We start from the raw sequence: 45,257 nt of genomic DNA, 5'->3' as shown, positions 1-45,257 counted from the left end.
GGCGTTCAGGGCGAGCAAGTTGGTTTGCTCGGCGATGTCTTGAATGACGTTCACCACCTGGCCGATGGCCTCGGCGGCGGTGCTGAATTCGCGGATCTGTTCGTTGCTCCGCTGCACCAGTTCCGCGGCGGTGCCGACGACGCCAGCCGACTCGACCGAGCTACCAGCAATGCCGGCGATCGAGCCGTTCATGAGGCGGACCGATTCCGCCATGATGTTCATGTCGTCGGCCATGCGCTCGGTCGACGAAGCCATGTGCTTCATGTTGCTCGACAATTCCTCGACGGCCGAAGCGACGGAGCTCGCGCCGAGCTTCGATTCCTCAGCGCCGGTGGCCAGCGCCCGCGCGGTGCTGGTGAGTTCGTTTGCGGACACGCAGACCTTCGCCGAACCCGTGAGGATGCGGCCGATCGTCGGTTCGAGTCGATCCATGAACTTGTTAAACCACTTGGCGACTTCGCCCAATTCGTCGGGGGACGATTCCAGCCGCAACGTGAGATCGGCTTCGCCTTCCGCGATGCCGCGCAAACGGTCGCGCAGTATGGAAACACGCCGCAGGATCGATCGCGCCAACCGGTAGGCGAGGCCGCTGGAAACGGCCAAGGTCACCAGCATGGCGCCGGCGAGCGAATAGAGCAGGCGATCGGACGCCGCGCGCGTCTCGCGGGCTTCCGTGAGCAGCCGTGAGGCAAGTCCGTCGTCGACTTCCTTCAAAAGATTGATTTTGGCGGTGATGGTATCGAACCACTCGGTTGCTTTGACGCCGAAGCCGCCTGTGGCGTGTGTGGCGATGGCCTTCTGGCGGAATTCACCGACGTGGACCACGCAAGGCGCTTTCAGTTTCTCGCTCAATAACTCGCGATCCTGCGCGGACGAGTGATTGGCGAACTCGGCCAGGTACGCGTCTTGCAGGGCGACGAGTTGTTGGAATTTTTCGTACATGCCGGGGCCAAAGCTGTCCTGAGCAAAGGTGTTGGACAGCACGGCGCGTTCGATGCCCGCGCGTTCTTTCGATTTCAAGAAGCTCGTATAGGCGCCAATGCGAATGGCAATGGGACCATCGCCCGTTACGGTGGCCGCGCGGCCGATCACGTCTAACAAACTAGTGTTAGCGCCGGTGTAGTAGCCAATCGCTTCGGGGGCGGGGATGTCCAGTGCGGAGACGCGTTTGCGCACGTCCGTCAGTTTGTCGAGCGGTTTTAGGGCCTTGGTCAGTTCGGCACTGAACTCGGCGCCGAAATCGTCGGCGGAAATGGTCGCGAGGAACCCGTTCAACTGCTTAAGCTGTCCATCCGTGGCGGTGCGTTGCGTCTGCAAGCGCGCGCGGAATTCGTCGCTCTTGTTGCCGAGAAACCCGGCCGTCGTGCCGCGTTCCTTTTGTGTTTCATGGACCAGGGAGCTGATCCGCGTGGACAACTCGGCCAGGGTGACGATGCGATTCATCTCCTGCGAGTGCCGCCAACTGCTCCAGACGCCGGCGGTGCCAAAGGTCATGGCGGCGATCAACGGCACCAGCAGGGCGATGATCAATCGGGTGCGAATCTTCATGGTTTCAGCTCCGCGCCACGGTCGGCGCTTTCCGCGGGGAATGGAGGAACGCTTGGGGCTCAGTCAATTACCCCGGGAGTACCCTACGTCATCCCTCAAACGGCCGGTGCCAATTGGCACACTTCGCGAAACCACAATTCCGCATGGCGAGGACCGTTGCAATCTGCGCAGAACGATTGTCCAGGAATGGCGCAAGAGTGCGCGCATTCCCACCTTTTCCTAAGTGAGGATCGACCAGCGCTCCCAACTCGGCGGCGATGGTTACGGCTTCAACTCAAAGCACATCAGCTTGTCGTCTTCGCGCAGATACAGTCGTCCGTCGAAGATGACCGGGTGCGCCCAACTGGGACGCTGTCCGCTCCCGGGAACTTTGAAGCTGCCGACTTCCTTGAAGGCGGCGGGCGAAGCTTGGACCAAGGTCATGGTGCCGTCGGCATAGCGCACGTAGATGTGCCCGTCCGCGGCGACGACGCTGGCCGAATTGCGCCCTGTGCCGCGCGATTTCCAGACGATGCTTCCGGTCATCAGCTCCGCGCAAAACGGAATGCCCTTGTCGTCCGAGTCGCCGTAGAGATAGTCGCCCACCAGCACGATCCCGCCGTGCTTGTTGGCCAGTTCTTTGTTCAGCCCGTAGATTTCCTCCACCGTGACCGCACCATCCACATCGCCCACTTGCCGCAGTAGGGCGCCGCCGCGGCCGTAGCCGGCGGCGAAGAAGACGAGGTCGCCGCGGACGATCGGCGTGGGAATCACGGCCGTGGTTTGATCGATGTCATAGGTCCAGAGGAGTTTGCCGTCTTCAGCGCGGACGCCCATCGCGCCGCTGCCCGTGGTTTGCACGTAAACGCGCGTGCCGCCGATCTCGGAAATCACGATCGACGCGTGGCCGGCGCCGCGGTCTTCCGGACGGGAGCACGACCAGATCACGTCGCCGGTCAACTTGTCGAGCGCGACCATGGTGTTCGCTTCGGCGCCGGGGGTGCAAACGAGCTTATGTCCGTCGATCAGCACCGCTTCGCTGTAGCCCCAGCCGTCGGCCTTGTCGCCGCCGAACTCGGCTTTCAAATCCTTGCGCCAGACTTCGTCGCCGCGGTCGTTCGCGCAGATCAGCACGCCATGCGCGGTCAGTACGTAAATGCGATTCGCGTCGACCGTCGGTGTGCTCCGCGAGCCCTGCCACGAGGGATCGCCTTCATTCCAGGCTTCGCCGGTTTTCGTTTTCCAAAGTTGCTGGCCGTTCGCCAGATTGAAACAGAGCAAGTACTCGTCCTTGTCTTCGGCGGTCGAAGGGCCGTCGCCCATCGTGTAGATCCGCCCGCCGGCAATGGCCAGGCTGGCATAGCCGCGACCCGCTCCGGCAGATTCCCAAACCAAGGCCGGTCCGGCTTCCGGCCATGCGGTGAGCAGCCCCGTATCCGGCGCCACAGCTGTCCGCTCCGCTCCACGAAAGGTCGGCCAACCGTCGGCGGGCGTCGCCGACCGAACGGTGGAGGCCGAACCGGCCAACAACAGACCGCAAAGCGTGAATACCGGGACAGCCAAACGCATAGAGTAACTCCACGTTGAATTTGAGCGGAATGCCGCCATCGCCCCAATTCTAACAGCAGGAATCTGCCAATAACACCAACCCGGCGTGCCGCCGGGCGGGCGGATGGATTCGGCCAGCGGCCCGCTTTAGCATTCGGACGGTGCAAAACCAGGCAACCTAGCCTCCGCATTTTCCCGCCGGCAGCACCGTTGCGATCTGAAAAACCGTTATGATCCGCAGTTTCGTTTTAATTCCCCCCAGCGATACATCCGACAAACTCAATTAGGGACTTGTGCGGCACGTCTGGAATTCAGGCGTGGCGCACCCGCGTGAAGATTGGCTCGCGGCGTCCCGGGTAGGACGGGTGTTGTTCAAGTGCTGCAATACACACACGCCGCGTAGCTGCCGTGAGGTCACGGTCGCGGCACCGAGGGGGAGCAACGATGAATCGACGGGTATTTGCCTGGGCGGCGGTCTGCGCCGTCGCGGTCGGGGTTTCGTCTTCGCACGCGGTCGCTCAGACCGCCAAACCGCGCGGCGTGCGCCCACTCCCGAGCGGGCGGGGACAAGTCGCCAAGGAAGAGACGGCCGAGCCCGCGCCGGCATCTCCCGTGAAACAGCGCCGCGTGAAGGTGCCGAGCATCGCACAGCCTGACGGCGTGCGGCCGTTGCCGAGCGGCCGCGGCCAGGGCGCCGGAGTCGTGCGACAATCGCAATCGTCGCAGCCGCAACGCATCGCGCGGGCCGTCGAAGCGCGCGAACCCATCGACGACCATTACGACGAAGGGGAGTTGGCGGCGCACTATGAAGATGCGGCTGCCGAGCCCGCGGAATACTACGACGAGCAAGTCCAGCCATCGGGATACTACGACGAAACCGCGTCGGAGAACCCTTGGGTGGACGAGTCGGAGATGATGGCCGAGGAGCCGATGTACGACTCGGGACCCTCCCTGCCAATGCAGCGCGATTTCCCCTGGTGGGTGCGCGGTGAATACATCGGCTGGTGGGGCAAGGGCATCGACCTGCCGGCGCTCGTCACGACTTCACCCGCCGGAACGGGAGCTGCGCGGGCGGGGTTGCTTGGCGACCCAGGCACGCAAGTCTTATTCGGCGACGACAGCTACGACGAAGACTTGCGCGGCGGCGTGCGATTCACCGCGGGTTACTGGCTCGATCACGGGCATTGCCAAGGGATCGAGGGATATGTCTTCGCACTCGGCGAAGAAACACTTTCCTACAGCAACGCCTCGCAAGGCGGGTTCCCGATCTTGGCGCGGCCGTTCTTCAACGCCGATCCAGCGGTGCAGCAATATGTTGCCCAACTGTTGTCGCATCCGGACGTGGCGAACGGGCAGTTCGATTTCGACTTCAAGACTGAGACGACCGGCGCCGGTATTTTGCTTCGCACCAATGCGGCCCGTTCGTTCGAGCACAACGTCGATTTCCTGGGCGGGTATCGCTACACCAAGATCGAAGACAACCTACGGATCGACGACATGTTGACCTCGACCGCGGTCGGCGGCAACGTACCGCTCGGCACTGTGGTCGCCGGGTTCGATCAAATCGACACGAACAACGAGTTCCACGGCGTCGACCTGGGCATGCAGGTCGACTTCAAGAAAAACCGCTGGACGATCTCGTTCCTCGGCAAGTGCGCACTCGGCAACATGGCGCAGGACATTAACATCGACGGTTCCACGACGGTCACCGTGCCGGGCGCCGGATCGAGCACGACGGCTGGCGGCTTATTGACACAACCGACGAATATCGGTGAGTTCTCGCGCGATAAGTTCACGGTGGTGCCGGAGGCCAATATCAACGCCCGGTATGTGCTGAATTGCCGCTGGACGGCGCTCTTGGGATACAACTTCATTTACTGGAACAACGTGGTTCGAGCGGACGACCAGGTCGATTTCCGTGTCAACACCACGCAAGTCGGCGGCACGCTGTTCGGCCCGGGCCAGCCGGAGATGGAGTTCAAAGAGACGAACTATTGGCTCCAAGGCGTGAACGCTGGTTTGGAACTTCACTTCTAAAGTTCCAGCACGCGGGCCGGCTGATTGAGCGCCGCCAGTCGGGTCGCGTCCGCCTGCCGTACGCAGACGCGCTCGATGGAGGTGGCGCGTCCCGTGGCAGGGTCGACTTCAACCAGTGCGCCGCAGATCCGCGGATCGCCTTGGGCGACTTCGAAATGCGTGGGATTGAACGTGATCGTGGTTTCGATTACTCGGTCATACCGGCGGCCGAGCACGCTGTCGTACGGGCCGGTCATCCCGACATCGCACTGGAAGGCGGTGCCGCCAGGCAAGACGCATTCATCGGCCGTCGGGACGTGCGTGTGCGTTCCCAGTACCGCGCTCACGCGGCCGTCGAGATAGCGCCCGAGCAGTTGCTTGTCGCTGGTGGCTTCGGCGTGAAAATCGACGATCCGAATTTTCACCTCGGCCGGAATGGCCGCCAATACGCGATCGGCCGCTTTGAAGGGGCAATCGACCGGCCGCATGAACACGCGACCGAGCAGGCTCAGCACCGCTACTTGTTCGCCGTCTTTCGTGGTCACCACGGCGAACTCGCGGCCCGGCGCGTCGGAAGGAAAATTTGCCGGCTTGACGATGTTCGATTCTTTTTCGAGTACCGAGATGATTTCGTTCCGGCGGTAGATGTGGTCGCCGAGCGTGATGGCATCGACGCCCGCGGCGAGCAATTCCCGGTAGATCGCCGGCGTAAGTCCGGAACCGCCGGCCGCGTTTTCGGCGTTGGCGATGATCAGATCTAAATGGCGTTCTTCGCGCAATCCGCGCAGCGCCTGCTGCACGATCTGCCGGCCCGGTTTACCCACGATGTCGCCGATGAGGAGGATGCGCATGTCTCGAAATTCTCAGGCGGCGATCGGCGCGGTAGTCCGGGTTGCTGGGACGTTCACTGCGGGCAAACTACTTGGCAATTTCCACGTGACGCGATTCCCGCAGCACGGTGACCTTGATCTCGCCGGGATAGGTTAACTGTTCCTCGAACGCGCGGGCGATATCGTGACAGATCTTCGCGGCCGACGCGTCGGTCGTCTCATGGGCGTGGACCAGTACGCGCAACTCGCGCCCGGCTTGAATCGCGAACGCCTGGGCGACGCCACCGAAGCTGGTGGCGATCTTTTCCAGTTCTTCCATCCGTTTGATGTAGCGCTCCAACGTTTCGCGACGAGCGCCGGGGCGTGAAGCGCTGCACGCGTCGGCCGCGGCGACCAGCACGGTGTACGGATTCTCGATCCGCAAATCGTCGTGATGGCCGAGCGCGGCGTGGACCACTTCGGGGCGTTCGCCATAACGCTTGAGCAAGTCGGCGCCGATCCGCGGATGGCCGCCTTCCGCTTCGTGATCGGCGGCCTTGCCGATATCGTGCAACAAGCCGGCCCGCCGGGCGAGCCGGCCGTCCATGCCGATTTCCTCGGCCAGCATGCTGGTGAGGAAAGAGACCTCGATCGAATGTCGCAGCACGTTTTGCGTGTAACTGGTACGGAAATGCAGCCGTCCCAGCAAGTAAATCAACTTGGGATTGAGCCCCTGCACGTCGGCTTCTTGCGCGGCCTCTTCGCCGAGTTTCTGCACGCGTTGTTCGAGTTCCTTCTGGGTTTCAGCCACGACTTCTTCGATCCGCGAAGGATGGATGCGGCCGTCAGCGATTAGTTTGTTGAGCGAAATCCGCGCGACTTCGCGGCGCACGGTGTCGAAGCCAGAGACGATCACGACGCCCGGCGTATCGTCGATGATGACGTCGACGCCCGTAGCTTTTTCGAAGGCGCGGATATTGCGTCCTTCGCGGCCGATGATGCGTCCCTTCATATCGTCGTTCGGGATGTCGACCGTGCTGGTCGTCGACTCCGCGGTATGCGACGCCCCGTAGCGCTGCATCGCGGAGATCAACAATTCTCGGGAACGACTCTCCGTGGTCTCGTGGAGCTGGCGTTCGAATCGCTGAATGAGCGCGCCTTGCTCGTGCTGCAGTTCGCGCTCCAGCGCGTCCAACAGCCGGGAAGTGGCCTCTTCACGCGACAGGCTGCTGATTTGGTGCAGCGTCTGGCGTTCCAGCTCCAGCATCTTGCTGAGTTCTTCGTTCCGACGATTCGCCTCGTCCATTTTCTCGCTCAGACGTCGCTGGTTCGCCTCGACCATCTTTTCCTGCTTGCGCACCTGGTCGGTCTGCTGGTCGAGCGAGTCCTGACGTTTGTCGAGCGCTCGCTCGCGCTCGTGAAGTTCATGCCGGACCGCGGCGTGCTTCTGTTCCACCTCGGCCAATTGCTGGATGGTGCGTTCCTTGAGCGCCAGTTCGGCCTCTTTGCGCCTATTCTCCATCTCCCGTTCGGTCCGCTCCAACAACTGCTGGGCCTGGGACTCGGCGTCCTTGAGGCGCAGGCGATCGATCATCTTCAGAATAAAGATGCTCAATCCGGCGGCCGCCAAGGCGGTGACGAGAATAATCACAACTTGCTGGGAGGTCACGGTGCGGCTACTCCTTGCGTGGCGGGTATCGCCGGGCGCTTCATCGCGCCACGGCCGCCGCGACTCGTGGCGAGCGCGGCGCAGCCCAAACTCAACCGATCGCTTGAAACGGATCGACTGCCAAGAAGCGCGCAACTCAGGCGCCAGTGGGCGCGACGCGCGAACGATTCGACCGCCCAACTTGGGCGGGAATCACAACGAGAATAAACGCCGATTCGGTCAGCGAAACAATCAGAACCGGCGCCGCCAGCGCAGACGCCCCTCGCCGGGACGCAACGAGCGCGCACGCTCGCCGCGGAAAGCTAAGGGACGTGGAATTTGCCTGGGAACAAGTGTCGCCAGATACGAGCCGCATCGCGAGGGTTCGGTACGCCGTGAGTCAGATTCCGTCGAGCTGTCGCGCTCGTCGGCAGGGAGACGCACCGGTTCCATTTGAGGGACGCGTCTGAGGTCGTTGATCAGCTCGCACAGGGCTTTTAGCACGACCAGGAGCAGATACATCGCTGGAACAACTCCCGCGCAAAAATGCAATTTTTCCGCCAACCGAATCAGAGTCAATTCACCGTGTCGCGCGCCTCGCCTCCGCGGCGTCCACTATCGGCCACATGCTTCGCGAAACGCTGGCAAACGAACGTCAAATGATCTCTGTCCCCATCTTACCAGTGCCGACCGTTGCCGCAAGCGTCTCCGGGGCTGTTTGTTTCGTGATAAGATGCTTGGCGGTGCACAGTTAGCGCAATCCTTTACCCCGATGCCAGAAAAACCTCCGTTCCTTGATCGACTTAGCGCTTCATGGCCCCCTAGCGAGTGGTGGGAGTGCGGAGCCGTCGTCGCGGTCTCCGGCGGCGCCGACAGTGTAGCCCTGGTGCGCGGAATGCAGGCCGTGGCTGGCTCGCAATCCGAGGCGATTTGCGTCGCCCATCTGGATCACGGGCTGCGCGGCGAAGCCGGAGTCGCTGACGCCGAATTCGTACGGCGATTGGCCGACGAACTGTCGCTCCAGGCGGTGATCGGGGCGGTCGACGTGCCGAGTGAACGTCGCGGTGGCGAGGGAATCGAGGCGGCGGCGCGCAGAGCACGCTATCGATTTCTACGTCGAACGGCCGAAGCTCGCGGGGCTCGCTTCGTGGCCGTCGGTCACACCGCCGACGATCAGGCGGAGACGGTGCTGCACCGACTCTTGCGCGGCTCTGGCCTGCAGGGCCTGGCTGGCATGTCCCGTGCGCGGTCGCTGGGTCCGGCGGTCTCGCTTGTCCGGCCGCTGTTGGAGTTCAGGCGGCGGGAACTCCGCGAATACCTGGCCGGGATCGGACAACCGTGGCGCGAGGACCGTACCAACGACGACCAACAATTCACGCGGAATCGGCTCCGGCGTCGGCTCTTGCCGATTCTGGAGCAGGACTACGGCCCCAACGTCGTGCCTGCGATCTGCCGCACTGCCGCGATGGCGACCGAGGCGCAGACGATCCTGTTGGCAGTTGCCCACGGCTTGGCAGACGAGGCGACGTCCCGTCAGGAAGCGTCGCTCGTCGTCGTTCGTTGTGGTGCCTTGGCCGGCGTGTCGGCGCTGATAATTAGCGAAACGCTGCGCATTTTCTGGCGCCAACAACAATGGCCGGAACAAAGCATGGGCTTTTCGGAATGGCGGGTGCTGACGGCGATTGTCCAGACGCCGGGCGAGGTCGCCGCGCGCATGCTGCCCGGCGGGATCCGCGCAGAAAAAAAGGGCGATGAGCTTTGGCTCAGCCGCCCTTGAGACAGTCGATTTTTGATGGGCCTACGCCTTTTCGGCGGGCTTTTCCGCGATTGGCTTTGCGGGCGTCTTGGCTCCCTCCGCGGGCGGCGCTACGAACAGCCGCTTGTCCAGTTCCGGGATCAGGTCTTGAATGAACCGGAACGCCGTACTGCCTTCCAAATCTTCGCCGGGACGCACCTGGCTGATGATATAGAGCTTGTACAGGGCCGGCAAACCCCGCAGGCTCCAACGCGCGTAGGTCGGGGAGACCCAGTCGCCGTCGTAGTTCCAACTCCAAAAGATCCGCAGGCGCTCCAGCTTCTTCTCATCTTCCAGTTTGAAGACCGTGGTGTTGAAATTCGCCACCGACGTTTTGGTCTTCGTTTCGTATTGCTCGACTTCCTTCTCCTGGTTGTAGCCGGCGGCCACGTAGCATTGCGTCGGCTCGTGCTTGGCGATGTTGCGGAAATTGCCGCACACCAGCATCACGGTTACCGATTCGTCGGTACGCGGGTTACGGTATTCGCGCGAAACATAACCGACGATGCCGGCGACCTCCTGCTCCTGGGCGTTCATCGGGTGGTCGACGGCTTCCCACTCGCCGATCACCTTGGGCACGCGTTCCAGGTTTTGCGCGAACTCCTTGACGATCTGGCTGTCGGATTTCGCGCCGAAGCGATTCGTCCAGTAGCCTTGCACGATCGACGAGGCGATCACCATCACCGCCGCGACGCCCACGGGAATCCAGAGCGCGGTTTGCTTGTTCATGTTGTGACTCGGGGAGGGGCCGGGGTGGCTGGTCGCGGCTGTCGAAAGTGGCGCCCCGATGGGGCTTGGGATTCTGGTTTGCCTCTATTTCCAGGGGTTGTCACCCCTGGCTATTGTCTGTCGCCCCTATCGGGGCTAGTAGCAATCAAGCGGCGGCCGGCTGCATGTCGATCAGGCGGCGGTGGCTCTTTTGTGCTTCACCGTTCACCACGGCGCCCATCACGTTGATGCCGACGCCTCGCAGGCGTTCGACGGCGTCGAACACCTTGGCGCCTTGGCTGACGTCCTTGAGGACCGAGACGATCGTGGCGTCGACATGCTGTCCGATCGAGAGCGAGTCCGCCACGGTCAACACCGGGGCCGAATCCAGCACGATGAAGTCGAACTCCGGCCGCAGGCCATCGAGCACGCCGCCGATGGCATCCTTGGCCAGGGCTTGCACTGCTTCGCCGTCGCAACGGCCGCCCGGCAGCAGCCAGAGGCCGGGCAGACGGGTGGGGCGAATGGAATCGTCGAGTTCCAGTTCGCCGCGGAGCACTTCGCACAAGCCCGGCTCGGCCGGCATGTCGAACAGTTCGTGCAGCGACGGGCTACGGATGTCGGCGTCGACCAGCAACGTGCGGCGTCCGCAACGCGCAAGGCTGGCTGCCAATTGGCTGGCGACCGTGGTCTTGCCTTCCTGATCGACGGCGCTGGTGACCATCACGATCTTGGTGCCGTCCATGCTCGTGGCGTGCAGCAGCAGGGTCCGCACGCGATCGATCGATTCATTCAGGATCGTCGGCAACATGACGTCATTGTTGCCTGCCAGGCAAGGCAACGCGCCCACGACCTTCATGCCCAAGCCGTCGGCCACTTGCGTGGCGGTGCTGATGCGGCGGGCTTGGAATTCCCCGTACGTGATGGCGAACATCGTCAGTCCGAACGCGCCCACCGAGCAGAGTCCGGTGAGGAAGTACTTGAAGATCCACTCGTTCCCCTCGGGCTTCTGGGCGGACATGACCAATTTCACGCGGGAATTGTCGCCGGAGAGCTCCAAGGTCATCATGCGGAGCTGATTGTCCATCTCCTGCCATTGCATACGGAGCGTTTCCACCTCCTGCTTGATACCCATCAAGTCGGCGGAGTTACCGCCCAAGAGATTGAGGTCTTCGGACATCTTCTTGCCTTCCGCTTGGAGCGAGGCAAGCTGCGCTTGCAGCGATTTCAAACTGGATTCGGCATTTCGCTGGTCGATCTCCAGCGCGCCCTTGGACGTGCCGATCATGAACTCCTGGGCCTCCTCAGCGGCGTCATGACGCAACTCGTCCATTTGGGCTTCGATGTCCGCCTTTTGCTTCGTCAAACCTTGCACCCGCGGGCTATTGGGGTCGGGAATCACCGACATTGTTTGCCGGATCGACTCGTCCACGGATTGCATCGACATCTGCAGCGACTGGAAACTTGGGTTGTTCTTTAAGACCTGTTGCAGGGCGTAAGCGCTCGGCTCGGCGTTTTCCGCTTTTTCCTTCACGGCCTTGAGCTCTTCAATCTTCTGGCTGGAACCGATGATTTCGCGTTGCATGTCCTGCTCCTCGCGGCGGAGGGCCTGCAACTCGTTCATCATGATCTGCATTTGAAACTGCACGGCGTCGGAACTAGCGGCCTTCAAGTCTCGGCTGAGGTTGAGTTCTTCTTTAGACTTCTGAGCGAGCTTGGTGGTCGTCGTCGAGAGTTCTCGTTGCAGCGTATCGCGCTTGCTTTGCTTGAACTGCCGTTCCTTGTCCAAGACTTCCTTGGTGTAGGCGTCCTTCACGGCGTCGACCAACTTGACCAATTCGTCGGCGTTCTCGCCCTTCATGCGGATGCGTAAAATGTCGCCGCCGCCCGGGTAGTCCACCATGATCTCGTCGTTGAGAAACCGCACCTGATCGTTGCGATTCGCTTTGATGCTCGGCAACTGCGCGATTTCTTCGCGCCGCAGCGCCGCCTGGAGCACCAGCGGGCTCTTCACCAGGGTCAGCTGCGATTTCTTGAACAGGTCGTGCTCGTCACGGCTGCCGCGGCCGCTGGCACCATCCATGATGTCCCCTTTGTCCTGCTGCTGCACCTCGAACAGGGCCTGGACTTCGTAATCGGCCGGAATCAAGAACCAGGCCAGCGCCGCCACGGCCAAGGAAGCGACGAGGCCGCACGCGAGGGCCGGCAACCAGCGACGCCGCAGGGCGTGCAACAACGTGATTGGGTCGGGGCCAGACGTCAAAAACGACGGCCGCACCGGCGCGGCGCCCGGCCAGGCCAAATGGCTGGGCATGGGATACATCGGCCCGATGGGCACAAGCGTGCCGGCGCCATTTCCGGCGCCGTCCGCGGATTTCGAGGGCACTACGCTAGTCCCTGGAGCGTCGCTGGATTGCGGAGGTAGCACCTGTCGAGTCTCCCAAAAGTGAGCAGTTCGATGAGCGGTTCAATCGCCGAACGATCGGTTCTCGAGGTTTCGGCCCGTCGACAGGTCGTTCGCAACCGACATGCCAGGCCAACGCCTAAGTACCGAAAAATGCCGTAAGTCCTCTCGCGTCTATCGTTTCTTCGCCTTCGTGGCACCGGCCGTACTATTCCGAATGTTGATTCTACGCAACGTCCCGGTGGTGGTTCATCAACATCCGCTACGCCCCTGAGCCTTTCAACTTCATGGCCGGCTTCAGGCCCACGGCGCCCAGCTTGGGTTTCGCGGTTTCCACGGTGATAAACAGGTTGTCGAGGATTTGCAGGAACAGGAACAAAAACCCGAGGGCAATGATTGGCATGATGTAGCCGGCCAGATCGTGGAACACGGCCTGGGCGGAGTCTCCCAAGTCGAAGCTGTAGAGGATGGCGGTCACCACGATGCGGATCATGTTGGTGATGATGGCGATCGGCAGCGCGCTGGCGACAACCAACAGGCGCATCCACATCGGCCGCTCGATCAACAGCGCCACGCCGACCGCCATGGCCAGGAAGATCGTGGCCATGCGGAGGCCGCTGCAAGCGTCGACGACGTTCAGGTCCTGGCCGAGCAACTTGATGGTATTGCCGGTGCGGTACGAAGCGATGCCCAACGTCTGCACGCAGAAAGTGCTGGCGATCGTGGCGAACTTGTTCATAGGAACCAGCAACGCCCGGTTCAGAAAGCCGGGCAGCGGGTACATGAAAATCATCATGCCCAGTCCTGGCCCGGCCCAACGCAAAATCTTCACGCCCCCCACGAGCAGGAAGACGCCAATGATGCAGGGCAAAAACGCCACCATCTCGATGTAGGGAACGCCGAGATAGGAGGCGAACAGCCAGGTCCCCAGCCCGAACGCCAGGAGCGCGGCGCCCGACCAGCGTTCCCAAGTGGGCACGTCGCCAATCGGTTCCCAGCGCAGGTAGAACCAGACCAGGGAAAATAAGGGCACCAAATAGCCGTGCGAGTACTGGGGATCGGACCAATAGTCCGACAGGTCGAAAATCGTCTTGCCGAAGCCAATCAGCAGCAGCACGCTGAGGCCGATCAGCATGGAAAACGGCAAGATTTGATCCGGATCGGTGATGCTGCGCTGGGCGGTCGCAGGCGCCACGGCAGCGGTCGCGGGTTTATTCATGGAGGCGAATCACTGTTAGTGGGGAAGGAATGCCGACGCTGAATAGCGAGGAACGGCGAGCCACGCTTCACCGTGTGCCGATCCATGGATCCGAATGAGCCTCAGGCCATGAGTCTCACGATACGCGCGTACAAAAAATCTGTCAAACAGTTCCAGCCTGGAACCGCCTTAACGGCGCAGGCGCTGCGTCGAACGGAAGGGTTGATCGGATCCTGACTTTGGCGCAACCCGCTACGGTTCGATCGGTTGGAATTTGGTGACCGTGATGTGAAACTTGGTTTGGTCGCCGGTCCCTTGCCGCGAGTATTCGAGCGGATAGCCGAGGTCCGGGTCGAGTTTGCCGACGTTGATCATCTGCTGTCCAGCGTTCCGGGCCGCCACGGAAGTGTCGCGTTCGATATACGCGGCAATCTGCGCCATTTGGCCTTCAATCGTCCACTGCGCCAACTCGTCCGCCCGAGTGCTTTCGATCTCGTTCCGGACTAGGCGCTTACCTTCGCCATTTCGCACTTCGAGGAGGTAGTCGGACTTATTTGCGTTGCTGACCACGGTCATCTCGAGGTCATAGTCTTTCGGGCCCAAGGCCTTCCATTTGGCGGCGGCCGCGTCCAATTCCCGGGAAGAGATCTCCGGCAAACCCGTGGGCGCTACGTCCGTGCCGCCGCTGACCCAGCGAAAGATCTGGAATAGCACCATCGACGCCACGACCGCGCCGGCGATACCCAGCAATTCCCGCCGGGAAATCTGTCGCTTACGGGCGGGCGGCGACTCCGCCGCGTGCGATTTCGCTTGCCTCGGCACTAATGGAACACTCACGCAATCGCCCCTTATTGCGAGCCGTCGACGAGAATCAGAAGAGCCGCTGATGAGCCGGTTCCGCCCGTGAGCCAGCCAGTTTTCAGTCTAACCGAGGCCACTCCGCCGCCACAATCATTTAGCGAGCGAAACCGGCAGAACAAGCGCCGCTCGCCCGCAGAATCGATACGCGGCGACGATCGAATTGGATTGGCGGACGAGTAATAATCTTGTCAAACTATTTGCGCTCACCAGGCGTAGTAAATCTGGAATCGCCGGAGGGGCTGCGCGCCGGGCACGCGGCAGGGAATCCACAGCGCTGGGGAGATTTTACCACCTCCTCGTGCTCGATCGAACGTGAGCGCGAGCATGCCGGGCCACCGCAAATGTCCATCACATAGGGATTTGCCTGCGGCCGAAGTGCTGCCCTGTGGACGGTGGCACGAAGGTTGCAATCGAACCATCGCCGGCAGCACACGGCTCGAAAGTTCGTGGATATCCTGGCAAAATCACCGTTGGGGACGATTGGTCCCACGTAACGCGTCACTTCCTTGAAACCACCGCGGAGATGTTACGCATGAGTCAGCCCACGTCGGCCCCCGCGACGCTTCCGGCCATTTTGGGGGGCGCGCCGCTGTTTCCGGAACTGGTTCCGATCGTGCGGCCGGCGCTCCCCAGCTTTGCGGAATTGGCGCCCGACTTCGAAGACATGTTCCAAACGCGGATGCTGACCCGCGGCAAGTATCTCCGGGCCTTCGAGGAAGCCGTCGCGAAGCATCTCGGTTGCAAACACGCGCTCGCGGTCTCCAGCGGTTCCAGCGCGCTGATGCTCTCCTACCAAGGCCTGGGGCTGAAAGGCGACGTGATCGTCCCCAGCTTCACCTTCATGGCCACAGTCAACGCGCTCATCTGGAACAACTGCCGGCCCGTGTTCGTGGACGTGTTGCCGGACACTCAGTGCATTGACCCCGAGGCGGTCGAAGCCGCGATCACGCCCGCGACGACCGGCATCGTCGCCGTACATAATTTCGGCAATCCGGTCGATTGCGACCGGCTGGAAGCAGTCGCCAAGCGGCATAACCTGAAAGTCGTCTACGACGCCGCGCACGGCTTTGGCTCGCTTTATCAGGGCAAGCCGGTCGGCGGACAAGGGGACGCTCAATGTTTCAGCCTCAGCCCGACCAAACTGCTGATCGCCGGCGAAGGCGGCATTGTCACCACGAATCACGACGACCTGGCCGAGCATGTGCGCGTGGGACGTGAATATGGCATGGTGCCGGTCTACGACACGCGGTTCCCGGGGCTGAACGCCCGGATGAGCGAAATGCACGCTCTGGTTGGTCTGCGTAGTTTGACGTTGCTGGAGGAAGGGGTGCAGCGTCGGCAGGAGCTGGTGGCATTGTTCAAACGCGAATTGGCAACGGTGCCGGGCCTGGGCTACCAGACCATTCTTCCCGGTGATCGCTGCTCGTACAAAGACTTCTCGATTACAGTGAACCCGCAGGAGTTTGGCCTTACCGCCCCCCAACTGGCGAAAGCGCTCAAACACGACAACGTCGACAATCGGCAATACTGGGTGCCGCCGGTGCATCAGCAAAGCGCTTACCGGCGATTTGCTCCTTCCGCCGAAACTTTGCACAATACAAACTGGCTGGCAGACGTGAGTTTGAGCCTGCCGATCTGGTCCAGAATGGATGACGACGTGGTGATCGGCATTTGCCGGGCCATCCAACAGATCCATGAACACGCCGCGGCAGTGGGCCGGGCGTTGGTGGAATGAAAATGAAATTGAAGTTGAAGTAGGCGGCCAAAATCGTCGCGGTGGCGGAAGGGCAGCGCCGATCGCAACGAAGCGAGAAAGTCCACAACCGGGAGCGACAACGCGTGTTACCTTCGAGGTTCAAGTTTTCAGCGGGCACGATTCTCCGCATGGCGGCCGACGCCGCGCTGATTCATTTGGCGCTGCTTACGGCGCTCACGCTGCGCTTTGTGGTCGCCACGTTGTTCCAAAAGCGCGACGCATCGCCCCTGGCCGACAGCCGCTTCTCCGAGTTGATCGGCGACTTCGCCAGCAACGGCTGGGCGATCACGCTGATCTGCCTGGCCGTGTTCTACTTGAGCGGCTTCTATACCTACGGCCGCGCCTACCAGAGCCGCTACAAGGCAGCGATCATCGCCCAAGCGGTCAGTCTGAGCTATCTGATCTACGGGTTCATGGTCCCGTTCCTGTTCGGCGAAATGCGACTGACGTCGCGCGGGGCATATGTCATGGCCTGGGTGCTGACGATCGTGTTTATGATCGCCGCCCGATTGTGGAGTTCTGCGTGGAAACGCTATGTTCAGCCGGAACAAGACGCCGAGTTGCGGGCTCGTCGCGGCGAAAAGCGGATTCTGGTGATTGGCGGCGCCGGCTACATCGGTTCGGCGTTGCTCCCCAAGTTGCTCAACAAAGGCTATCAAGTTCGCCTGCTGGACCAACTTCTGTTTGGCGAAGAACCGATCGCGGCGTTGCTCGATCACCCGAAGTTGGAGATCATTCACGGCGACTTCCGCCATGTGGAAAAAGTTGTCGAAGCGATGCAGGACGTCGACGCCGTGGTGCATTTAGGCGCCATCGTCGGCGATCCTGCGTGCAGCCTGGACGAAGACTTGACGATTGACGTCAATCTGTCCGCGACGCGGATGATCGCCGAGTTGGCCAAAAGCGCCGGCGTGGGACGTTTCATCTTTGCCAGCACTTGTTCCGTCTACGGGGCCACGGACGAAACGCTCGACGAGCGTTCCGTGGTGCGCCCCATCTCGCTGTACGGCCACACCAAGCTGGCATCCGAAAAAGTGCTGCTCGGCATGGCGAATGACGATTTCCGCCCGTCGATCGTGCGTTTCGCCACGATTTACGGCCTCTCCGGCCGAACGCGGTTCGACCTGGTGGTGAACCTGCTGACGGCCAAGGCCAAGATGGACGGCCAGATTACCGTCTTTGGCGGCGATCAATGGCGCCCGTTCGTGCATGTCGACGACGCCGCGCTGGCCGTGGCAAAGGTTCTCGACGCCCCACTCGACGTAGTGGGCAGCCAAATCTACAACGTCGGCTCGGACGAGCAGAACTACACGATCACCGACATCGACAAGATGGTTCACGAACAGGTCCTGGCCGCGGAGTTACTGATCAACTCCGACGACACCGATAAGCGGAATTATCGCGTCAGCTTTGCGAAGATTCGCAAGCAGCTCGGCTTCGAGCCGCAATGGACCGTGGCGATGGGCATCCAGCAGGTGCTGGAAGCGATCTCGAACGGCGATGTCGAGAACTACACCGAAGCCCGGTACAGCAACGTCAAGTTCCTCAAAGAAGGGGGCGCCAGCAACTTCAGCAAGAGCAACTGGGCGAAGGAGCTGATCAACGAAATTTCCGGGGAGCGGGAGCGGACGTCGGCTTGATCTTCAGTTTGAAGTGTTCGGCGGAGGAGTTTTCAGTTTTCAGTTTTCAGTTTTCAGTGCTTGGACTCGGCGCCCACGTAGAAAGCTGCACGCGTTCGGAATGTCGCTTTCAGAAGAATCGATGTACTCAAATACTGAAAACTGAACACTTCAAACTCCTCGCATCGGAACACTTCAAACTCCCAAATGTATTCCACGATCGGAAAACGCGCCCTCGACCTTGCGATCTCCTTGCCGATCTTGCTGCTGAGCGCGCCGTTGTTGGCAATCGTGGCGTTGCTGGTGCGCTTGGATTCGCGGGGATCGATCCTGTTCTTGCAGGATCGGCTGGGACGGAACGGAAGCACCTTTCGGGCGTACAAGTTTCGCACGATGACCGATTGGCCGCGTGTGCCGGACAAAGAGATTTACGGTCGTGACGCCGAGGTGACCCGCGTGGGTTACTGGCTGCGACGTTTCAAGATCGATGAGTTGCCCCAGCTGATTAATGTCTTATCAGGCGAGATGTCGATCGTGGGGCCGCGGCCGGCGTTGCCGCGACAGATCGAGGAATATGACGAACATAGCCGCCGCAGGTTGCTGGTGCGGCCAGGACTGACCGGGCTGGCGCAAGTGAATGGCAATACCTATCTCTCCTGGCCGGAGCGCTGGGACTGGGATGTCGACTACGTCGAACGCGTATCGCTGGCACTCGATGTGGCGATTCTCCTCAGAACCATCGGCGTCATCCTTCGCGGCGAAGAACGCTTCCTACAACGGCTGTCGAAACCAAACGGGGTTGGAACTTGAATCAGGCCGCTTCGCCAAGAATCGTGCTGGCAGGCAGCGTCGGCAGTTCGCGCCGCACGCTCGAAGCCCTGTTGCGCCATGGCGCTGCGGTCGTGGGCGTATTGGAATTGACGGACGAAATCGCTCCTCAAGTGAGCGGATTCGCGCGATTAGCGGACGAGGCGGCGAAGGCCAATGTACCTTGCTCGACCTTCCGCAACATCAACGCCCCGGAAATTATCGAGCAGGTCCGCGCTTGGCAGCCGGATTTGTTGTTCGTCGTAGGGTTGTCACAACTTGTGAAGCCAGAGCTCTTGGCTGTCCCAACGCGCGGTTGCGTGGGCTTTCATCCAACACATTTACCCAAGGGACGCGGCCGGGCGCCCATCGCCTGGTTGACGCTCGACGGCACGCCCGGCGCCGCGACGTTCTTCCTGATGGACGACGGCGCGGATTCCGGACCGATCCTCGTCCAAGAGCCCTTCGATGTCACGTCGGCGGACTACGCCGAAGATGTCGTCACGAAAACCGAAGACGCCTTGGATCGCGCCCTGGATCGCTGGCTGCCAAGTTTATTAAATGGCGAATGGAACCCGGGGCCTCAAGACGATGCACTTGCGAGCTATCACGGCAAACGCGGTCCGGAAGACGGCCTGATCGATTGGCGCGACTCAGCGGAACGCATTCACGCCTTGATTCGCGCCGCGTCTCGGCCGCATCCCGGCGCTTACACTTTTGTCCGCCGGCGAAAACTCATCCTTTGGCGCGCGGAAGTCGATCGCACGACGCCGTTCCGCGGCGTGCCGGGGAGAATTCTGGACGTTGATGCCGAACGTGGCGCGCTCGTTCAATGCGGCGATGGATTGCTCTGGCTCACTGTAGTGGAATGGCCGGCCGATGCGCCAGCGGCGCGGTTGAGCGTCGGCGTGAAGCTCGGCGTCGATCTGGAGGATGAAGTCGTCCGTCTGCACCATGAAGTCGAATCGCTGCGGGAGCGAGTCGCGCTGTTGGAAGCCCAGTTGCACCCGGCCGGAGCGCCATCGTGATGCGAGTCGTCGTCGTGGCGCCCCATATGGATGACGAAGTGCTCGGCTGCGGCGGGGTCATGGCCCGGCACGCCGATGAAGGGGCGGAAGTACACGTCGTCATCGCCACGCGTGGGATTCCGGAGTTGTTTCCCGCGGAGTTGGTGGCGCGCGGTCGAGCGGAACTCGCCGAAGCGCATCGCGTGCTGGGAGTCGCGGGGGTGCGGTTTCTCGACTTCCCTGCGCCGCGGCTCGACACCGTGCCCCGGCATGAGTTGGCAGACGCGCTGTCGCGAGTGTTTCATGAGCTGCAGCCTTCGGTGCTGTACTTGCCGCATCACGGCGATATCCATGCCGATCACGGACATGTCTACCATGCCGGCCTGGTGGCCGCGCGCCCGCTAGCGAATTGCCCGGTGCGCAAGATACTCTGTTACGAGACGCTGTCGGAAACCGAATGGACGCCACCGATCGACGGGGCAATGTTCTTTCCCACCGTGTTCGTGAACATCGAACGCCAGTTGCAACGCAAGCTCGACGCCATGGCCTGTTATGCGAGCCAACTCAAGCAACCGCCCAGTCCCAGATCGCTGGAATGCCTGAAGGCATTGGCACATTTACGGGGATCGACCATCCACGCCCACGCGGCGGAAGCGTTCGAATTGGTGCGGGAGATTGTGGACTAAACTGGATGGGGCGCGGTTGTGGATGATCCGGCCGAGGTCACAGACCTCGGCTAACGTTTTTCTGGTCTTGAGTCGTCGATAGGAAAGTTCGAGATGTTCATCTTCGGTGCTGCGGGACACGCCAAGGTAGTGCTGGATATCGCGCGGGGGACTGGCGCCACGGTCGAAGGCTTCATTGAAAGTGAAGTCGGCGCGCCGGAGTTCGCCGGGTTGCCGGTCTTCACCGCAGCGGAAGCTCTAAACCGCGCGGCGGGCGAGTTGATCGTCGCCATCGGCAATCCACAGACGCGCAAGTCGGCGACGGAACGCTTCGCGCAGCAAGGCTGGCGAATGAAGAGCCTGGTGCATCCCCGCGCGGTGGTGGCCGCGGGCGTACACCTCGGCGCTGGAACGGTGGTGATGGCCGGCGCGGTCATCAATCCGGGAGCGCGCATCGGCCAAGGCGTGATCGTGAACACAAACGCCAGCATCGACCACGACTGCGAACTTCGGGACTTCGTGCAGATTTGCCCCGGCGCCAGCTTGGGGGGCGCGGTCCGCATTGGCGAGGGTACGTGGATCGGCGTCAATGCGTGCGTCATTCAAGGGCTGTCGCTCGGCGCTTGGACGATGGTCGGCGCAGGCGCGACGGTTGTGGAGGAATTGCCGGACGAGGTCGTCGCCTATGGCGTGCCAGCGAAGATTCAGCGCCGCGAGCGCTATTTCCCCGTCGAAAGCGCGCCCGCGAGCACCGCGGCAGCTACAGCGAAAAGCTCTGTGCAAGACACCGTGGCCGACGTGATCAACACGATTCTCCGCGACTCCGGCCGCGACGTGCGCGTCTTTGCCAGCGCCGATCAATTGATGGGAAACATCGGCCTCGATTCCCTGGACCTGGCCGTAATGACGGTCTCGCTGGAACAACGCGTCGGGCTCGATCCGTTCCGTTCCGGCCGCGGCGCCGTACGCAGCTTTGGCGAGTTAGTCGCCGTTTACGAAGAGTCCTTGCGGGACGTGGCCAAATGATCAGCCATCTTGTCGACGACGCCCGGCGCGAACATGCGGACTCCACGGCCGTTCGTTGGTCCGGCGGCGCGTGGACTTACGCGGAGTTGACCGCGGCAGCCGATCAGATTGCCTCCGTCCGCTCGCAATGGCATGGACAGCGAGTCGGCATCGCTTGCCGTCGCGCCGAGCGACAAATCGCGCTACTGGTGGCGCTCGATCGCATCGGCGCAGCCGCGTTCCTGCTTCCTTCGAGCCTGTCGCCCGCCGCGGTCGATGCATTGCGAGCGCAATGCGGCTTAGCCGAGATCGTCGGCGATGAACTCTCGAAGAGCCTTGAACAAACGAGCGAACCCGCACAAGCTGGCGAGCCTGGCAGCGTGGTGTTGTTCACCTCCGGCACCAGTGGACCGCCGAAACCGGCCGTGCATAGTTGGCAAAGTCTCAGTGCGGCAGTAAGTCGCCGTGCGCAGAATATGGGTCGCCGGTGGCTGCTGGCGTACGACCTGGCGCGATTCGCGGGCTTGCAAGTGATGCTGCAATCAATCGCCACGGCCGGAACCCTATGTGCGCCGGCGTCGCGCGATCCGCAAGACGTCTTGCGCTCCCTGCGCGACGACCGCGTCGAATTTGCCTCCGGCACCCCGACGTTCTGGCGCATGTTGTTAGGCGCGGCCACTTCGGAAGAATTGGCCAGTTGCGCGCTCACGCAGATCACGCTCGGCGGCGAAGCGGTCGATCAGGGCGTGTTGGATCGCTTGCGAGCTGCCTTTCCACAGGCGCGAATCAGTCACATCTATGCTTCCACCGAAATGGGAACCTGCTTTGTCGTCAATGACGGCCGCGCCGGTTTCCCGGCGTCGTTCCTTGACGATCCTTCGTTGCCGACGCGGTTGAAAATCGCCGACGACGGGGAATTGTGGATCGCCTCCGAACGGGCGATGAAAGAATATCTCGGAGAAGCAGGCGCCGCGCGCGAGCCGTGGTTCGCTACCGGCGACATGGTCCGTCAGGACGGCGATCGCGTGTATTTTGTCGGACGGCGTACGGAGTGCATTAACGTCGGCGGCGCGAAGGTGTTTCCGGCCGACGTGGAACGCGTCATCCGCGCGGTGCCCGGCGTGCGCGAAGTCCGCGTGCATCCGGTGCCGAGTTCGATCGTCGGTCAATTGGTCGGCGCGGAAATCGAGCCTGCCGCGCAGCCGCCCGCCGAAGGTCTGCGCGACGCGGTGCTCGCCGCCTGCCGCCGCGAGTTAGTGAAATATCAAGTGCCAGCGCAATTGCGGTTTGTCGAGAGGCTAGCCGTGAATGACGCCGGAAAAATTGCCCGGGGAGGAGCTTGAATCTTGTCGCCACGCGTAATCATCATCTCAGGCGGAAGCCGCGGCCTGGGCGAAGCCTTTGTACGGCGCTTTCATGCGCTGGGCGATATCGTCGCCACGTTCAGCCGCAAACGGACCGCGACGATCGACGAATTGCAGGCGATCGACCAGGAGCGGTTGTTCTATCGCGAAGTCGACGCGACGGACTCCAACGCGATGCGGACGTTCGTTACGGCCGTGCATGAGAAGTACGGCCGCATCGACGCCCTGGTGAACAATGCCGGCCTGGCGCACGACGGCGTGCTGGCCACGATGAGCGACGATCGCATCGACCAGATGCTCGACATCAACCTCCGCGCGTCGTTGCTCTTGGCGCGAGAATGTTCGCGCATCATGTTGCTGGCCGGCGCGGGTTCGATCATCAACATCAGTTCGATCATCGCCAAACGCGGCTTCTCCGGACTGTCCGCCTACGCCGCGACGAAAGCCGGACAGATCGGCATGACGCTGGGACTCGCTCGGGAACTCGGCCCCAAGAACATCCGCGTCAACGCCATCGCACCGGGCTACCTCGAAACCGAAATGTCGCACGGCCTCAATGACCATCAACGCAACCAGATCATTCGACGCACGCCACTTGGCCGACTCGGCAAACCCGCGGACATCGTCCCCTGCGTCGAGTTCCTGCTCTCTCCGGGAGCGGCGTTCATCACCGGTCAGGTCATCACGATCGACGGCGGTTCGACGGTGTGACGTATTTCCGTTTGAACCGCAGAGGCGCTGAGACGCGGAGCAGGAGAGAGAAGATGAATCGCAATGAGCGCCGCGATCAAATACTGAAAACTGAACACTGAAAACTTCAAACTCCACTCCTTCCTCCGCGTCTCGGCCTCTCCGCGGTTAAGATAGTATCAACGCTCATTCCCAGGTGCCTCGTGCTAGATCTTGTCATTGTCGGAGCCGGCGGGTTTGGCCGCGAGATGTATCACTGGGCGCGGGATTGTTTTGCCGCGGAACAGTATCGCATCAAGGGCTTTCTGTCGGCCAAGCCGACGGACCTCGACGGCTTTGAGATCAAGGCGTCGATCATCGGCGACCCGATGGATTACGTCCCGCAGGCCAACGATCGCTTGCTGTTCGCGATCGGCTTAATCGACGTCAAGCGCCGGTTGATCGACGCCCTCGTGGCGAAAGGCGCGCAATTCGAGCGGCTGGTTCATCCCACGGCGATTGTCTGCAATACCGCGAAACTCGGGACTGGCGTGGTGATCTGCCCGTTTGTGACGGTCAGCGACAGCGTCCGCGTGGACGATTTCGCCATGCTAAACTTCTATGCCTCCTGCGGGCACGACGCGCACGTCGGCGCCTACAGCGTGCTCTGTCCCTACGCCACGTTGAACGGGTTCGCCGTGATCGAGGAAGAAGTCTTCATGGGCACGCACTCCACGGTCACGCCGTCCCGCCGCGTGGGACATCATTCGAAGATCAGCGCCAACTCACTGGTCAGCCAAAACACGCAGCCGCACACGCTCGTCTTCGGCGTCCCCGGCCAACACAAACGCCTGTTCACCGCGTAAACCAAAGTAACCGCGAAAAACGCGAAAGATCGCGAAAAGGGAGATGAAGCAGTCCACGGAATGCGCGGAAAGATACGGAATATCAAGCTCAACTGCTTTCGTGTTCTTCCGTGGACATAACATTTCCAATTCTCCTTTTCGCGTACTTTTGCGTCTTTCGCGGTTCCAAATCCGATTTCCTATATGAAGTGGCAGCAGTTTTTTCAGTACCATCCAGGTAAGCAAATAGCGGCCGTGCTCGGCCTTGCGCGCGGCGCTTGGTGGCGGTTGCGCGGGTGCAGTCCTGGTTGGCCGGTTGTGCATCCCAAGGTGCGGTGCCAATGCCGTGGCGGGAGGATTGAGCTGGGCCATCTCACGAAGTTGAGCCGCAATGTCTATATCGAAGCGGTGAGCCACGAAGCCGGCGAGATCGTGCCGCTGACGATCGGCGATCATACGCGAGTCTGGGACGAGACGCGGATCATGGCGCACAAGAGCATTTCGATCGGCAAGGATTGTGCCATCTCCTGGAACTGCACGATCCTGGATTGCGATCTGCACCACATGAGCTTCGATGGCGAAACCTTCGAGCCGAACTCCGCGCCGATCGTGATCGAAGACCACGTCTGGATCGGCTGCAACGTGACGGTGCTGAAGGGCGTCACGATCGGCGCTGGTGCGGTGATCGCGGCGGGGTCGGTGGTGATCCGGGATATCCCGGCCGGCATGCTGGCGGCCGGCGTGCCGGCGAAGGTGATCAAACCGGTGCCGCGGTGGAAGTGACTCGCCGTAGGTCAGGCTTTCAGCCTGACTGGGGCTGCCGTCGACGTCGTTTGCTAAGCAAGTTAGGCTGGAAAGCCTGACCTACGACTGGCGCAGTACTTCGAGCGCCGTAGCGCAGAGTTCTTGTGCTTCCGGTTCCGTGGGCGCTTCCGCCACCGCGCGGACGATGGGTTCTGTGTTGCTGCCGCGGACTAGGAGCCATTTGGTGGGGAAATCCAATCGGAGGCCGTCCATCTCGTCGGCCTTGGCTTCGCTGAAATGGCTCTTAAGTTTGGCGAAGGCCGTCGGCAATTGGTCCGCCGACATTGTCATCTTGGTCTTGGCGATCGCGTAGCGCGGCAAGGCGTCCGCAAGTTCACCTACAGATTGTTCGCGCGCTGCCATTGCGTCCAAGACAAGCGCCATTCCGACGAAGCTGTCGCGGACGTAACCGACTTGGGGATGAATGGCGCCGCCGCTCCCCTCGCCGCCGATGACCGCGCCTTGGGCTTTCATCACTGCGGTCACGTTGGCCTCGCCGACCGGCGAACGAAACGCCGGAACGCCATACTTCTTGGCCAGATCCTCTGTCATGCGGCTCGTGGAACAGTTCGTCACTACCGGGCCCGGATGGGATCGCAGCCAATGGTCGACGCAGAGGGCCAGCGTGTATTCCTCGCCAAGATAGCGACCGTCCCGATCGATGATCGCCAGCCGATCGGCGTCGGGGTCCTGGCAGAAGCCGACGTCGGCGCCGATTTCGGTCACGTGCTTCAACACGCCCGCCAGGTTTTCGGCGATCGGTTCCGGCAAGTGCGCAAACTGTCCGTCCGGTGTCGCTCCCAGCACGGTCACGTCGCAGCCCAGTGCTTCCAGCAATCGCTTGCCGAGGGCGGCGCCGGCCCCGTGATTCGCGTCGAGCAGCACTTTGAACTTCCGTGCGCGAATCGCCGCCACATCCACAATGTCCAGCACCAGTTCCAGATGCTTGGCATGTGGATCGGCAACGCGCTCCACTTTGCCCGGCGTGGAGGCGATCGCCGGCGCGGCATGAGCGCGGTATTGGTCGATGACTTGCTTGCCATCCTGCGCGGAGATCACCTGACCCGCGCCGGAGAAGAGCTTGATCCCGTTGTACTGCGGCGGATTGTGGCTGGCGGAAATCTGTATGCCGCCGGCCGCCTTGAGCTCACGCACTAGGACGCCCGTGGTCGGCGTGGCGGCCACGTCCGCTTGCAGGCAGACGCGTCCGTGGCGGATCAGCATTTGCTCGATCGCCGCCGCCAACATGGGACCGCTCGCGCGGCCGTCGCGCGTCACGACAATGGGCCCGTCCGGGAGCGTCGTCAAGTACGCCGCGGTGAACCGGGCCGCCACATCGCCGTCGAGTGATTCGCCGATGACGCCCCGCAATCCGGATACGCTGATAATCGGTTCGGCAGTCAGTTTCGTCAGGGACACGTGATGGCACTCGCGAGTTCAGTTCAAGATGAGCAGGTTGGCGAAGATGACGTTACTTAGGTACGCGTTGTCGAAATTCGGCGATCGTCGCTGTGATGCCTGCTTCCAAACCGATGCTTGGATGCCAGCCGAGATGCTGTTCGGCGCGGCCGATGTCGGGGCGACGTTGTTTGGGATCGTCTTGCGGCAGCTGCCGACGCTCAATCGCCAGGCCCGGTTGAATGCGGTCTCGCACCATTTCCGCGAGTTGCAGCATCGTGAATTCGACGGGATTTCCCAAGTTGTGCGGTTCGTGGCAGTCGCCGCCATCATAGTCCATCAACTTGACGAGCCCGTCTACTAGGTCGTCGACGTAGCAGAACGATCGCGTCTGGCTGCCGTCGCCGTAGATGGTGAGCGGTTCTCCCAACAGCGCCTGGCGGATGAAGTTGCTCACCACGCGGCCGTCGTCGAACGCCATCCGCGGACCATACGTGTTGAAGATCCTCGCGATGCGCGTGTCGACGCGATTGCTGCGGTGGTAGTCCATGAACAACGCCTCGGCGCAGCGTTTCCCCTCGTCGTAACAGGCGCGGATGCCGATCGGATTCACACGTCCCCAATACGATTCGTGCTGCGGATGCATCTCGGGGTCGCCGTAGACCTCGCTGGTGCTGGCTTGCAAGATGCGTGCGCCGACCCGTTTGGCCAGGCCCAGCATGTTGATCGCACCGACGACCGAGGTCTTGATCGTCTTGATGGGGTTGTGTTGATAGTGAATGGGTGACGCCGGGCATGCGAGATTGAAGACCCATTCGACTTCGAGCAAGATCGGCTCCACGACGTCGTGCCGAATCAACTCGAAGCGAGGATTCCCCAGCAAGTGGACGACGTTTTCTTTGCAGCCGGTAAAGAAGTTGTCGAGGCACAGCACCTCGTGACCGTCGGCGATCAAGCGGTCGCAAAGATGCGACCCGAGAAAGCCGGCGCCGCCGGTCACCAACACGCGTCGCGAAGCAGGAGGCATATTGCTGCGAAATCCTCTACTTGACGGAGTGAACCATCGGCCGTCCGGCGCGCTTCGCGGCGTACATCGCCCGATCCGCCGCTTCGATCATGGCCGCGGGGTTGTCGATCGTACCATCTCCCAGCACAAATCCGATGCTGGCGCCGACATGCAGGAAATGGCCGTCGACCTCGAACGGCTCCATCGCGCGCGACCAAAGTCGTTCGGCAATGCGCCGGGCCTCGCCGGCCTCGTCGATCGAATCCACGAGGACGGTGAACTCATCACCGCCGCGGCGCGAGAGCACGTCACCCGGTCGCACGCCGGCCGCCAGTCGTCGAGCGACAGCGGCCAACACGCGGTCCCCCACGGCGTGGCCGAATTGATCGTTGACCGGCTTAAACGCGTCGAGATCGATGAACAGCAGCGCAAAGTGCGGGCGGCCCTCGCGCTGAACGCGTTCGATGGCCAGCTTGAGCCGTCGATCGAATTCATTGCGATTTGTCAGGCCAGTCAACGGATCGACATCGTTGGCTGGCGGCGGCACGATCACATCGAAGGTCGCCGGAAATACGATCAGCAACGCTTCATCGCCGGGCTCGCCATGACGATGCACGGACACGGCTATTTCAGGAATTCCTTGATCGGACGAACGTAACCGTACGGAAGTCGTGCGCGGGAGCCCAGTCAGGTCGGTCGGGAGCCGTCGCAGTTCGAGCCATGATTCGTTCGTCAGGAATTCTTCGATCGCGTGGCAGGAAGCGCGCGGCGAGGCGGTTGCCATCCACTCCCGCAGGCGGACATTTGTCGTCAAGACATGCCCATCCGCTGCGCGTACCACCAACATTGGCGACGCACTGAATTCAAAGGCGGCCCGCAGGCAGTCATCCATGGGCGACCCGGGCACTACCGTCGTCGCGCGCACCGGAAGAAACTCGTCCGGTGCAAGCGCGTCTTCGGGTTGTGCGTCCGGCAGGGGCGTCGTCATGGCGTCGCGGGGATCAGGTGCGCTCAAAAAATCACGTTAGGCAGACTGACAGAATTCTACCGCACCCTGCCGGTTTGGGGGAGAAACCGCTCACAAGAGCTCCGCTCTGAACAGTTGGTGTTCGATCAGGCGACCGCACGCCAGGCAAGACCCTTGTGATCCCATTCATCACTAGGATTGAGCACTTTTCGAGGTCTGGATTTCGACTCGTCCGTTTCGTGAAAGCGCAATTTGCGGACTGGGCAATCGGGTGAGCCGTGGGCAACCGCAAGTGGTGCGATGGCCGTGTTTTGACCGAAAGCAGAGTTGATTCCGCACCTTCGCTGTCTTACTGAATTGAGCCACGTCGCCCAGTTTAGTCAAACCTCCGGACCGCTCCGAAAGCAAGCTAGGCGAATTTACGGCCTCTGTTTGATCGCGGCATGCCTCTCGGCACAACCAGTGTCGGCATCGCTTTATCCGTTGGAGGGCCAGGACGGGCACACGGTCGCATCGGACGAGCAAACCGCGGAGCCGGCGCCGGACATTGACACGGAAGCGATCTCATCGGAATACGCATCCGAGGGGAGCAACTGCGGATCGTGCGACTCGTGTTGCGGCTGCGGGGACTGCTGCTCGCCGCTGCTGTCGTACACGGCATGTTGCCCGCCAGGCTGCTGGGACGGTTGCGGCTGCGCGAGCGAAAAGCTGTTGGGCTTGGTTTCCCGCACGGACTACTGCTTCAACGATTTCATCAGCCCAATCAGCAATCCGCTGTTCTTCGAAGACCCGCGGCAGTTGTCGGAAGCGCGGTTGATCTACGCCCATCATATCATTCCGGACAGCGCCCCGGTGTTGCGTGGCGGCGACGTTAACTACTACGCCATGCAGCTCCGCGCGCGATTGACCGATCGTTTGTCGCTCATCGCCACCAAGGACGGCTATATCGAGCTCGATTCGCCGGGAACCGGACATGTCGAGGGCTGGGCCGACGTGGCTGCGGGGTTGAAGTACACCGTGTTCCGCAACCCGGAACGCAAGTTCCTGCTGTCGACGGGGATGGTGTACGAGATCGACATGGGCCGCCACGAAGTCTTCCAAGGGGGCGGCGACGGCGAATTCCACTTCTTCCTGACCGGCGGAAAGCAATTTGGCTGCCGCACGCACTGGATTTCCGGCGCCGGCGTCCGCATCCCGACGAACCACACCGATCGCAGCCAAATGGCGTACTGGTCGAATCACTTCGACTACCAGTTCACCAACATGGTGTACGGCCTGGTGGAATTCAATTGGTTTCATTGGCTCCGCAGCGGCAACGGCGACCTCGGCACGGACGGTTTTGAAGGCCTGGACCTGATGAACCTCGGTAGCACGAATGTGGCCGGCAACGATATCGTCTCCTGCTGCGTCGGCAGCAAGCTGAAGCCCTACCGCAACGTCGAAATCGGCGCCGGCTGGGAGTTCCCGCTGACGCAACGCGACGACATTCTCGAAGACCGCTTCTACGCGGACTTCATCTTGCGATTCTAAACGCCTCCTATTGTGGGACGCGGTTCGCGCCGCCGGCGTCCCAGCCGGATAGGGCGGACGCGTAAACGGCATTTCCAGCGACGGGGCCAACGGCGGTTATTAGCCTTCGGGAGGGTTCGGAATTGCGAGGCCCACGCCGCGAACGCCCCAGCTTGCGTTGACCCCCGTCGCCGGCCGAGCTATATTCCCCGCCGAAATCCGGACTTCTGGCGAAAGGATGCGCTTATGGGCCGTGCCCCTTGGATGATTTGGGTTGCGCTGGCGACGAGTCTGGCTTGGGCAAATGCTGCCTCATCGGCTGAGCCAGGCGCCGGCGAGGCCTACACCTTGCGCTACAAGTTCCAGGTAGGCGAGAACCTCGTCTGGAAGGTCGAGCATCGCGCCCGGGTGCGAACCACGGTTTCCGGCAGCACGCAGACCGCCGACACGACCAGCATTTCCACGAAGCGGTGGAAAATCACCGCCGTCCAACCCGACGGCAAGTTCTCCTTCGTGCATTCGGTTGACTATGTCGACATGCGCCAGCAAATGAGCGACCGCGAAGAAGAGCGCTTCGATAGCCGCACCGACAAGTCATCACCGCCGGGCTTCGGCGACGTCGCGAAAGCAGTCGGAGTGCCGCTCACCGTGGCCACGCTCGACGCTCGCGGGGAAGTCATCAAGCGCGAGGAAAAGCAATCGCAGCCCAACGCCGAGAAAGGCCAAATGGCGATGCTCTTGCCGGAACAGGCCGTCACCGTCGGAGGAACCTGGAGGCAGCCGTTCGAGATCGACGTCGCTGCCAAAGACGGCGGCATGAAGCGCATCAAGGCGCAGCAGCTCTACACGCTCGAATCGGTGGCGAACAACCTGGCAACCATTCGCGTGGAAACACAATGGCTCACGCCGAACAGCGATCCGGCGATTGATGCGCAACTCATTCAGCGCGACACGTCCGGCACCGTCCGCTTCGATATCGCCGCCGGCCGCCTGGTCTGGCAACAAACCGACATCGACAAAAACATCGTCGGTTTCCAGGGCGACGCCAGCAGCATGCACTACACCACGCGCTTCAATGAGGAACTGCTGCCGACGGAAGCGAAGACGGCGGCGAAACCGAAGAAGGCGAAGTGAGGGAGGGAGGGAGGAGTAGAGGAGCAGAGGAGATAATCAGGAGTTGAGGGCCAATTGGAAAGTGGCGACGAGGACAGCCTGAAGTTCTTGCCAGGCGTTGTCCGCTTCGAGCGGCCAACGTTGATTTACTTCGAGTTCGACGCCGGCGTATTGTTCTGGCTCGTGGATCGTTCGCAGCGTGGTCGTGAATCCGTCGGTCGTACCGAGGTACGGATAGTTCCGCCGCACCGCGAGATCCGGCCGCGCGGCGTTGAGCGCCGCATGCCAGGCGTCGCAAAACGCGACTTCCGTCGGCGACTTCGGATCATACAGCAAGCCGATATCCGCGTTGCGCACTTCGCCATCGAGCACCGGCGTGAAACTATGCACCGATAAGTGCAGCACCCGCCGCTCGTCATGCACCAGGTCACGGATCTCCTTTTCCACCGCCGTGCGATAGGGCTCGAAATAAGCCCAGACCAACGCGTCGACCGTGCCCTCGTCAAGCGATTCCGTGATCTCCGATAAATGCCCTTCCTTGCGGAACGTGCGATTCAAATCGCAGAGCAGTCGAGTCGTCGTCGAGAAGTGCAGCGGCCAGTTGCCGACTTTCGCGAAGCGGCGCGCCAATTCCAGCGCGCCGGGATCATAGCCACGATGCGTGCTTAGCAACTCCTCGTGCCCGGCGAACAGCGCGGCGAACTCCTTCGGAACCTCGTTCCCGCCGTGCTCGCAGGTGACGACCACGGAATCAAACATCGCCATCGAACATCTCACCGGTCGCTAGGTTGTCGCACAGTCGGCCATACACGTCCGCGAGTCGGCCGCGCGACGGAGTTTCACCCGTTGCTCGCAAGATGCGCCGCGCCAAGGGGCCCCCATTGAGGATCGTCTCCAGCGCCTCACGCACCGGCGCATCGAGCTGTTCGCGGACATTCGTGCGCTCCGCCAATGCGTGCCAAACTTCGCCAGCCGTCAGTCCTTCCTGCTCCGGCAACCCGAACAATGGGGCATAACCCGGCATCGCGATCCGAGCCTGATCTCCTGCTTGCGCGACGCTCCGCAGCAATTCGGCAAGTGGCGCGGTCGCGACGGCCTGCTGCTCGGCCTGCGACGACCAACGCTCGTCTACCAATGCCTTGAGCACGGCGACGATCAGTTTCACGACCGCCAAATCAGCGGCCGGGCATTCGGCGATATCCAACACGCGGATTTCGATCGCGCCACGCGAGAATCGCGCGATCGCCCCGCGCGCATTCAGAAACTCGTCGCGTAGAATTCCCTCTGGATCGTGCGGTGCGATGTCGGCGTAGATGCGCTGAAAAATCTGGCGATCGTACTCGGCCTCGGTGAACGCCGGCTCGGGCACTACCGCGCCGGAAATCGACGGAATCTTGGCCGCGTTCGTGCGATAGGCCTCCAGGCGATAATCCAGAAACCCGCTGTTGCGGCATTCGACGATCGGAGAGCTGGCCGAAAGCGCCGGCAGAATCGGCAGCAACACGCGAATCGCCGCGTGCAATCGCCCGAACTCCTCGTCATTGGCGAACGGCAGGTTCACATGCACGCTTTGCAAGTTCGACCAGCCGTGGCCCGGGCAGCCGAATATCCGATCAAACGCTTCGTACACCGCGTTGTAATCGTGCGGCCAGAGTCGCGTCTCTGTCGCGGGGTTCATCCAGGGATGCATCGCCGAGGGCATCAACCGCGCGCCGAACGAGGCGAGATGTTCGTTGATCTTGCGGACCGACGCCTGAAACTGCGCCGCCAACCCCGCGAGCGATTCCGCCGGCCCGTTCGTCTTGAGCTCAATGACGTGCAGGACCAACTCGTTCGACCAGGCGACCGGGCCGAGTTCGACGTCCGAGACGATCTCGCCTGCCTGCGCGGCCAGCAATTGATCGGCGATCGGTCGCACGTCGAGCGACTCGGCGTCGACGATCATGTATTCCAACTCAACGCCGTAGCCGGCGAAGAGGCCAAGTTTTCGATCCATCGAGATTTGGCTCACCACGGAGTCACGGAGGCACGGAGGGGATCACGGGGAGGTCAAGAATGGCGTCGATAGTATTGCAGCATAGTCTCCTTTCGCTCCGCGAAAGGCCCGGCCTTTCGCGGAGCGAAAGGAGACTATGCCTCGGCGAATTGCCGGCTTCGCCTTGTCGGCGCTACTTTGCGGCGGCGACCAACGAGGCGATCTTTTCGACTGCGCCGGCGAGGGGGAGCATTTCGGCTTCTTTTTTCGTGCGCCATTTTAATTCGAGTTGCCCGTCCTTGAGGCCGCGATCGCCAATTACAACACGCAGCGGAATGCCGACCAGATCGCCGTCTTTGAACTTCACACCCGGGCGCTGATCGCGATCGTCCAGCAACACGTCGACGCCCTGGGCAAGAAGTTCATCGTGCAGTTGCTCGGCGACTTTCATCACTTCGGGGTCGGAGGCCTTGATCGGGCAGATCAGCACTTCGTACGGCGCGAGCGCCATCGGCCAGATAATGCCATCGGCGTCGTGCTGCGTTTCGATCAGCGCGGCGATGATGCGGTTCACGCCGATGCCGTAGCACCCCATGATGATCGTGCGAAGCTGTTCCTTCTCGTCGGAGAACCGCGCTTCGAGGGCATCACTGTATTTCGTGCCGAGCTTGAACACGTGCCCGACTTCGATCGCATGGCGCAAAGCCAGCTTGCCGGCACACTTCGGGCAGGGATCGTCGGCGTCCGCGTTGCGCAAGTCCGCAAAGTGATCGACGGTGTAGTCGCGCGTCAGATTCGCGCCGACGTAGTGCTTGTCCTGCTCATTGCCGCCGACGACCGCATTGCGCAGCGCGGCGACATCGTGGTCGGCCCAGCGTGGAATCTCCAAGCCTACTGGCCCGGCGAATCCAACCGGAGCGCCGGTCACGCGTTGAATCACCTCCGGCGTGGCAAGTTCGACCGATTTCGCGCCGAGTGCCCGGCGAATTTTCCCTTCGTTCGCCTCATGGTCGCCGCGCAGCAACACCGCGACGGGTTGCCCGTCGGCTTCGTAGATCATCGTCTTGATCATCTGCCGCGGCTTGCATTTCAAGAGCTTGCTGACTTGCTCGATGCTGGTCGTGCCGGGCGTATCGAGTTTCGTGAGCGGCTTCAAATCGCCCGGCTCGGCTTTCACGGTGCGATCGCCGGTGTCCGCCCGTTCCAAGTTGGCGGCGTATCCGCACGAAGCACAATGGACGACGCGATCTTCGCCGTTGTCGGCGACGACCATGAACTCGTGGCTGGCGTCGCCGCCGATGGGTCCGCTCTCGGCCTCAACCGGCAGATACTGCAAGCCGCAGCGCTCGAAGATCCGGCAATATGCCGCGTACATCTTGTCGTAGCTAGCGTTGAGCCCCTCGACCGAGGTGTCGAAGCTATAGGCGTCCTTCATCAGGAACTCGCTGGTCCGCAGAATGCCGAACCGCGGGCGTTCCTCGTTGCGGAACTTGGTTTGAATCTGATACAGCGTGAGCGGCAGTTGCCGATAGCTGGAGACGTGTTTGGCCACGAGATCGGTGACGACCTCTTCGTGCGTCGGCCCGAGCGCGACATGCACTTGCCGGCCAGCGCGGTTGAGCTTGAAGTTGATCAGCACGTTGCCGAACGCGGCCACGCGACCGGTGCGTTCCCAGAGTTGAATCGGCGTGAGCGCCGACATCAGCAACTCGACGGCCCCGGCGCGGTCCATCTCCTCGCGCACAATCCGCTCCGCTTTCTTGAGCGCCCGCAGCCCGAGCGGCAAATAGGTATACGCGCCCGCCATCACCTGGCCAATCAAGCCGGCGCGGAGCATCAACACATGGCTGGGGATTTCGGCCCCCTCGGGCAATTCCTTGAGGGTCGGGATCAACGTCTGAGACCAACGCACCGGGGGGCATCCTTTCGTTCGGGAAAGGTAGCAGTATGCAGGATGAACGCCACGCCGGGGAGGGCTATCCGGCTGGCTGGATGGAAGCGAAGCATGGCAAGCCGTCTTGCCTGAAGCGCCCCGCCGAGAGGTATAATAGCCCTGGAGACGTTCAACTCGCGGAGGGCTATGGCATGATGAAGAAATTACGCGGGGTGGTGCATGGGCGGACGGTGGAATTGGAGTCCGATCTCGGGATGGCGGACGGCGAAGTCGTCGACGTGATCGTATCTAGCCCCCGGCCAAAGCCGACACGCGAGGGGATTATGCGCGTGGCCGGCGCCCTAGCTGACGATCCGGAGTGGGATCAAATCATGGAAGAAATCTATCTGGCGCGCAAAGGTATCTACCGTCAGGCGTCACAAGAAAAATGAAATTTCTACTCGACACGGATATTTGCTCTGCGGTGATGCGTCGGCCGGCCGCGCTTTCGCATCGCTTCTTCCAGTACGGCATGGAAAATATCGCCATTTCGACGGTCACGCTCGCGGAACTTTCCGCAGGAGCATATCAGCGAGCCGACCCACAGAGGTTGCTGCGCTTGATCGACGATTTGCGATCGGAGATACGCGTGCTTGCCTTTGACGCACAAGCCGCTGAGGTCTACGGCTATCACTGTGGCCGGCTTGCGCGAAGAGGGCTTACCGCACCACAATTCGATTTGATGATCGCGGCCGTCGCCCTAGCACACGACTTAACTCTTGTCACGCACAATACGGCCGACTTCGAGCGGATACCGAACTTGCGCATAGAAGACTGGCTTAGTTCGTAGCCGCGACCTCTTCGACTTCGCCGCATTCCCCATCCTCGTTGCGGTCCGGTCAGTTGAGGCCGTTGGGCCGGCAGTTGTTCGCGACGCGGATGATCCCACCGGCCGCACTCCGAACGATTGACAATTAGTTTGACTTCGGTCTTCGCGCCGGTAGACTGCGAAGGACTTCCAGGGCGGGCTGGCGGTTGTTCCCTCGCTGAGGGCGGCGCAAGCTCGCGAGTTTTCTTACCAGAGGTACATCGATGCGACGGTCCGCGCTCCCCCTATTGGCTGTGATGTTGGCGTCCGTGCTGAATTCCCCGTTACGCGCCGACGACAAAGCGATGGCGATCCTGGACAAGGCCATTGCGGCCGCCGGCGGGGCGGAAAACCTCGCCAAGTTGAAGGCGGCGTCGTGGAAAGCCGAGGGGACGCTCAACTTTGGCGGCAACGAAAGCGAGTTCACCACCAGTGGCACGACGGCCGGACCGGACAAGTTGCGAACCGAATTCGAAGGGAATTTTGGCGGCAATCCGTTTAAGGCCGTCACGGTCATCGTCGGCGACAAGGGCTGGCGGAATTTCGCCGGCATGTCCTCGGAGTTGGACGCCAATGACCTGGCGAACGAAAAGCGGAATTTCTACCTCTCCTGGACGCCGGTAGCGCTGTTGCCGTTGAAGTACGCGGCGTTTCAGCTTGAATCGGCCGGCGAAGAGAAGGTAGGCGATAAGACGACCGACGTCCTCAAGATCACTGGTCCCGACAAGAAGGACTTCAAGCTGTACATTGACCGGGAGTCGGGCTTGCCGGTGAAGCAAGTGGCGAACGTGATCGGCTTCATGGGCGAAGAGGCCGAGCAGGAAACTACTTACGGCGAGTTCAAGAGTTTTGGCGACATCAAGCGATCGTCGCTGGTGGAGATTTCGCGCGACGGTCAAAGGATCATCAAACAGACGGTGACCGAGTTCAAGGCGCTCGACAAGGTCGACGAGGCGACCTTCACGGAACCGAAATAGCCGTCGCGTGAGGCGAGATTGCCAGCGTCAACGCGAAAAGTTGCGGCTGTTACGGAACTTCGACTCGGGAAAAAGTCGCGCTGCTTCAGCCAATTCTGATTCGCTGAGGAAGTTCTTGTTCCAGGCGGGAGTGGAGCGCTCGCCAAACACCCAGAGTAGTTCCGGCACGTTCGCGGGATTTCGGTCTGGTGTGTACATCATCGCCGCCGGGTGTTCATGTCAGAAACGCCCGGCGGTCGCCGATCCGCCTCCAACTGTACGCGATCCAAGAGAGCAACAAGGCCCAAACGCCCACGACGATCAGTAAGGACCGAAGGCGGAATCGAAGTCTCGGTTTAGACGCTAGACTTGACATAGCCGAGTGTCCTCTTCCGCGAGGCAAAATCGCAACCGCTTAATTCTTCTCCGCCGCCCCTTGCCCATCGGCCGGATTGAGATGCCGGCGTAGAAACCGGGCGCGTTCGATGTTGCGGTCGGCTGTGCTGAGCTCCGCGCCGCTGATCTTTTGCAGGTGCGCCGGTTGCGTGTAGATGAAGAGCTTGTTGACCGTGGGGATTTCCAGGTCGCGGATCAGGCCGAGGTTGATGCCCATCCGCACGCTGGATAGCAGCATCATGGTTTCTTCGGAACTGATCGTCTGCGCTGTGCGCAGAATGCCGTAGGCCCGGCTCACGCGGTCGTGCAGGTTCTCGTGGCTTTCCTTGACGAGGAAGTCGCGGGCTTTGCGCTCGTAGTCGATGATCGTCGGCACGACGTCGCCGACTTGCTTCACTAAGTCGTCTTCCGAACGCCCCAGCGTGATCTGATTGCTGATCTGGTAGAAATCTCCCATCGCCTGCGAACCTTCGCCGTAAAGGCCGCGCACAGCGAGGTTGATCTTCTGCAATGATCGGAACAGCTTTTCGAGTTGCCGTGTGATCACCAACGCCGGCAAGTGCAGCATCACGCTCACGCGCATGCCGGTGCCGACGTTCGTCGGGCACGCGGTCAAATAGCCAAACTGCTCGCTGAAGGCGTAGGTCACGCCGCTTTCGATGACATCATCGACCTGGCGAATCTGATCCCACGCCGCCTGCAAGCTCAGCCCGCTGTGCAACACCTGAATCCGCAAATGATCTTCTTCGTTGATCATCAGACTGACTTGCTCGCGCACGTCGATCGCCACGCCGCGGGCGCCTTCGGCCTCGGCGTGTTCGCGGCTAATCAGATGCCGCTCGACCAGAAACTGGCGATCCAGGCCCGCCATCTGATCGACGCTTAGGTACAGCAACTCGCCCGACTTTTGCATGCCCAACACGTGGTTGCGCAACGTGCGTTCAATTTCAGCGCGATCGGCCGTCGTGGCTTTCGTCACAAACGGAAATTCAGCCAGGTTACGCGCGAGGCGCACCCGGCTGCTGATGACGATATCGGACTCGGGACCTTCGCCCCGCAGCCATTCGCCGCTCGACTTAGCCAGATCTTCCAGTTCCACGAACATATTCCAGTTTGGTAAACCGCCGGCGATTGCTCGCCACGGTCAGTGCCTGCCCCGTGAGCTACTTCGACTTATCCTTCCGTCGCCGCCGCCTTGCCCTCGATGCGACGAATCTCGTCGCGAAGGTGCGACGCCTTTTCGTATTCCTCGCGCCGCACGGCTTCCGACATCTCGCGCCGGAGGCGAATTAAATCAGTTTGACGATCGGTGCCGCCTTGCAGCTTCTGCGGACGACGGCCCGTGTGTTCCGTTTCGCCGTGCACGTTCAGCAACAGCGGCTCCAGTTCCTTAGCGAAGAACACGTAGTCATGCGGACAGCCAAGCCGGCCCTTACTGCGGAATTCGTAAAACGTGATTCCGCACACCGGGCACGCCCGTTGATCGAGCTTGGCCAACTCTTCCGCCGTCTTGCCGACTTCCAATTGTTGCGAAAACAGATTGGACAGTCCCGACGCGGGTTGCGGCTCCGCCTCGGTTTGCGTGAGATACTCGCGCGCGCAAGCCTCGCAGAGGTGCAGTTCCTGGTGCTGGCCGCTGGCCAACTCCGTGATATGGAAGGTGGCCGGTTTTTCGCAACGCTGACACTTCATCGCCGCCTCCGACCGATCGGTGAAAGCGCAAGACTGCGCGCCTGATTTCCTCGCTTCGCCAGTGGGATTCTAGCAATGGCGCGGGGGGTGTCAAGGATTGAGCACGACGCGGGACAGCGTCCTAAATCCAAGCGATCCCAAGGGATACGCGCCCGAGGCGATGTTGCTTCGCTGCTTGTTGCGTTAACAGGTCCAGGATCCAATGATGGCACTCGCCGAGCGCCGGAGATAGAATTCCAGGAACCTAGATTTTTTACTCACTCATCGCCGAATTCGCTCATGACTCGCTCCGTCTGGTTGCCGTGCCTGGGATTTCTGCTCATCTTGTTCCCCTCGTTCGCTAGGGCGCAGGAAAACAGCCGCGTACTTCAACTGATGGCGTCCGCCGAAAAGGCCCTCGACGCCGGGGAAACGACCACTGCGTTACGGCTTACGGACGACGCCCTCGGCATTACGCCACAGAACGCGGAACTGCTCGCCTTCCGTGCGCGCGTGCTGGCGGCCACGCATGACTACGCCGGCGCGATCAGCGACGCCGACCAGGTCGTCAAAATGGCGCCCAAATGGGTCGCCGCCTATGACTCCCGGGGAAGCTTCCGCTTCATGGCGGGAGACTTCACCGGTTCGCTGGAGGATTTCGACAAGTCGATCGAACTGCGGCCCAAGAGTGCGGCGGAACATTGGCAACGGGGCATTTCCCTGTATTACGCCGGCAAGTACGAGGCCGGACGCGATCAATTCGCCGCCTACCAAACCTTGGACGGCTCCGACGTCGAGAACGCCGTCTGGCACTATCTCTGCAATATCAAGCTGGTCGGCAAGGACCAGGCGAGGCAGGAAATTCCCGCCACAAAGTTGGATCGCCGCGTCCCCTTGATGAAGGTTTACGCGCTCTTCAAAGCGGAAACCACGGTCGAAGACGTAGTCCGCGCCGCGCAAGATGTGGGCAAAACCGAAGAGGAAAGTCGCACCCGCAACTTCTATGCGAACCTGTACCTAGGGCTTTATTACGTCACCGAAGACCAACCGGGCAAAGCCCTGGAACATTTGAAAGCCGCTTCGATCCCAGCTCACGAAAAGTCTGGCTACATGTGGCACGTGGCCCGCATTCATGCTGGGCTGCTGGAAAAAGAAGTGGCCGACGAGACGACCGCGAAACCCTAACGCAATGCCCGAGCTGCCGGACATCGTCGTCTACATTGAAGCGCTCGAGCAGCGCATCGTCGGCGAACCACTGGAACGCTTGCGACTCCACTCACCCTTTTTGCTGCGGACTTTCGAACCGCCCCCCGAATCCTTCCACAGCCGCCAGGTGCGGGCGATACGCCGGATCGGCAAGCGAATTGCCATCGGGTTCGACGAAGAACTGTGGATCGTCCTGCACCTGATGATCGCCGGCAGACTGCATTGGAAACCGCCCGGCGCCAAACTCTCCGGCAAGTTCCAACTCGCCGCCTTCGACTTTCCCACCGGCACCTTGTTGCTCACCGAGGCCGGCGCCAAACGTAGGGCGTCGTTGCACCTGGAGCAAGGCGAAGCGGCCGTTGCACGCCATGACCCTGGCGGACTCGAAGTGCTGACCGCCACGCGCGACGAATTCGCCGCCCGGTTGCAGGCCAAGAACCACACGCTCAAACGTGCCTTGACCGATCCCGCGATCTTCAGCGGCATCGGGAACGCCTATTCCGACGAAATTCTCCATCGGGCCCGGCTCAGCCCGTTTCTTTTGTCCCAGAAACTGTCGGGCGACCAAATCGATCGCTTACACGCAGCGATCGGCGAAGTCTTGCAGGAATGGATCGCGCGACTGCGGATCGAGACGGGAGGCCAGTTCCCAGAACACGTCACCGCCTTTCGACCGGAAATGGCCGTCCACGGCCGGTTTGGGAAGCCCTGCCCCGTCTGCGGCGCGCCCGTGCAACGCATCCGCTACGCCGAGAATGAAACGAATTACTGCCCTGGTTGCCAGTCCGGCGGCCAGGTCCTCGCGGACCGCTCGCTCTCCCGGCTACTTAAAGACGCTTGGCCAAAGCGTTTAGAGGATTTATAGCCCGGCGGAGCTCGCCGAACCCTCGCAAAGGCCTCATCGCAAGTGGCCTATCCGGTTGGTCAGGACCGGGGTAGGATTGATGGATTATCTCGGATTCAGAGGCCTGGCTACAGGAAGTTATGCGTCGCGAAGACATTCGAAACATCGCCATCATCGCCCACGTCGACCACGGCAAGACCTCGCTCGTGGATTGTTTGCTCCGTCAAAGCGGCGAATATCGCGCCAGCCAAGTGAGCGGAGACTGCATTCTCGATTCCAACGACCTGGAACGGGAACGCGGCATCACGATTCTGGCCAAGAACATTTCACTCCACTACAAGGGAGTGAAGATCAATATCATTGACACGCCGGGACACGCCGACTTTGGCGGCGAAGTGGAGCGTGTATTGCGGATGGCGGACGGCGCCCTGGTACTGGTCGACTCTGCCGAAGGTCCCATGCCGCAGACGCGGTTCGTGCTCTCCAAGGCGCTGGAATGCGGCCTCAAGCCGATCGTTGTTGTCAACAAGATCGACCGCTCCGACGCCCGGCCGCAGGAAGTGCTCAACGAGACCTTCGAACTGTTCATGGAGTTGGGCGCCGACGAGCACTTGGAAGATTTCTCCTATATTTTCTCTAGCTCGCGCGAAGGCTACGCCACGCACGATCCCAAAGTGCGCGGCGATTCAATCTCGCCTTTGCTGGATCTGGTGCTGAAAGTCATTCCGGGACCGGAAGTCGATCCGGATTCCGCGCTCCAGATGTTGGTCACCACGCTCGACTGGTCCGAGTACGTCGGCCGCATCTCCATCGGCCGGATCTCCTCGGGCAGCATCGCCAAGGGACAGCGCGTCGCGCTCATGCAGGCCGGCGACGTGGTCGAGCCGTCGAAAGTGATCTCCGTCCATGTGTTCGAAAAGCTCGGTCGCGTGGAAGTGCCCGAGGCGAGCGCCGGCGATATCGTGGCGATCGTGGGCATGGAAGAAGTGGAGATCGGTGACACGATCAGCGACATCGATAACCGCCGCGCCTTGCCGCGGTTGGCGGTCGACGAGCCGACGCTGGAAATGGTGTTCAGCGTGAATTCCTCGCCGCTGGCGGGACGGTCCGGCAAATTCCTTACCAGCCGGCACTTGCGCGATCGGTTGATGCGCGAATTGGAGCGCAACGTCGCGCTGCGTGTCGCGCCAGTCGAGGGTCGCGATGCTTACGCCGTCAGTGGCCGCGGGCTGTTGCATCTCTCGGTATTGATCGAAACCATGCGCCGCGAAGGCTTTGAGCTTTCCGTCGGCAAGCCGCGCGTGATCACGCGCGAGCGCGACGGTGTCGTCGAAGAGCCGTTTGAAACCCTGGTCGTGGAAGTGCCGCCGGATCGTCTGGGCGCCGTGATGGAATTGGCCGGCGCTCGGCGCGGCCAGATGACGCACATGCAGCAGCGCGGCGATTTGTCGCACGTGGTGTTCACGATCCCGGCGCGCGGATTGATCGGCTTGCGCACGCGTCTGTTAAACGCCACGCAAGGCACCGCGATCATCCATCATCGTTTCGACGGCTACCGTGAGCTGGAAGGCGACATCGGCACCCGCGCAAACGGCGTACTGGTATCCATGTTGCCTGGGAAAGCGGTCGCCTTCGGACTGGACGGCCTACAAGATCGGGCCGAAATGTTCGTCGGCCCCGGCGATGAAGTCTACGAGGGAATGATCGTCGGCGAAAACAGCCGAACTGGCGACATGACGGTCAATCCCACGAAAGAAAAGAAGCTCACCAACATGCGGGCTTCCGGCAGCGACCGCAACATCCTGCTCAAGCCGCCCCGCCAGATCTCACTTGAAATGGCGCTCGAATACATCGAAGACGACGAGCTCGTGGAAATCACGCCGGACAGCATCCGTCTCCGCAAGGTGATGCTGACGGAGCACGACCGCAAACGCGATCAACGCAAACGGGCGCCGGTCGGGGCATAGGCGGGATGAGCGGGCTGCAAGCTCTGTTGTGCGCGGGTCTCCCGACTCCGCATATCCGCTCGACCGAAGGTCTCCCAGTGCGCCACGGCGCGAGCGCGAACCAACTACCAGCGACGGGAGACCTGCGGTCGGCTCGCGTGCGGGGTCGGGAGACCCGCGCACAACAGTAAGGTATCCGCGGGGCTGAGTCCCATGACTCCTGCCTGACACGCTTGGCGATCAACTCACTTCATAGCGCGTCGTTGCAACAACATCCACTCGATCAACTCCGGCTGCAAGTACGCCTGCTGTGCCGATTGAGTATGGGTTAAGCCCGAGAACTCGGTATAGAGCGGCTTGCCTTCCTTGGCTTGGACCGCGCTCAACATGTCGCGCGAATGGCTGGCCGCGATCATCTCGTCGTCGGCGCTGTGAAACGCCCAACACGGGAGCTTCGCAAGTTTTTCCGCTTGTTGAGGCTGCCAACCGTGCGCGATCGGCACGATCGCGGCCCAACGCTCGGGATGCGCAGCGCCCAGACTCCACGTGCCTTCGCCCCCCATCGAGAAACCGGACAGAATGATACGATCCTTGTCGATCGGATATACTTCCTGCACGCGATCAAGAATACGCAACGCACGCTGGCCGCCGCTGCGTTCCGCCTGCCAGTCCTCGCCATTGAGTGCTTGAGGAAAAATGGCGATCAACGGAAATTCGTTATCCATGGACGCCAGAGCGGCAGGCAATCCCTGTCCCAGGTGCCGCTTGCCGTCGGAACCTTGAGCGCCGTCCCCGTGTAAGAACAAGATTGCCGGAAACTTTGCACCCGACTCGACCTGCAATGGTTGATAAACGACGTACTTGCTCGCGCCGAGCTTGGCGTCTTGGAAATCGAATGTGCAGAATCGCGGATCGTTGGCAATGCTGTCGCCGTCAGGGCGAGCGTCGTTAGCTTGCGTTGGCGTGCTCTTGGCGATCGCGGCCAATTCCTTGGCGACGGCCGCCATCTCATCGGGCGGCAACGCGTTGTCCGCCGCGTCGACCAACAACTCGATGGCAGCATCGAGCAATTCGTTCGGCGGCGGGCCGATCCAGCGACGGCGGATCACCCCGTGATGGTCGATCAAATAGAGCGTCGGATAGCCGAGGATTCGCCACTCTTCCGTAATCTGCGAACCATTTGGCAAGTGGTTTTGAATTGACGGCCACGTCATCTGATGCTCTTGCGCCGCGGCCGTTGCCAGCTCAATCTCGTCATCACAGTTCACGCCGACCAACGCGAATTTGCGATTCGCGAAGCGCGACACCAGTTCCCGTTCCTGCGGTACCAATTGCATGCAGGGATAGCACCACGTGCCCCAGAAGACCACGAGCGTCGCTTTGCCTTGAAAATCCTTTAGGTGGATCTCGTTGCCATTCAGATCGACGCCGTGTAGGTCCGGCGCAGGCTTCCCCGTGGCGCGAAACCGCAACTCGGACCGTTGCCGTTCGGCCAGGTCGCGGTAATTCTGTTCGATCGACAGATAGCCGTAGGGCGTTTTACCGTCGAAGTCCGCGAGGAATTCCTCGAACAGCGACAGGGCCTCCTCTTGACGCTCCTCGCCGACCGACATGGCAAGTTGCGCCTTGGCGAACTGTGCAGTGCATCGCACCGCGCGGTCCTGGTTCTTTTCCAGGATGGCGTCGAGATGCGACTCGAAGTCCTGAGTCCAGGGCGTGCGATTCCAAACGGTCATCGCCATCGTTTCACAAAACGGCGTGATGTCCGGGCTGACCGCAAAGTGATCGCGAATCAGGTCGGCCGCGGCCACAAACGTCGGCGAAGGGGACTGCTCTTCGCCGGGCAACGACATTTGGCTCACACGAGCCGCCAGCGCCGCCGCCTGGGGATGATCCGGCTGTGCCTTGAGGCGCTTTAACAGCAACGGCGCTTGGTCGTCAAGTTGCTGGAAGTTCCCAAGATGTCGATAACAAGCAGCGTCGATCAGTTCGAGATCGCCCTCCTCCAGGAATTTTCCGATCCGTGCTTGCATCGCGCCATCTCTGTCCTGATCGGATAGTCGGGTTGCCGCCAAGAGCAGGCAAGTCGCGCCGCCGACGGTGTTGGGATGGTTGTCGGCAACTTGCACGCAACGGCCGAATAGCGCCTGTTTCTCATCCGACGAAAGCCGGCCAGAAGCTTGCAACTCGCTGCGAATTTGCGTCATCGCGCGAATGTCGGCGGGGCGAAAGGGATCGAAAATGACGATCCAGGCAGCAATCAGAAACAACAGGAAGAGCCCGCCCAGCACATACGCGATCCGACGCAGCATACATCGTCTCCCAAGAGGTCCAACGTCATGAATGCGCCGCAGTCGGCGTGTATCGATCCAGAGACGAATGGCACTGTCGCTTGTCTCGCTTGATCTTACGACGAGTGGGCTTTTCCTGCGAGCAGTGTGGTGCGGGCTAGGTGGCGTGGCTGGGTCAGCAGT

General features: G+C 61.4%; 37 protein-coding genes. 20 read left to right on the top strand and 17 right to left on the bottom strand.

What is annotated here, in order from left to right:
• On the bottom strand, window positions 1-1,548 hold a 1,548-nt coding region (locus SGJ19_04755), incomplete at its 3' end, for a methyl-accepting chemotaxis protein (GenBank protein MDZ4779542.1).
• 261 nt (window positions 1,549-1,809) lie between these two features.
• Entirely contained in the window at window positions 1,810-3,096 is a 1,287-nt protein-coding gene (locus tag SGJ19_04750) for a PQQ-binding-like beta-propeller repeat protein (protein MDZ4779541.1), read from the bottom strand.
• Between the two features lie 423 nt (window positions 3,097-3,519).
• Between SGJ19_04750 and SGJ19_04745 the strand changes: the two genes are divergently transcribed.
• Window positions 3,520-5,112 (top strand): BBP7 family outer membrane beta-barrel protein, encoded by a 1,593-nt coding sequence (locus tag SGJ19_04745; protein ID MDZ4779540.1) that lies wholly within the window; start codon window positions 3,520-3,522, stop codon window positions 5,110-5,112.
• On the opposite strand, the gene SGJ19_04740 is transcribed toward SGJ19_04745, so the two are convergent.
• Both SGJ19_04740 and rny read right to left on the bottom strand, forming a co-directional pair.
• A complete protein-coding gene (locus tag SGJ19_04740) occupies window positions 5,109-5,942 on the bottom strand; it encodes a TIGR00282 family metallophosphoesterase (protein MDZ4779539.1) in 834 nt (277 codons plus the stop codon). The two genes, SGJ19_04745 and SGJ19_04740, sit on opposite strands and share 4 nt — an antisense overlap.
• A gap of 67 nt (window positions 5,943-6,009) precedes the next feature.
• Window positions 6,010-7,569 (bottom strand): ribonuclease Y, encoded by a 1,560-nt coding sequence (gene rny / locus SGJ19_04735; protein MDZ4779538.1) that lies wholly within the window; start codon window positions 7,567-7,569, stop codon window positions 6,010-6,012.
• 751 nt (window positions 7,570-8,320) lie between these two features.
• Between rny and tilS the strand changes: the two genes are divergently transcribed.
• Entirely contained in the window at window positions 8,321-9,325 is a 1,005-nt protein-coding gene (gene tilS, locus SGJ19_04730) for a tRNA lysidine(34) synthetase TilS (protein ID MDZ4779537.1), read from the top strand.
• Between the two features lie 21 nt (window positions 9,326-9,346).
• Here the strand turns inward: tilS and SGJ19_04725 are convergent, their stop codons facing one another.
• From SGJ19_04725 to SGJ19_04710, 4 genes are all read right to left on the bottom strand, one after another.
• Window positions 9,347-10,072: an exosortase-associated EpsI family protein gene (locus SGJ19_04725; GenBank protein MDZ4779536.1), complete on the bottom strand. Its 726-nt coding sequence runs from the start codon at window positions 10,070-10,072 to the stop codon at window positions 9,347-9,349.
• Window positions 10,073-10,217: 145 nt separating this feature from the next.
• Window positions 10,218-12,437: a polysaccharide biosynthesis tyrosine autokinase gene (locus tag SGJ19_04720; protein ID MDZ4779535.1), complete on the bottom strand. Its 2,220-nt coding sequence runs from the start codon at window positions 12,435-12,437 to the stop codon at window positions 10,218-10,220.
• A 280-nt stretch (window positions 12,438-12,717) separates the two neighbouring features.
• Window positions 12,718-13,674 carry an exosortase/archaeosortase family protein gene (locus SGJ19_04715; protein MDZ4779534.1) on the bottom strand — a complete coding sequence of 319 codons (957 nt, stop codon included), beginning with the start codon at window positions 13,672-13,674 and terminating at the stop codon, window positions 12,718-12,720.
• A gap of 231 nt (window positions 13,675-13,905) precedes the next feature.
• Complete coding sequence (locus SGJ19_04710; GenBank protein MDZ4779533.1) at window positions 13,906-14,490, bottom strand: DUF6174 domain-containing protein; 585 nt, start codon at window positions 14,488-14,490, stop codon at window positions 13,906-13,908.
• Window positions 14,491-15,046: 556 nt separating this feature from the next.
• On the opposite strand from SGJ19_04710, the gene SGJ19_04705 reads away from it, so the two are divergent.
• From SGJ19_04705 to SGJ19_04660, 10 genes are all read left to right on the top strand, one after another.
• Window positions 15,047-16,249, top strand: coding sequence for a DegT/DnrJ/EryC1/StrS family aminotransferase (locus tag SGJ19_04705; GenBank protein ID MDZ4779532.1), 1,203 nt, complete (start codon window positions 15,047-15,049; stop codon window positions 16,247-16,249).
• A gap of 104 nt (window positions 16,250-16,353) precedes the next feature.
• Window positions 16,354-17,910 (top strand): SDR family oxidoreductase, encoded by a 1,557-nt coding sequence (locus SGJ19_04700; protein ID MDZ4779531.1) that lies wholly within the window; start codon window positions 16,354-16,356, stop codon window positions 17,908-17,910.
• A gap of 186 nt (window positions 17,911-18,096) precedes the next feature.
• Window positions 18,097-18,699, top strand: coding sequence for a sugar transferase (locus tag SGJ19_04695; GenBank protein ID MDZ4779530.1), 603 nt, complete (start codon window positions 18,097-18,099; stop codon window positions 18,697-18,699).
• Window positions 18,696-19,724, top strand: coding sequence for a formyltransferase family protein (locus SGJ19_04690; protein ID MDZ4779529.1), 1,029 nt, complete (start codon window positions 18,696-18,698; stop codon window positions 19,722-19,724). The genes SGJ19_04695 and SGJ19_04690 overlap by 4 nt, the downstream gene beginning before the upstream one ends.
• Entirely contained in the window at window positions 19,724-20,389 is a 666-nt protein-coding gene (locus SGJ19_04685) for a PIG-L deacetylase family protein (protein MDZ4779528.1), read from the top strand. Before SGJ19_04690 ends, SGJ19_04685 begins: the two co-directional genes overlap by 1 nt.
• A 93-nt stretch (window positions 20,390-20,482) precedes the next feature.
• Window positions 20,483-21,394, top strand: coding sequence for an acetyltransferase (locus tag SGJ19_04680; protein ID MDZ4779527.1), 912 nt, complete (start codon window positions 20,483-20,485; stop codon window positions 21,392-21,394).
• Entirely contained in the window at window positions 21,391-22,716 is a 1,326-nt protein-coding gene (locus tag SGJ19_04675; protein ID MDZ4779526.1) for a class I adenylate-forming enzyme family protein, read from the top strand. The genes SGJ19_04680 and SGJ19_04675 overlap by 4 nt, the downstream gene beginning before the upstream one ends.
• Before the next feature lie 3 nt (window positions 22,717-22,719).
• Window positions 22,720-23,448, top strand: coding sequence for an SDR family oxidoreductase (locus SGJ19_04670; protein ID MDZ4779525.1), 729 nt, complete (start codon window positions 22,720-22,722; stop codon window positions 23,446-23,448).
• Window positions 23,449-23,630: 182 nt separating this feature from the next.
• Window positions 23,631-24,272 (top strand): hypothetical protein, encoded by a 642-nt coding sequence (locus SGJ19_04665; protein ID MDZ4779524.1) that lies wholly within the window; start codon window positions 23,631-23,633, stop codon window positions 24,270-24,272.
• Between the two features lie 183 nt (window positions 24,273-24,455).
• Complete coding sequence (locus SGJ19_04660; GenBank protein ID MDZ4779523.1) at window positions 24,456-25,034, top strand: acyltransferase; 579 nt, start codon at window positions 24,456-24,458, stop codon at window positions 25,032-25,034.
• An 81-nt stretch (window positions 25,035-25,115) separates the two neighbouring features.
• Here the strand turns inward: SGJ19_04660 and glmM are convergent, their stop codons facing one another.
• Genes glmM through SGJ19_04645 form a run of 3 tightly spaced genes read right to left on the bottom strand, consistent with a single transcriptional unit; the run spans window position 25,116 to window position 28,447 of the window.
• Complete coding sequence (gene glmM, locus SGJ19_04655; protein MDZ4779522.1) at window positions 25,116-26,474, bottom strand: phosphoglucosamine mutase; 1,359 nt, start codon at window positions 26,472-26,474, stop codon at window positions 25,116-25,118.
• 52 nt (window positions 26,475-26,526) lie between these two features.
• Window positions 26,527-27,480 (bottom strand): UDP-glucuronic acid decarboxylase family protein, encoded by a 954-nt coding sequence (locus SGJ19_04650; protein MDZ4779521.1) that lies wholly within the window; start codon window positions 27,478-27,480, stop codon window positions 26,527-26,529.
• 16 nt (window positions 27,481-27,496) lie between these two features.
• The gene (locus SGJ19_04645; protein ID MDZ4779520.1) at window positions 27,497-28,447 is read right to left on the bottom strand and encodes a GGDEF domain-containing protein; all 951 of its coding nucleotides are present in this window, start codon (window positions 28,445-28,447) and stop codon (window positions 27,497-27,499) included.
• 441 nt (window positions 28,448-28,888) lie between these two features.
• Between SGJ19_04645 and SGJ19_04640 the strand changes: the two genes are divergently transcribed.
• Both SGJ19_04640 and SGJ19_04635 read left to right on the top strand, forming a co-directional pair.
• The gene (locus tag SGJ19_04640) at window positions 28,889-29,956 is read left to right on the top strand and encodes a hypothetical protein (protein ID MDZ4779519.1); all 1,068 of its coding nucleotides are present in this window, start codon (window positions 28,889-28,891) and stop codon (window positions 29,954-29,956) included.
• 225 nt (window positions 29,957-30,181) lie between these two features.
• Window positions 30,182-31,069 (top strand): DUF6263 family protein, encoded by an 888-nt coding sequence (locus SGJ19_04635; protein ID MDZ4779518.1) that lies wholly within the window; start codon window positions 30,182-30,184, stop codon window positions 31,067-31,069.
• A 36-nt stretch (window positions 31,070-31,105) separates the two neighbouring features.
• On the opposite strand, the gene SGJ19_04630 is transcribed toward SGJ19_04635, so the two are convergent.
• From SGJ19_04630 to SGJ19_04620, 3 genes are all read right to left on the bottom strand, one after another.
• Window positions 31,106-31,813 carry an N-formylglutamate amidohydrolase gene (locus SGJ19_04630; protein MDZ4779517.1) on the bottom strand — a complete coding sequence of 236 codons (708 nt, stop codon included), beginning with the start codon at window positions 31,811-31,813 and terminating at the stop codon, window positions 31,106-31,108.
• Window positions 31,800-33,044, bottom strand: a complete 1,245-nt coding sequence (locus SGJ19_04625; protein MDZ4779516.1) for a glutamate-cysteine ligase family protein — start codon at window positions 33,042-33,044, stop codon at window positions 31,800-31,802. The genes SGJ19_04630 and SGJ19_04625 overlap by 14 nt, the downstream gene beginning before the upstream one ends.
• Before the next feature lie 172 nt (window positions 33,045-33,216).
• Window positions 33,217-34,935 (bottom strand): proline--tRNA ligase, encoded by a 1,719-nt coding sequence (locus tag SGJ19_04620; protein MDZ4779515.1) that lies wholly within the window; start codon window positions 34,933-34,935, stop codon window positions 33,217-33,219.
• 35 nt (window positions 34,936-34,970) lie between these two features.
• Here SGJ19_04620 and SGJ19_04615 point away from each other — a divergent pair, with 35 nt between their 5' ends.
• The 3 genes from SGJ19_04615 (at window position 34,971) to SGJ19_04605 (ending at window position 36,741) form a co-directional block, all read left to right on the top strand.
• A complete protein-coding gene (locus SGJ19_04615; GenBank protein MDZ4779514.1) occupies window positions 34,971-35,348 on the top strand; it encodes a hypothetical protein in 378 nt (125 codons plus the stop codon).
• Complete coding sequence (locus tag SGJ19_04610) at window positions 35,345-35,746, top strand: type II toxin-antitoxin system VapC family toxin (GenBank protein MDZ4779513.1); 402 nt, start codon at window positions 35,345-35,347, stop codon at window positions 35,744-35,746. The genes SGJ19_04615 and SGJ19_04610 overlap by 4 nt, the downstream gene beginning before the upstream one ends.
• A gap of 242 nt (window positions 35,747-35,988) precedes the next feature.
• The gene (locus SGJ19_04605; protein ID MDZ4779512.1) at window positions 35,989-36,741 is read left to right on the top strand and encodes a hypothetical protein; all 753 of its coding nucleotides are present in this window, start codon (window positions 35,989-35,991) and stop codon (window positions 36,739-36,741) included.
• A gap of 394 nt (window positions 36,742-37,135) precedes the next feature.
• Here the strand turns inward: SGJ19_04605 and SGJ19_04600 are convergent, their stop codons facing one another.
• Together SGJ19_04600 and SGJ19_04595 are read right to left on the bottom strand one after the other, a co-directional pair.
• The gene (locus SGJ19_04600; protein ID MDZ4779511.1) at window positions 37,136-38,221 is read right to left on the bottom strand and encodes a protein arginine kinase; all 1,086 of its coding nucleotides are present in this window, start codon (window positions 38,219-38,221) and stop codon (window positions 37,136-37,138) included.
• A 68-nt stretch (window positions 38,222-38,289) separates the two neighbouring features.
• Window positions 38,290-38,808, bottom strand: a complete 519-nt coding sequence (locus SGJ19_04595; GenBank protein MDZ4779510.1) for a UvrB/UvrC motif-containing protein — start codon at window positions 38,806-38,808, stop codon at window positions 38,290-38,292.
• A 279-nt stretch (window positions 38,809-39,087) separates the two neighbouring features.
• Between SGJ19_04595 and SGJ19_04590 the strand changes: the two genes are divergently transcribed.
• The 3 genes from SGJ19_04590 (at window position 39,088) to typA (ending at window position 42,804) form a co-directional block, all read left to right on the top strand.
• Window positions 39,088-39,972: a hypothetical protein gene (locus SGJ19_04590; protein ID MDZ4779509.1), complete on the top strand. Its 885-nt coding sequence runs from the start codon at window positions 39,088-39,090 to the stop codon at window positions 39,970-39,972.
• Between the two features lie 4 nt (window positions 39,973-39,976).
• Window positions 39,977-40,858: a DNA-formamidopyrimidine glycosylase family protein gene (locus SGJ19_04585; GenBank protein MDZ4779508.1), complete on the top strand. Its 882-nt coding sequence runs from the start codon at window positions 39,977-39,979 to the stop codon at window positions 40,856-40,858.
• 119 nt (window positions 40,859-40,977) lie between these two features.
• On the top strand, window positions 40,978-42,804 hold the full coding sequence (typA, locus tag SGJ19_04580; GenBank protein MDZ4779507.1) for a translational GTPase TypA: 1,827 nt from the start codon (window positions 40,978-40,980) through the stop codon (window positions 42,802-42,804).
• Between the two features lie 224 nt (window positions 42,805-43,028).
• Here typA and SGJ19_04575 read toward each other — a convergent pair whose 3' ends face one another.
• A complete protein-coding gene (locus tag SGJ19_04575; GenBank protein MDZ4779506.1) occupies window positions 43,029-45,095 on the bottom strand; it encodes a redoxin domain-containing protein in 2,067 nt (688 codons plus the stop codon).
• Window positions 45,096-45,257: the final 162 nt, after the last annotated feature.

Source organism: Planctomycetia bacterium (genome assembly GCA_034440135.1).
GTDB lineage: Bacteria > Planctomycetota > Planctomycetia > Pirellulales > JALHLM01 > JALHLM01.
This window is presented reverse-complemented; position numbering and strand designations above follow the sequence as displayed.

What these genes read in the sequence shown, in the direction of transcription:
- SGJ19_04745 (MDZ4779540.1), top strand. Translation starts at nt 3,520, where the DNA reads ATGAATCGACGGGTATTTGCCTGGGCGGCGGTCTGCGCCGTCGCGGTC.
- SGJ19_04575 (MDZ4779506.1), bottom strand. Translation starts at nt 45,095, where the DNA reads ATGCTGCGTCGGATCGCGTATGTGCTGGGCGGGCTCTTCCTGTTGTTT.
- SGJ19_04615 (MDZ4779514.1), top strand. Translation starts at nt 34,971, where the DNA reads ATGCAGGATGAACGCCACGCCGGGGAGGGCTATCCGGCTGGCTGGATG.
- SGJ19_04595 (MDZ4779510.1), bottom strand. Translation starts at nt 38,808, where the DNA reads ATGAAGTGTCAGCGTTGCGAAAAACCGGCCACCTTCCATATCACGGAG.
- SGJ19_04610 (MDZ4779513.1), top strand. Translation starts at nt 35,345, where the DNA reads ATGAAATTTCTACTCGACACGGATATTTGCTCTGCGGTGATGCGTCGG.
- SGJ19_04685 (MDZ4779528.1), top strand. Translation starts at nt 19,724, where the DNA reads ATGCGAGTCGTCGTCGTGGCGCCCCATATGGATGACGAAGTGCTCGGC.
- SGJ19_04675 (MDZ4779526.1), top strand. Translation starts at nt 21,391, where the DNA reads ATGATCAGCCATCTTGTCGACGACGCCCGGCGCGAACATGCGGACTCC.
- SGJ19_04645 (MDZ4779520.1), bottom strand. Translation starts at nt 28,447, where the DNA reads ATGACGACGCCCCTGCCGGACGCACAACCCGAAGACGCGCTTGCACCG.
- SGJ19_04705 (MDZ4779532.1), top strand. Translation starts at nt 15,047, where the DNA reads ATGAGTCAGCCCACGTCGGCCCCCGCGACGCTTCCGGCCATTTTGGGG.
- SGJ19_04650 (MDZ4779521.1), bottom strand. Translation starts at nt 27,480, where the DNA reads ATGCCTCCTGCTTCGCGACGCGTGTTGGTGACCGGCGGCGCCGGCTTT.
- SGJ19_04725 (MDZ4779536.1), bottom strand. Translation starts at nt 10,072, where the DNA reads ATGAACAAGCAAACCGCGCTCTGGATTCCCGTGGGCGTCGCGGCGGTG.
- SGJ19_04680 (MDZ4779527.1), top strand. Translation starts at nt 20,483, where the DNA reads ATGTTCATCTTCGGTGCTGCGGGACACGCCAAGGTAGTGCTGGATATC.
- tilS (MDZ4779537.1), top strand. Translation starts at nt 8,321, where the DNA reads ATGCCAGAAAAACCTCCGTTCCTTGATCGACTTAGCGCTTCATGGCCC.
- SGJ19_04660 (MDZ4779523.1), top strand. Translation starts at nt 24,456, where the DNA reads ATGAAGTGGCAGCAGTTTTTTCAGTACCATCCAGGTAAGCAAATAGCG.
- SGJ19_04630 (MDZ4779517.1), bottom strand. Translation starts at nt 31,813, where the DNA reads ATGGCGATGTTTGATTCCGTGGTCGTCACCTGCGAGCACGGCGGGAAC.
- SGJ19_04715 (MDZ4779534.1), bottom strand. Translation starts at nt 13,674, where the DNA reads ATGAATAAACCCGCGACCGCTGCCGTGGCGCCTGCGACCGCCCAGCGC.
- SGJ19_04625 (MDZ4779516.1), bottom strand. Translation starts at nt 33,044, where the DNA reads ATGGATCGAAAACTTGGCCTCTTCGCCGGCTACGGCGTTGAGTTGGAA.
- SGJ19_04695 (MDZ4779530.1), top strand. Translation starts at nt 18,097, where the DNA reads ATGTATTCCACGATCGGAAAACGCGCCCTCGACCTTGCGATCTCCTTG.
- SGJ19_04585 (MDZ4779508.1), top strand. Translation starts at nt 39,977, where the DNA reads ATGCCCGAGCTGCCGGACATCGTCGTCTACATTGAAGCGCTCGAGCAG.
- typA (MDZ4779507.1), top strand. Translation starts at nt 40,978, where the DNA reads ATGCGTCGCGAAGACATTCGAAACATCGCCATCATCGCCCACGTCGAC.
- SGJ19_04590 (MDZ4779509.1), top strand. Translation starts at nt 39,088, where the DNA reads ATGACTCGCTCCGTCTGGTTGCCGTGCCTGGGATTTCTGCTCATCTTG.
- SGJ19_04600 (MDZ4779511.1), bottom strand. Translation starts at nt 38,221, where the DNA reads ATGTTCGTGGAACTGGAAGATCTGGCTAAGTCGAGCGGCGAATGGCTG.
- SGJ19_04740 (MDZ4779539.1), bottom strand. Translation starts at nt 5,942, where the DNA reads ATGCGCATCCTCCTCATCGGCGACATCGTGGGTAAACCGGGCCGGCAG.
- SGJ19_04635 (MDZ4779518.1), top strand. Translation starts at nt 30,182, where the DNA reads ATGGGCCGTGCCCCTTGGATGATTTGGGTTGCGCTGGCGACGAGTCTG.
- SGJ19_04605 (MDZ4779512.1), top strand. Translation starts at nt 35,989, where the DNA reads ATGCGACGGTCCGCGCTCCCCCTATTGGCTGTGATGTTGGCGTCCGTG.
- SGJ19_04750 (MDZ4779541.1), bottom strand. Translation starts at nt 3,096, where the DNA reads ATGCGTTTGGCTGTCCCGGTATTCACGCTTTGCGGTCTGTTGTTGGCC.